This window comes from Actinacidiphila sp. bgisy167, from assembly GCF_965342175.1.
In the GTDB taxonomy this organism is placed as follows: Bacteria; Actinomycetota; Actinomycetes; order Streptomycetales; family Streptomycetaceae; genus Actinacidiphila.
In genome coordinates this window covers 1-50638 of sequence record NZ_CBDRBL010000046.1, presented here as the reverse complement: position 1 = coordinate 50638, position 50638 = coordinate 1, and the positions used below count along the sequence as shown (strand labels likewise).

Annotated in this window: 45 protein-coding genes, 1 tRNA gene and 1 pseudogene; 22 read left to right on the top strand and 25 right to left on the bottom strand. The window is 72.7% G+C overall.

Annotation, left to right across the window (positions count from 1 at the left end):
• Window positions 1-155 precede the first annotated feature (155 nt).
• Together ACRWND_RS18640 and ACRWND_RS18635 are read left to right on the top strand one after the other, a co-directional pair.
• Window positions 156-419: a DUF1876 domain-containing protein gene (locus tag ACRWND_RS18640; protein ID WP_431950726.1), complete on the top strand. Its 264-nt coding sequence runs from the start codon at window positions 156-158 to the stop codon at window positions 417-419.
• 118 nt (window positions 420-537) lie between these two features.
• The gene (locus ACRWND_RS18635; protein ID WP_431950724.1) at window positions 538-1776 is read left to right on the top strand and encodes an LCP family protein; all 1239 of its coding nucleotides are present in this window, start codon (window positions 538-540) and stop codon (window positions 1774-1776) included.
• A gap of 104 nt (window positions 1777-1880) precedes the next feature.
• Here ACRWND_RS18635 and ACRWND_RS18630 read toward each other — a convergent pair whose 3' ends face one another.
• Window positions 1881-2948, bottom strand: coding sequence for an LCP family protein (locus tag ACRWND_RS18630; RefSeq protein ID WP_431950722.1), 1068 nt, complete (start codon window positions 2946-2948; stop codon window positions 1881-1883).
• Window positions 2949-3127: 179 nt separating this feature from the next.
• On the opposite strand from ACRWND_RS18630, the gene ACRWND_RS18625 reads away from it, so the two are divergent.
• Window positions 3128-4471, top strand: a complete 1344-nt coding sequence (locus tag ACRWND_RS18625) for a UDP-glucose dehydrogenase family protein (RefSeq protein ID WP_431950720.1) — start codon at window positions 3128-3130, stop codon at window positions 4469-4471.
• 794 nt (window positions 4472-5265) lie between these two features.
• Complete coding sequence (locus ACRWND_RS18620; protein ID WP_431950718.1) at window positions 5266-6303, top strand: amidohydrolase family protein; 1038 nt, start codon at window positions 5266-5268, stop codon at window positions 6301-6303.
• A gap of 321 nt (window positions 6304-6624) precedes the next feature.
• Here the strand turns inward: ACRWND_RS18620 and ACRWND_RS18615 are convergent, their stop codons facing one another.
• Window positions 6625-8130 (bottom strand): peptide MFS transporter, encoded by a 1506-nt coding sequence (locus ACRWND_RS18615; RefSeq protein WP_431950716.1) that lies wholly within the window; start codon window positions 8128-8130, stop codon window positions 6625-6627.
• Window positions 8131-8421: 291 nt separating this feature from the next.
• On the opposite strand from ACRWND_RS18615, the gene ACRWND_RS18610 reads away from it, so the two are divergent.
• Together ACRWND_RS18610 and ACRWND_RS18605 are read left to right on the top strand one after the other, a co-directional pair.
• On the top strand, window positions 8422-9096 hold the full coding sequence (locus ACRWND_RS18610; protein ID WP_384282990.1) for a response regulator transcription factor: 675 nt from the start codon (window positions 8422-8424) through the stop codon (window positions 9094-9096).
• A 48-nt stretch (window positions 9097-9144) separates the two neighbouring features.
• Entirely contained in the window at window positions 9145-10422 is a 1278-nt protein-coding gene (locus tag ACRWND_RS18605; RefSeq protein ID WP_431950713.1) for an ATP-binding protein, read from the top strand.
• Between the two features lie 3 nt (window positions 10423-10425).
• Here ACRWND_RS18605 and ACRWND_RS18600 read toward each other — a convergent pair whose 3' ends face one another.
• Window positions 10426-11001, bottom strand: a complete 576-nt coding sequence (locus tag ACRWND_RS18600; RefSeq protein ID WP_431950711.1) for a GtrA family protein — start codon at window positions 10999-11001, stop codon at window positions 10426-10428.
• Between the two features lie 106 nt (window positions 11002-11107).
• Here ACRWND_RS18600 and ACRWND_RS18595 point away from each other — a divergent pair, with 106 nt between their 5' ends.
• From ACRWND_RS18595 to ACRWND_RS18585, 3 genes are read left to right on the top strand one after another with little or no spacing between them, the layout of a single operon-like run.
• Window positions 11108-12247: a 5-(carboxyamino)imidazole ribonucleotide synthase gene (locus ACRWND_RS18595; protein WP_431950709.1), complete on the top strand. Its 1140-nt coding sequence runs from the start codon at window positions 11108-11110 to the stop codon at window positions 12245-12247.
• A 32-nt stretch (window positions 12248-12279) separates the two neighbouring features.
• A complete protein-coding gene (gene purE, locus ACRWND_RS18590) occupies window positions 12280-12780 on the top strand; it encodes a 5-(carboxyamino)imidazole ribonucleotide mutase (protein ID WP_431950736.1) in 501 nt (166 codons plus the stop codon).
• Window positions 12781-12783: 3 nt separating this feature from the next.
• Window positions 12784-13968 carry a dipeptidase gene (locus ACRWND_RS18585; RefSeq protein ID WP_431950707.1) on the top strand — a complete coding sequence of 395 codons (1185 nt, stop codon included), beginning with the start codon at window positions 12784-12786 and terminating at the stop codon, window positions 13966-13968.
• Between the two features lie 156 nt (window positions 13969-14124).
• Here ACRWND_RS18585 and ACRWND_RS18580 read toward each other — a convergent pair whose 3' ends face one another.
• Both ACRWND_RS18580 and ACRWND_RS18575 read right to left on the bottom strand, forming a co-directional pair.
• A complete protein-coding gene (locus tag ACRWND_RS18580; RefSeq protein ID WP_431950705.1) occupies window positions 14125-14628 on the bottom strand; it encodes an ATP-binding protein in 504 nt (167 codons plus the stop codon).
• A gap of 139 nt (window positions 14629-14767) precedes the next feature.
• Complete coding sequence (locus tag ACRWND_RS18575; RefSeq protein ID WP_431950703.1) at window positions 14768-15136, bottom strand: STAS domain-containing protein; 369 nt, start codon at window positions 15134-15136, stop codon at window positions 14768-14770.
• 187 nt (window positions 15137-15323) lie between these two features.
• Here ACRWND_RS18575 and ACRWND_RS18570 point away from each other — a divergent pair, with 187 nt between their 5' ends.
• Window positions 15324-16208, top strand: a complete 885-nt coding sequence (locus ACRWND_RS18570) for an RNA polymerase sigma factor SigF (RefSeq protein WP_431950701.1) — start codon at window positions 15324-15326, stop codon at window positions 16206-16208.
• A 121-nt stretch (window positions 16209-16329) separates the two neighbouring features.
• On the opposite strand, the gene hutI is transcribed toward ACRWND_RS18570, so the two are convergent.
• The 4 genes from hutI to hutU are packed head-to-tail and all read right to left on the bottom strand — an operon-like array spanning window position 16330 to window position 21762.
• Entirely contained in the window at window positions 16330-17502 is a 1173-nt protein-coding gene (gene hutI / locus ACRWND_RS18565) for an imidazolonepropionase (protein ID WP_431950699.1), read from the bottom strand.
• Complete coding sequence (locus tag ACRWND_RS18560) at window positions 17499-18857, bottom strand: formimidoylglutamate deiminase (protein ID WP_431950734.1); 1359 nt, start codon at window positions 18855-18857, stop codon at window positions 17499-17501. The genes hutI and ACRWND_RS18560 overlap by 4 nt, the downstream gene beginning before the upstream one ends.
• Entirely contained in the window at window positions 18854-20062 is a 1209-nt protein-coding gene (locus ACRWND_RS18555; protein WP_431950697.1) for an allantoate amidohydrolase, read from the bottom strand. The genes ACRWND_RS18560 and ACRWND_RS18555 overlap by 4 nt, the downstream gene beginning before the upstream one ends.
• A complete protein-coding gene (gene hutU / locus ACRWND_RS18550; RefSeq protein WP_431950695.1) occupies window positions 20059-21762 on the bottom strand; it encodes a urocanate hydratase in 1704 nt (567 codons plus the stop codon). The genes ACRWND_RS18555 and hutU overlap by 4 nt, the downstream gene beginning before the upstream one ends.
• Window positions 21763-22118: 356 nt before the next feature.
• Between hutU and ACRWND_RS18545 the strand changes: the two genes are divergently transcribed.
• Window positions 22119-23408 (top strand): diaminopimelate decarboxylase, encoded by a 1290-nt coding sequence (locus ACRWND_RS18545; RefSeq protein ID WP_431950693.1) that lies wholly within the window; start codon window positions 22119-22121, stop codon window positions 23406-23408.
• 41 nt (window positions 23409-23449) lie between these two features.
• Here ACRWND_RS18545 and ACRWND_RS18540 read toward each other — a convergent pair whose 3' ends face one another.
• Window positions 23450-24034: a hypothetical protein gene (locus tag ACRWND_RS18540; RefSeq protein WP_431950732.1), complete on the bottom strand. Its 585-nt coding sequence runs from the start codon at window positions 24032-24034 to the stop codon at window positions 23450-23452.
• 157 nt (window positions 24035-24191) lie between these two features.
• Between ACRWND_RS18540 and ACRWND_RS18535 the strand changes: the two genes are divergently transcribed.
• From ACRWND_RS18535 to ACRWND_RS18525, 3 genes are all read left to right on the top strand, one after another.
• On the top strand, window positions 24192-24401 hold the full coding sequence (locus tag ACRWND_RS18535; protein WP_431950691.1) for a ferredoxin: 210 nt from the start codon (window positions 24192-24194) through the stop codon (window positions 24399-24401).
• Window positions 24391-25755, top strand: coding sequence for an NAD(P)/FAD-dependent oxidoreductase (locus ACRWND_RS18530; protein ID WP_431950689.1), 1365 nt, complete (start codon window positions 24391-24393; stop codon window positions 25753-25755). The genes ACRWND_RS18535 and ACRWND_RS18530 overlap by 11 nt, the downstream gene beginning before the upstream one ends.
• A gap of 80 nt (window positions 25756-25835) precedes the next feature.
• Window positions 25836-27056 (top strand): cytochrome P450, encoded by a 1221-nt coding sequence (locus ACRWND_RS18525; protein ID WP_431950687.1) that lies wholly within the window; start codon window positions 25836-25838, stop codon window positions 27054-27056.
• 25 nt (window positions 27057-27081) lie between these two features.
• On the opposite strand, the gene ACRWND_RS18520 is transcribed toward ACRWND_RS18525, so the two are convergent.
• From ACRWND_RS18520 to ACRWND_RS18510, 3 genes are all read right to left on the bottom strand, one after another.
• Complete coding sequence (locus ACRWND_RS18520; RefSeq protein WP_431950685.1) at window positions 27082-27957, bottom strand: MurR/RpiR family transcriptional regulator; 876 nt, start codon at window positions 27955-27957, stop codon at window positions 27082-27084.
• Window positions 27958-28031: 74 nt separating this feature from the next.
• A complete protein-coding gene (locus ACRWND_RS18515) occupies window positions 28032-29387 on the bottom strand; it encodes an acyl-CoA synthetase (protein ID WP_431950683.1) in 1356 nt (451 codons plus the stop codon).
• Window positions 29388-29550: 163 nt separating this feature from the next.
• Window positions 29551-30069: a DUF1203 domain-containing protein gene (locus ACRWND_RS18510; RefSeq protein ID WP_431950681.1), complete on the bottom strand. Its 519-nt coding sequence runs from the start codon at window positions 30067-30069 to the stop codon at window positions 29551-29553.
• Window positions 30070-30289: 220 nt separating this feature from the next.
• On the opposite strand from ACRWND_RS18510, the gene ACRWND_RS18505 reads away from it, so the two are divergent.
• Complete coding sequence (locus ACRWND_RS18505) at window positions 30290-30733, top strand: hypothetical protein (protein WP_431950679.1); 444 nt, start codon at window positions 30290-30292, stop codon at window positions 30731-30733.
• 184 nt (window positions 30734-30917) lie between these two features.
• Here ACRWND_RS18505 and ACRWND_RS18500 read toward each other — a convergent pair whose 3' ends face one another.
• Both ACRWND_RS18500 and ACRWND_RS18495 read right to left on the bottom strand, forming a co-directional pair.
• On the bottom strand, window positions 30918-31739 hold the full coding sequence (locus tag ACRWND_RS18500; protein WP_431950677.1) for an inositol monophosphatase family protein: 822 nt from the start codon (window positions 31737-31739) through the stop codon (window positions 30918-30920).
• Window positions 31740-32439: 700 nt separating this feature from the next.
• Window positions 32440-33843, bottom strand: coding sequence for a cystathionine beta-synthase (locus tag ACRWND_RS18495; protein WP_431950730.1), 1404 nt, complete (start codon window positions 33841-33843; stop codon window positions 32440-32442).
• Between the two features lie 203 nt (window positions 33844-34046).
• On the opposite strand from ACRWND_RS18495, the gene ACRWND_RS18490 reads away from it, so the two are divergent.
• On the top strand, window positions 34047-34883 hold the full coding sequence (locus ACRWND_RS18490; RefSeq protein ID WP_431950675.1) for a helix-turn-helix transcriptional regulator: 837 nt from the start codon (window positions 34047-34049) through the stop codon (window positions 34881-34883).
• Between the two features lie 115 nt (window positions 34884-34998).
• Window positions 34999-36027, top strand: a complete 1029-nt coding sequence (locus tag ACRWND_RS18485) for an SGNH/GDSL hydrolase family protein (protein ID WP_431950728.1) — start codon at window positions 34999-35001, stop codon at window positions 36025-36027.
• 79 nt (window positions 36028-36106) lie between these two features.
• Here the strand turns inward: ACRWND_RS18485 and ACRWND_RS18480 are convergent, their stop codons facing one another.
• Window positions 36107-36523, bottom strand: a complete 417-nt coding sequence (locus ACRWND_RS18480) for a VOC family protein (RefSeq protein ID WP_431950673.1) — start codon at window positions 36521-36523, stop codon at window positions 36107-36109.
• A gap of 70 nt (window positions 36524-36593) precedes the next feature.
• Complete coding sequence (locus ACRWND_RS18475) at window positions 36594-37031, bottom strand: helix-turn-helix transcriptional regulator (RefSeq protein WP_431950671.1); 438 nt, start codon at window positions 37029-37031, stop codon at window positions 36594-36596.
• 172 nt (window positions 37032-37203) lie between these two features.
• Here ACRWND_RS18475 and ACRWND_RS18470 point away from each other — a divergent pair, with 172 nt between their 5' ends.
• Together ACRWND_RS18470 and ACRWND_RS18465 are read left to right on the top strand one after the other, a co-directional pair.
• Window positions 37204-38424 carry an acetyl-CoA C-acetyltransferase gene (locus ACRWND_RS18470; RefSeq protein ID WP_431950669.1) on the top strand — a complete coding sequence of 407 codons (1221 nt, stop codon included), beginning with the start codon at window positions 37204-37206 and terminating at the stop codon, window positions 38422-38424.
• Between the two features lie 282 nt (window positions 38425-38706).
• Window positions 38707-39522, top strand: a complete 816-nt coding sequence (locus tag ACRWND_RS18465) for a hypothetical protein (protein ID WP_431950667.1) — start codon at window positions 38707-38709, stop codon at window positions 39520-39522.
• A 10-nt stretch (window positions 39523-39532) separates the two neighbouring features.
• Here the strand turns inward: ACRWND_RS18465 and ACRWND_RS18460 are convergent, their stop codons facing one another.
• Entirely contained in the window at window positions 39533-39856 is a 324-nt protein-coding gene (locus tag ACRWND_RS18460) for a hypothetical protein (RefSeq protein WP_431950665.1), read from the bottom strand.
• Between the two features lie 106 nt (window positions 39857-39962).
• On the opposite strand from ACRWND_RS18460, the gene ACRWND_RS18455 reads away from it, so the two are divergent.
• Window positions 39963-40193, top strand: coding sequence for a DUF4287 domain-containing protein (locus ACRWND_RS18455; RefSeq protein ID WP_431950663.1), 231 nt, complete (start codon window positions 39963-39965; stop codon window positions 40191-40193).
• Window positions 40194-40287: 94 nt separating this feature from the next.
• Here ACRWND_RS18455 and ACRWND_RS18450 read toward each other — a convergent pair whose 3' ends face one another.
• The 7 genes and pseudogenes from ACRWND_RS18450 to ACRWND_RS18420 all read right to left on the bottom strand — a co-directional run bounded on the left by ACRWND_RS18450 (window position 40288) and on the right by ACRWND_RS18420 (window position 46887).
• The gene (locus ACRWND_RS18450; protein WP_431950661.1) at window positions 40288-41133 is read right to left on the bottom strand and encodes a Bax inhibitor-1/YccA family protein; all 846 of its coding nucleotides are present in this window, start codon (window positions 41131-41133) and stop codon (window positions 40288-40290) included.
• Window positions 41134-41348: 215 nt separating this feature from the next.
• Window positions 41349-42644 (bottom strand): alkaline phosphatase, encoded by a 1296-nt coding sequence (locus ACRWND_RS18445; RefSeq protein ID WP_431950659.1) that lies wholly within the window; start codon window positions 42642-42644, stop codon window positions 41349-41351.
• 175 nt (window positions 42645-42819) lie between these two features.
• Window positions 42820-44367 carry a metallophosphoesterase family protein gene (locus ACRWND_RS18440; RefSeq protein WP_431950657.1) on the bottom strand — a complete coding sequence of 516 codons (1548 nt, stop codon included), beginning with the start codon at window positions 44365-44367 and terminating at the stop codon, window positions 42820-42822.
• Window positions 44368-44420: 53 nt separating this feature from the next.
• Window positions 44421-44816, bottom strand: a complete 396-nt coding sequence (locus ACRWND_RS18435; RefSeq protein WP_431950655.1) for a VOC family protein — start codon at window positions 44814-44816, stop codon at window positions 44421-44423.
• Window positions 44817-44972: 156 nt separating this feature from the next.
• On the bottom strand, window positions 44973-45437 hold the full coding sequence (locus ACRWND_RS18430; RefSeq protein ID WP_431950653.1) for a coenzyme F420-0:L-glutamate ligase: 465 nt from the start codon (window positions 45435-45437) through the stop codon (window positions 44973-44975).
• A gap of 100 nt (window positions 45438-45537) precedes the next feature.
• Window positions 45538-45636 (bottom strand): annotated as a pseudogene (locus ACRWND_RS18425) (coenzyme F420-0:L-glutamate ligase); the annotation flags it as partial.
• A 1165-nt stretch (window positions 45637-46801) separates the two neighbouring features.
• Window positions 46802-46887: transfer RNA gene (locus ACRWND_RS18420), tRNA-Leu, on the bottom strand.
• A 314-nt stretch (window positions 46888-47201) separates the two neighbouring features.
• On the opposite strand from ACRWND_RS18420, the gene ACRWND_RS18415 reads away from it, so the two are divergent.
• Window positions 47202-48035, top strand: coding sequence for an ABC transporter ATP-binding protein (locus ACRWND_RS18415; RefSeq protein WP_431950651.1), 834 nt, complete (start codon window positions 47202-47204; stop codon window positions 48033-48035).
• A gap of 42 nt (window positions 48036-48077) precedes the next feature.
• A complete protein-coding gene (locus ACRWND_RS18410) occupies window positions 48078-50579 on the top strand; it encodes an ABC transporter permease (protein WP_431950649.1) in 2502 nt (833 codons plus the stop codon).
• Window positions 50580-50638 lie beyond the last annotated feature (59 nt).

Here is a 50638-nt window from a genome sequence, read left to right as displayed (position 1 = left end):
CAGCACTGCCGCGCCTCGCTCACGCCGGGCGGCCTCCCCGACGCGGGCGCGCGAGGCCGCGGGAAGGCGCCGCCGGGCACACCTTGCCCGGCGGCCGGGCCGGGCGGATGCTGAGAAAGGGGCCGACGTCCTCGAGGTCCAAGGAGTGATCCGCCATGGAGAAGACGTGGACGATCAAGCTGTCCCTGGAGGAGGACGGCAACCGCACGGCCTGCACCGCCTCGCTCACCGGGGACGGCGCCCCGGGCGTGGTGGGCCACGGCTATTCCCGGCGCAATCCGCACGACGAGCCCGACATGCGCATAGGGGAGGACGTCGCCGCCTCCCGCGCGTGCTCCAACCTGGCGCACGAACTGCTGGAACAGGCCGCCGGGATGATCGAGACGCACACCAACTCCCCGACGCACCTCACCGGATGAGAGCGCACGGGCACCGTCGGTCACTCCGGTGCCGCGGTCCTGTGACCTTTGCATCAGCTCTGCTTCAGAAGCGCCACGGAAGCCCTGACGGGCCGCCCGGCAGGGCACACTGCGGTACATGAACGCATGGCCCGACGGTTGGTCCGACAACAGGAACCAGCGGCAGCAGCAGGTCTCCGAGCCTCCGCTGCCCCCCGAGCTGTCCCCGCGCCGTGCGGCGGCCGCTCCCGGCAGCGTGCCGCGCCAGCAGGCGTACGGCAGCGGCGTCCCCGGCCATGCGGGGCCGGGCGGCGGCGCCGGCGGCTACGACGGCTACGGCGGCGGCGGTTACGGCCCGCCGTCGACCGGCGGCCGCACCTCCCCCGCGGGCAGCCGCCAGCGGCGGGTCAAGATCGTCCTGGTCGGCCTGGTCGCCGTGGTCGCCGTCTGGTCGATCGGCACCTACTTCTGGGCGGACGGCAAGGTTCGCCGCGAGGTGGACCTGAACACGGTCATAGACCGCCCGGAGACCGGCAAGGGCACCAACTACCTCATCGTCGGCTCCGACAGTCGTGAGGGCCTGTCCAGCGAGCAGAAGAAGCAGCTGCACACCGGCTCCGCCGAAGGCAAGCGCACCGACTCGATGATGATCCTGCACGTCGGCGACAACGGGAACGCGCTGATCTCGCTGCCGCGCGACTCCTATGTGACGATCCCCGAGTTCAAGGGCTCCGAGTCGGGCAAGACCTTCCCCTCGCGCGGCAGGAACAAGCTCAACGCCGCCTACGCGATAGACGGGCCGACGCTGCTGGTCCGGACGGTCGAGTACAACACGGGCCTGCACATCGACCACTACGCGGAGATCGGCTTCGCCGGCTTCGCGAACCTCGTCGACGCGGCCGGCGGTGTCGAACTGGACATCCCCCGCAACATCGACGACAAGAACTCGGGCCTGCACATCAAGAAGGGCAAGCAGACCCTGAACGGTGACGAGGCCCTTGCCTTCGTCCGCCAGCGCTACCAGGAGGCCGAGGGCGACCTGGGTCGCACCAAGAACCAGCAGAAGTTCCTCGCCGCGCTGGCGAGCCAGACGGCCACGCCGGGCACCGTCCTCAACCCGTTCAAGCTCTACCCGACCATGGGAGCGGGCCTGGACACGCTGATCGTCGACAAGGACATGAGCCTGTGGGACCTGGCGTCGATGTTCTGGGCCATGAAGAGCGTCTCCGGCGGTGACGGCGTCTCGATGAACATGCCGACCTCGGGCTCGATCGGCACCAACGTGGGCAGCGCGCTCAAGTGGGACATGCCGAAGGTCAAGCAGCTCGTCTCGGAGCTGAAGAACGACGACAAGGTCACGGTCGCGCCGGACTCCTGACCTCCCGCGAGGAGCGCGAAGAGCAACGCGAAGAGCAAGAAGACCGAAGGGCCGGCCGGGCGCGGTGAACGCGCCCGGCCGGCCCCTTCGCTCGTCCTGCCGTCTCAGGGCGTGGAGGAGCCCAGACGGTCGAGGGAGTGGTTCGCCACGTAGTCGGCCATCGTGTCGTTGCGCATGGCCTCCCACAGCTGCTCGCTGCCGTTCTCGTCGAGCAGCACCACCGACTGGCCCTTGATCATGTCGAGTCCGCCGACCGGGGCGTTCATGAAGACCATGTCGCCCGCGCGCACCCCGCGCATGCTCCACATCAGGTCGCGCAGCGCTCCGTCGGAGAGCCGGTCGTCGACGCTGACCACCCCGGTGACGCGGTCCAGCAGCTCCTTGGCCTTGACCGGGTTGCTCATCGCGTCCTTGGTCAGCGTCTTGGCGATCACCGCGCGCAGGAAGGCCTGCTGGCGGTGGGTGCGGTCCAGGTCCCCGCGCGGCAGGTTGTAGCGCTCGCGGACGTACTTCAGGGCCTCCTCGCCGTTCATGTGCTTCCCGGCCAGGTCCACGCCGCCGATGTCGTCGGTGAGGGTCTTGAAGCCGCTCCAGTCGATGACCGCGAGGTGGTCCACCTTCACGTCGGTGAGCCGCTGCACTGTGTCGATCAGCAGCGGCGGTCCGCCCCAGGAGAAGGCGGCGTTCAGCTTGGCCTTGCCGTTCCCCGGGATCGAGACCCAGCTGTCGCGGGGCAGCGAGACGACGTACGCGTGCTTGTGGTCGGCCGGCAGGTGCACCAGCATCATCGTGTCGCTGCGCTGGGCGCCGCGCTTCCACTCCGGGGCCTGGGCGTCGCGGCCGGTGGTCGGCAGGTCGGAGCGGGCGTCCACACCGACCAGGAGGAACGTTTCACCGCCCTTGGCGGCCTGCGGCTGCTCGCTCTCGGGCACGTTCGTCGGGAAGACGTTGGGGATGCGGTCCACCTTGCCGGTGTAGTGGTCCACCGCCCACCACAGGCTCCCGGCCACCCCCAGCACCCCCACGGCCAGCAGGACCAGCGCGCCGAGCAGCACCCGCCGGGCGCGGCCCCGCCTCCTGCGGGCCGGGTCCGCCGCCTTCCCCGCCGCCGCGTCCGTCTCCGTTTCCGCGACCGACGCCTTCTCGTGGCCGACCGGATCCGCTGTCGTCATCGTTCACCCCCATCATGCGCACCCGCTCCCCACGCGTGCGTCGGGGGCATTGTGGCGCGTGGGACGGTGCCGTGGCCATTCCCGGGCCGTCTTCCGTACCCGCACCGGGGGAACCGGAACGCCGCCCGGGGCTATGCTCAACATCGCAATCAGGCCTCGACCTGGGAGGGACCCTCGGCATGGCGCTCAAGCTCACCGTGATCGGCACCGGCTACCTCGGCGCCACGCACGCCGCTGCGATGGCCGAGCTGGGCTTCGAGGTACTGGGCCTGGACATCGACCCCGCCAAGATCGAGACCCTCTCCGCCGGCCGCGTGCCGATGTACGAACCGGGTCTGGAGGAGTTGCTGCGCCGCCACGTCGCGGGCCTGCCGGACTCCAGCGGGCGGCTGCGCTTCACCACCTCCTGGGAGGAGGTCGCCGCCTTCGGCGACGTCCACTTCGTCTGCGTGAACACCCCCCAGAAGCACGGCGAGTACGCCTGCGACATGAGCTATGTCGACAACGCCTTCGCGTCGCTCGCCCCCCACCTGGAGCGGCCTGCGCTCGTCGTCGGCAAGTCGACCGTGCCGGTCGGCAGCGCCGCCCGGCTGGCGGCCCGCCTGGCCGAGCTCGCCCCCGCCGGGGACCGGGCGGAGCTGGCGTGGAACCCCGAGTTCCTGCGCGAGGGCTTCGCGGTCGAGGACACCCTCCACCCCGACCGCATCGTCGTCGGCGTCGCCTCCGAACACGCCGAGAAGCTGCTGCGCGAGATCTACGCGACCCCCGTCGGCGAGGGCACGCCCTTCGTCGTCGCGGACTACCCGACCGCGGAACTGGTCAAGACGGCGGCCAACGCGTTCCTCGCCACGAAGATCTCCTTCATCAACGCCATGGCCGAGGTCAGCGAGGCGGCCGGCGGGGACGTGGTGAAGCTCGCCGAGGCCATCGGGCACGACGAGCGGATCGGCAAGAAGTTCCTGCGCGCCGGCATCGGCTTCGGCGGCGGCTGCCTGCCCAAGGACATCCGCGCCTTCATGGCCCGGGCCGGGGAGCTCGGCGCGGACCAGGCGCTCACGTTCCTGCGCGAGGTCGACTCCATCAACATGCGCCGCCGCGCCCACATGGTCGAGCTCGCCCGCGAGGCCTGCGGCGGCAGCGGCTTCCTCGGCAAGCGGATCGCGGTGCTCGGCGCGGCCTTCAAGCCCGACTCCGACGACGTGCGGGACTCCCCCGCGCTGAACGTCGCCGGGCAGATCCATCTCCAGGGCGGCCAGGTCACCGTGTACGACCCCAAGGCGATGGGGAACGCGCGGCGCGTCTTCCCGACGCTCGGATACGCCCCGAGCGCCCTGGAGGCGGTCCGCGGGGCCGACGTCGTGCTGCACCTGACGGAGTGGCGGGAGTTCCGGGAGCTCGATCCGGAGGCGCTCGGCGCGGTGGCCCGCGGGCGGCACGTCATCGACGGTCGGAACGCGCTGGACCCGGCAGGGTGGCGTGAGGCCGGGTGGACGTTCCGCGCCATGGGGCGCCCGAGCGCGTAGGGGGCGTTGCCCCCGTCGTGCGGGGTGTGTGTGGTGGTGGGCCTTTCCCGCCCTCCCACCGGCGCCCGGGCGCGCGGTCAGTGCGGGCCGCGCGGGTTCGTCGGTGCGGGCGGTACGTGTCGGGCCCCGGGACACCGCACACCCATAGGCCGCACCGTCCGGAGCATCCACCCACCCCCGGCCTTCGGCCGGGGGTGCCCCGCCTCCCCACCCCCTTCCGTGCCGCCAGGCGCGCGACCCCCGGTGGGGGCGGCGAGGTCGACGCCCGCCACCCCGCACCACTGCCCCACCGACCGTCGCCGGCCGGCGGATGGCCGCCGCGCGCATCAGGTGATCCCGTACGCGCTCACTCACTGTTCGCCGGCCCAGTAACAGGCCGAGCGCCGCGGACTCCGCGAGAAACAGGGCTCGGCCCTCCCCGCTCAGGCAGCGCACCCTGCGCGACCTCGGCGCGCCGATCCCTCGGTGTCCTTGGTCGCGGCCCGCAGGTGTGCGGCAGGAGCCCGGAAGGCGCCGCTGGGACCGGTCGGGTGCAGCGCGGGGCCGTCCCTTCAGTTCCTTGACGGATCGTCAGGCAGGGAAGCGACCCGAACAGCCAAGAACAGCGGGTGGTCGGAGCCCGGCGGTGCGAGAGGCCGCCCAGGTGGCGAACGGGTCGCGGCTTCCCGCCCTGGCAGGCGGGTCGGGGCCGGAACGGGGCAATATCATTGATATCACTCTTGCGATTCCAGCGACAATATCGATGGTATCGTTCGGCGAGTCCCACTGAGAACGCCCATGCGAGGAGAACCGTCATGTCCGACCGTCTGCGGATCATCGGGGTGGAGGAGACCGTCGTCGTACCGGCCGTCCATGAGGCGTATCGGCGGGCCGGGTCGCCGCGGATCCCCGCCCGCGGCTTCGGCGACAACCCCGTCGCGAAGAACCTGCGCGAGGTCGGCGAGCGGCGGCTGGCCCACATGGACGACCAGGGCATCGACGTCGCCGTGCTCTCCTTGTCGTCCCCGGGTGTGCAGGACCTGTCCGAGGCCGACGCGGTCGCGGTGGCCCGCGAGGCCAACGACCAGCTTTCCGAGATCGTCGCCTCCCGGCCCGACCGCTTCCAGGCGTTCGCCGCGATTCCCACCCAGTCGCCGGCCGCGGCCGCGGCCGAACTGGAGCGCGCCGTGTGCGAGCTGGGCTTTCCCGGAGCCATGCTGTACGGGCGTACCGGGGACAAGCTGGCCGACCACCCGGACAACGACGAGCTGTACGCCATGGCCGAGCGGCTGGCCGTGCCGCTGCACTTCCACCCGCAGACACCGGTTCAGCCCGTCATCGACGCCTACTACTCCGACCTCCCCGAGCCCATGGGCCCCGTCCTGGCCGGAGCCGGGCTCGGCTGGTACTACGACCTCGGAGTCCAGTACCTGCGCATGATCTTCTCGGGAGTCTTCGACCGGTTCCCCGACCTACAGGTGATCGCCGGGCACTGGGGCGAGGTCACGCTGTTCTACCTCGACCACACCGGCTTCTTCGGCGAGGCAGGCCGCCTGCGCCAGCCGTTGGCGGACTACTTCAAGCGGAACTTCTGGGTCGCCGGCAGCGGCACCAACAGCCCCCGCTACCTGCGCTGGACCGCCGAGGTGATGGGCACCGACCGAATGCTCTACTCCACCGACTACCCCTTCACCTACGGCTTCCGCCCCGGCGGTTTCCCCTACGTCGACACCAGCAACGGTGAAGCCCGCTCCTTCCTGGAGAACTCGCCCTTCACCGACGAGCAGAAGGCCGACATCGGCCACCGCAACTGGGAACGCCTCACCGCCCGCGCCAAGCGCCCGACGGTCTGAAGCAAGCCCCCAGGGCCCGTACGGCGACACGGCTCGAGGTCCATGCCGCCCGCCTGTCCGCCGGACCTCGTCCTCGGCGTCTTCATGGCCGGCACGACCAGGCGTCACCCTGACAAGCCGAAGTCGGCAACGGCCGGACACCTTCGGCCGCCGCCGGCCGCCTGCGCTTCGCCGGGCGACCGAGCAGCTGCAGGGGGACGGGCAGGTGCGGTGCCGTGCCCCCGAGGGCCTGAGGACGTTCCGCGCACCACCCCCGACCCCGCAACCCCGGCCGCAGACGCACCCGCACACCGGCAACGCCCAAAGAGCCCGGCGCAGCCGTCAGTGGACGTCGCCCATGAGGCGGATGACCCGCTTGCGGTACAGCACGAAGCCCACGCCCGCGGCCAGCGCCACGCCTCCCTGAACCGCGAAGGAGGCCTCCGACAGGAAGGCGTCGCCGATGAGCAGCTGCAGGATCGCTGCCACGCAGTCGCCCGCCGTGACGGCGAGGAACCACAGGCCCATCATCTGGCCGGCGTACTTGACCGGGGCCAGCTTGGTGGTGACCGACAGCCCCACCGGGGACAGGCACAGCTCGGCGGTCGTCTGGATGAGGTAGACCACTGCCAGCCACAGCGGGGTGACCTTCACGTCCCCCGACGCGGCGGCCTGGGCGAGCATCATCACCACGAAGGAGACACCGATGCCGCCGACGCCGAGGGCGAACTTCACGGTCGTGCTGGGGTTCCTGCGGCCCAGGGTCGTCCACAGGGCCGCGAAGACCGGGGCGAGCGCCATCACGAACAGCGGGTTCAGCGACTGGAACCAGCTCTCGGGGAAGTCGAAGCCCCACAGGGTGGACGCGGTGTGGTCGGAGGCGAAGACCGTCAGGGTCGAACCGGACTGGTCGTAGATCATCCAGAAGACGGCGGCCACGACGAAGAACCAGATGTAGCCGCTGACCTTGGCCTTCTCGTCGGCGGTGAGCTCCTGGTCGCGGCGGATGCGGGTGAAGTAGTACGCCGGCAGGGCCAGCCCCAGCAGGGAGAGCGGCCAGAGCACCCAGTTGATCGTGAAGTGGCCGGTGAAGGTGACCACGCCGTAGAAGACCACCGCGGCGGCCAGCCAGAGCAGCGCCTTCTTCATCAGGCCCGCGCGCCCGGCGGCGTCCAGCGGTGTGGGGACGACGCTGGAGACCGGGGCGAGGTGCTTGGTGCCGATGAGGAACTGGGCCAGGCCCAGCGCCATGCCGACACCGGCCATGGCGAAGCCCAGGTGCCAGTCGACCTTCTGGCCGACGGTGCCGATGGCCAGCGGTGCGAGGAAGGCGCCGAGGTTGATGCCGATGTAGAAGATCGTGAAGCCGCCGTCCCGGCGCGGGTCGCTGCGGTCCGGGTAGAGCTGGCCGACCATCGTCGAGATGTTCGACTTCAGCAGGCCGGAGCCCACCGCGATGAAGACCAGGCCGACGAAGAACGACGCCTTCACGGGCACGGCCAGCAGGAAGTGCCCGATCATGATGATCGTACCGCCGATGGCGACCGTGCGGCGCGGGCCCCAGAGGCGGTCGGCGAACCAGCCGCCCGGCATCGCCAGCAGGTACACCGTGGCGGTGTAGACGCTGTAGATCGCGCCGGCGGTGGCGGCCTTCATGCCGAGCCCGCCGTCCGCGACCGAGGCCGTCAGGTAGAGGACGAGCAGGGCCCTCATCCCGTAGTAGCTGAAGCGCTCCCACGTCTCGGTCATGAAGAGGGTGGCCAGACCGCGAGGGTGGCCGAGGAAGGTCGTGCCGCCGTCCGCAGGGGTGCCCTGCGGGCCGACGTCCTTCGTCAGGCTGGACGCCATGGACTTTCCTTGCTGCTCTGGACGCGCGAGCGGTGCGCGTCCGGGTGGCGGTGTGACCGGCTGGGCGCGCGGGGCCCACAGGTCATGGACTGACATGCTGATGGGGACCGGACACGAACAAAAAGGGGCCTTCGTCGCTTGGCGTACGGCAAAGGTCCCTTGGAGTGACTCGGGCTTTTGGTTGCTTTACGGGAGGCACTGTATGTGCTAAAAGATGTGATTTGAGGTGTACCTCACAACGGTCGCCGCCGGACCGGCGTGCGCTTTCTCCAAGCGGACTACCATCAGCCCATGACCCGCGTACTGCTCGCCGAGGACGACGCATCCATCTCGGAACCGCTCGCACGCGCGCTGCGCCGCGAAGGGTACGAGGTCGAGGTGCGCGAGGACGGACCCGCGGCGCTCGAAGCCGCCCTCCTCGGCTCCTTCGATCTTCTGGTGCTCGACCTGGGACTGCCCGGAATGGACGGGCTGGAGGTGTGCAGAAGGCTGCGCACCGAAGGCCATGGCTTCCCGGTGCTGGTGCTCACCGCCCGCGCCGACGAGGTGGACACGGTGGTCGGCCTGGACGCCGGCGCCGACGACTACGTGACCAAGCCCTTCCGGCTGGCCGAGCTGCTGGCCCGGGTGCGGGCGCTGCTGCGGCGCGGCACCACCGAGGCCCAGCAGCCCTCCACCCAGGGGGTGCGGATCGACGTGGAGTCGCACCGCGCGTGGATGGGTGACGAGGAACTGCAGTTGACCGCGAAGGAGTTCGATCTCCTGCGGGTGCTGGTCCGGGACGCCGGCCGAGTGGTCACCAGGGAGCAGCTGATGCGCGAGGTGTGGGACACCACCTGGTGGTCCTCCACCAAGACGCTGGACATGCACATCTCGTGGCTGCGCAAGAAGCTCGGCGACGATGCGGCTGCCCCCCGCTACATCTCCACGGTGCGCGGGGTCGGCTTCCGGTTCGAGAAGAACTGAGGACAACCGGCACGCCCGCAGCCCCGCGCGGTCTGAGACGCTTCACTCATGCGCCGCCGTCTCATCCAGTCCACGCTCGCCGTCGTGCTTGTCGTCATCGCCGTCTTCGGGGTGTCCCTCGTGCTGGTGGAGGCGCGGACGATCGAGAACAGCGCCCGCGAGAGCGTGGACTCCGAGGCGGTGCGGCTGGTCGGCATCGTCGAGAGCAGGATGACCGGCGAGGAGCCGATCAGCCGCGAGGTGCTGGCCCAGCAGATCGCGCCCGGGCGCTACGCGCTGGTGAAGATCCCCGGCGAGGAGCCGATCAGCATCGGCGCCAGGCCCACCGGCCAGGTGATCTCCTCCCTGCAGAGCGGCGAGCACGGCGAGACCGTCACCGTCGAGGAGTCCCGCAGCAAGGTGAGCCAGGAGATCGGCCGCACCCTGCTGATCATCCTCGCCGTGGCGCTGCTGGCGGTGCTGGCCGCCGTCGTCCTCGCGGTGCGCCAGGCGCGCCGGCTCGGCAGCCCGCTGACCGACCTCGCGGAGACCGCGGAGCGCCTGGGGTCCGGCGACCCCAGGCCGCGGCACCGGCGCTACGGGGTACCGGAGCTGGACCGGGTCGCGGACGTGCTGGACCGCAGCGCCGAGCGGATCGCCCGGATGCTCACCGCCGAGCGGAGGCTGGCGGCGGACGCCTCGCACCAGCTGCGGACCCCGCTGACGGCGCTGTCGATGCGGCTGGAGGAGATCATCGCCACGGCCGAGGACGAGGACGCCGTCAAGGAGGAGGCGACGATCGCACTCGGTCAGGTGGAACGGCTCACGGACGTCGTGCAGCGGCTGCTCACCAACGCGCGGGACCCGCGGACGGGCTCCGCGGTCGTGTTCGACATCGACGACGTGATCAAGCAGCAGGTGGAGGAGTGGCGCCCGGCGTACCGCAGCGCGTGCCGGGCCATCACCGCCACGGGCGAGAAGCGGCTGCGCGCGGTCGGCACCCCCGGGGCGGTCGCCCAAGTGCTGGCCACACTGATCGAGAACGGTCTGATGCACGGCTCCGGCACGGTCGCGATCTCCACCCGGGTCACCGGGACGCAGGTCGTGGTCGAGGTCACGGACGAGGGCCAGGGCGTGCCTCCGGAGCTGGGGGCGCGGGTCTTCGAGCGCACGGTCAGCGGCCGCAACTCCACCGGCATCGGCCTCGCGGTCGCCCGCGACCTGGCGGAGGCCGACGGGGGCCGGCTGGAGCTGCTGCAGCAGCGTCCACCGGTCTTCGCGCTCTTCCTGGCGCGCGAGGACCAGGTCGTCGTCCGCCGGGGCGACGGCGGCGGCAAGCCCCGCTAGGCGTCAGCGCGCGGACGAGCGGGCGCCCGGGGAGCCCGTCGGGGCGATCCGTGCGCCCGCCGGGGCGCCGGGGGTCTCGCCCTCCTGTCCGGCCAGGAACGATTCTGCACCCGGCGCGGTCTCCGGGACGGGCAGCGCCTTGAACACCCAGCTGCGGTAGGACCAGAAGCGGAACAGGGTGGCCACGCCGATGCCGATGAACTTGAAGACGTTGCTCTGCAGCGGGCTGTCCCAGCCGAAGGTGTAGGTCGCCGTGTAGAGCACCCCGTTCTCGATCACCAGGCCCACCGCGCTGAACGCCAGGAACAAGGTGAGCTCGCGCGTGCGGCCCGACTTGTCGCGGTCGCGGTAGGTGAAGTAGCGGAACCCGAGGTAGTTGAAGGCGATCGCGACGACGGTCGCGATGATGCCGGCCCTCACCACCTGGAGGTCGGTGACGTGCCGCACGAGGTTGAAGGCCGCGATGTTGACCAGCACCCCCGCCCCACCGACCGCGCCGAACTTGGCGATCTCGCGGGTCACCGCCGTCAGCCGGTTCCGCAGTCCTGCCCGGGTGGTGGACCCGGTCGCACCGTCCATGTGATCGTTCGGCCCCGTCTGTGTCTGGTCTCAGACCTTCATGCTATCCGGGCCCCTCGGGGGACGGCGGTCGGAGTGTGGTTCGCGCCCGGATATCCTGGTCACCGTGACATTTCCTGTAGTCGGCATGATCGGCGGCGGCCAGCTCGCCCGTATGACCCACGAGGCGGGCATTCCGCTCGGCATCAGGTTCAAGCTCCTCAGTGACACGCCCGCGGACTCCGCGGCCCTGGTCGCCGGTGAGGTCGTGGTGGGTGACTACCGCGACCTCGACACGCTGCGCGCCTTCGCCGCCGGCTGCGACGTGATCACCTTCGATCACGAGCACGTCCCCACCGAGCACCTGCGGGCGCTGGAGGCCGACGGCATCGCCGTCCGCCCCGGGCCCGACGCGCTGGTGCACGCCCAGGACAAGGGCGTGATGCGGGCCAGGCTCGACGCGATCGGCGTGCCCTGCCCACGGCACCGCATCGTCTCCGACCCGGCCGACGTGACGCGCTTCGCCGAGGAAGGCGAGGGGTACCCCGTCGTGCTCAAGACGGTGCGCGGCGGCTACGACGGCAAGGGCGTGTGGGTCGTCCGCGACGAGGCCGCGGCCGCCGAGCCGTTCCGGGCAGGCGTGCCGGTGCTGGCAGAGGAGAAGGTCGACTTCGCTCGGGAGCTGGCGGCCAACGTGGTGCGCTCCCCGCACGGGCAGGCGGTCGCCTACCCGGTGGTGGAGTCGATCCAGGTCGACGGCGTGTGCGACACGGTGATCGCCCCGGCGCCCGAGCTGGCCGAGGCCCTGTCGGCGGAGGCCCAGCGACTCGCGCTGACCATAGCCGAGGAGCTGGGCGTGGTGGGACACCTCGCGGTGGAGCTCTTCGAGACCCGGGACGGCCGGCTCCTCGTCAACGAGCTGGCCATGCGCCCGCACAACAGCGGCCACTGGACCCAGGACGGCGCCGTGACCTCGCAGTTCGCCAACCACCTGCGCGCGGTCCTGGACCTGCCGCTGGGCGATCCGCGCCCGCGCCAGCCCTGGACGGTGATGGCCAACGTGCTCGGCGGCGACTACCCCGACATGTACTCGGCGTATCTGCACTGCATGGCGCGCGACCCGCAGCTCAAGATCCACATGTACGGCAAGGACGTGAAGCCCGGCCGCAAGGTGGGCCATGTCAACACCTACGGCGACGACCTGGCCGAGGTGCGCGAGCGCGCCCGGCACGCCGCCGACTACCTGCGAGGGACGATCCAAGAGTGAGCAATCCCGCTGGGCCGCTGGTCGGCATCGTGATGGGTTCCGACTCCGACTGGCCGGTCATGGAGGCCGCCGCGCAGGCACTGGACGAGTTCGAGGTGCCGTACGAGGTCGACGTCGTCTCCGCTCACCGCATGCCGCGCGAGATGGTCGCGTACGGCGAGCAGGCCGCCGAGCGCGGCCTCAAGGCGATCATCGCGGGCGCCGGCGGCGCCGCGCACCTGCCCGGAATGCTGGCGTCGGTGACGCCGCTGCCGGTGATCGGGGTGCCCGTGCCGCTGAAGTACCTGGACGGCATGGACTCGCTGCTGTCCATCGTGCAGATGCCCGCCGGCGTCCCGGTCGCCACCGTCTCGGTGGCCGGCGCGCGCAACGCGGGGCTGCTTGCGGTGCGCATGCTCGCCGCACACGACTCCGAACTGCTGGAGCGCATGCGGCACTTCCAGGAGGAGCTGAACCAGCAGGCGACCGAGAAGGGCAAACGCCTGCGTGCCAAGGTGGAGGGGTCGGCCGGCTTCGGTTTCGGAGGTAAGTAAGCCATGGACCTGCTCGCACGCGCACAGGAGCTGCTCAGCGCCCACCCGGTGGTGGACGGCCACAACGACCTCCCGTGGCGGCTGCGCGAGCAGGTCCGCTACGACCTCGAGCGGCGGGACATCGCCGGCGACCAGTCCACCCATCTGCACACCGACATCCCCCGGCTGCGGGCGGGCCGTGTCGGCGCGCAGTTCTGGTCGGTGTACGTCCGCACCGACCTCACCGGGGGCGACGCCGTCACCGCCGTCCTGGAGCAGATCGACTGCGTGCTGCGGCTGGTGGACCGGCACCCGGACGCGCTGCGGCTCGCGGTGACGGCGGACGACATGGAGGCCGCCCGCGCCGAGGGGCGCATCGCCTCCCTCATGGGCGCCGAGGGTGGGCACAGCATCGCAAACTCCCTCGGGGTGCTGCGGATGCTGCACACGCTGGGCGTGCGGTACATGACGCTCACCCACAACGACACCATCGACTGGGCGGACTCCGCCACGGACGAGGCCCGGCACGGCGGTCTGACCGCGTTCGGCGAGGAGGTCGTCCGCGAGATGAACCGCCTCGGCATGCTGGTCGACCTGTCCCACGTCTCGCCGGGGACGATGCGGGCGGCGCTGCGCGTCAGCGAGGCCCCGGTGCTCTTCTCGCACTCCTCCTCACGCGCCGTCTGCGACCACGTCCGCAACATCCCCGACGACGTCCTGGAACAGCTGCCCCGCAACGGGGGCGTCGCGATGGCCACCTTCGTGCCGCAGTTCATCCTGCCGGCGGCGGCGCAGTGGATCGTCGGCGCGAACGAGAACATGAAGGCCCACGGCCTGCACCCGCTCGACCAGTCCCCGAAGGCGCGGGCCGTCCACGAGGCCTACGCGGAGCGGCACCCCCGGCCGGTCGCGGACATCGGCACCGTCGCGGACCACCTCGACCACATGCGCGAGGTCGCCGGCGTCGACCACCTCGGCCTCGGGGGCGACTACGACGGCGTCGCCTACCTCCCCGAGGGCCTGGACGACGTCTCGGGCTACCCGCGGCTGTTCGCCGAACTCCTGCGCCGGGGCTGGTCCGGGGACGACCTCGGGAAGCTGGCGTGGCGGAACGCCGTCCGGGTGCTGCGCGACGCCGAATCGGTGGCGGCGGGACTCGTGGGCAAGCGCGGTCCCTCCACGGCCTGCATCGAGGACCTGGACGGCTAGGCGCCGGCTGGGCGCCGTCACACGACCGCCCCGGGCCGCGCCTCTGCGTCGCCGGCCCGGCCGGTGGTGTGCCGGGCTGTGCTGGACACGGGCGCTGTGCGGGGCGGTGGCCCGGCCTGCACCCGGGTGGGCCGCCGTTCAGGCGGGGGCGGTGGTTCAGGCGGGGGCGGCGACCTCGGCCCACACCGTCTTGCCCGGCCGGCCGTCGCCGTGGCGGACGACCCCCCAGTCCAGGCAGAGCCGCTGCACTATGAACATCCCGTGCCCGCCCGGCCGTCCGGCCCGGTGCGGAGTGCGCGGGGCGGGGCTGCCGACGCCACCGTCGGCGACCTCCAGACGCAGCGCCTTGGCCCGCCGGAACAGCCGGAGCTCCTCCGGGCCGCCCGCGTGCAGGCAGGCGTTCGTCACCAGTTCCGAGACCACGAGCAGGACGTCCTCGGCGGCCGCACGGCGATCGGCGGTCTCGGCCGGCAGCCAGCCCCACTCCTGGAGGGCCTCCCGAGTGAAGTCACGGGCGCTGGGCACCACGCCGGCCACGTCGGCCAGCGACAGCCTGCGTACCTCGGCGTCGGCGTTCCGGCCCCGGGTGTGCGGCGGCTCGGCCGCACCGCCCGGGTCCGGGCCGCGGTCGTCGGCCGCAGGGGGCCGGGTGGTGCTCATCAGCGCCTCCACTCACCGATGTCCGCCAGTATCCGAAGTGATCCCGAGGTCTCTCCTGCCCGGGTCGCTCCGGTGAACACCTCCGGAGCGGACGAACCAGGGCATGCCACGGCGACGCCGTGGACGGACGCCGCGGAGGTCATTCCCTGAGCGCGTCGTCCAGAGAGTCGTGGACGATGAACACGGCCTCGGCGCCGGTGATGGCGAAGACCTTGGCCACGGCCGGCCGCATCCCGGCCAGATGGACCGCGCCGCCCGCGGCCTCGGCCTTCAGCCTGGTGCCGAGCAGGACGTTGAGTCCGGTGGAGTCGCAGAACTCCAGGTGCGCGCAGTCGACCACGAGGCTGCCGAAGCCCTCCTCGACCAGCGCGTCGAGCGGCTCGCGCAGCAGGTCGGCGGTGTGGTGGTCGAGCTCGCCCGCGGGCGCCACGACAGCGGTCGCTCCGTGCCGCGTAACGGAAACGTGCAGCCGGTCACGCCCGGCGGTGTCGACCGTTTCGCGGTCCATGCGCGCTCCTCCCGGACGTCTCGGCGGTCTGCATCACCGCACCCTACACCCGGGTGGTTGTCGCTCCGATGGCGGTGCGGGATCGGTTACCCCCAGGTTGCACTATTCGCGGCGAACGGGGTAGGCGTTGAGTGTGGGCTGAATTCCACGCTCCGCTTGCCCTGCCGCCGACCCGAGGGAGGAGAGCATGGCACCCCGGCTCGACGCGCACGACGCGTCGGCGATCACCGAGGCCGACGTTCACGAGGTACACGGGATTCCGGAGGGCCTGGAGGACCTCCCGGAGATCCCGCCCTTCGACGAAGTGGGCCCGGTGGACGCACGGGCCCTGTCCAAGACACTGTTCCAGCGCCTGGAGACGCTGGAGGAGGGCACCCACGAGTACAGCTATGTCCGCAACACCCTGGTCGAGCTCAACCTCGCCCTGGTGAAGTTCGCCGCCTCGCGGTTCCGCTCGCGCAGCGAGCCGGTCGAGGACATCATCCAGGTGGGCACGATCGGGCTGATCAAGGCCATCGACCGCTTCGAGCTGAGCCGCGGGGTCGAGTTCCCCACCTTCGCCATGCCGACCATCATCGGCGAGATCAAGCGCTTCTTCCGCGACACCTCCTGGTCGGTGCGGGTCCCGCGGCGGCTGCAGGAGTTGCGGCTGGACCTGGCCAAGGCCGGTGACGAGCTCGCGCAGCAGCTCGACCGCGCGCCGACCGTCGCCGAGCTGGCAGAGCGGCTGCAGATCACCGAGGCGGAGGTCATCGAGGGCATGAGCGCGAGCAACGCGTACACCGCGAGCTCGCTGGACGCCCAGCCCGAGGAGGACGACTCCGAGGGCGCGCTCGCCGACCGGATCGGCTACGAGGACCACGGACTGGAGGGGATCGAGTACGTGGAGTCCCTCAAGCCGCTGATCGCCGAGCTCCCGGCGCGGGACCGTCAGATCCTCTCGCTGCGTTTCGTGGGCAACATGACGCAGTCCGAGATCGGCGCCGAGCTGGGCATCTCCCAGATGCACGTGTCACGGCTGCTCAGCCGCACTCTGCGGCGGCTGCGGCGGGGGCTGCTCGTGGAGGACTGACCCGGCCTCCCCCGGTACGGCGCGGTGGGCCCGGTGAGGGTCTCTCACCGGGCCCGCCGCATGCCCATGCCCGTCCCGAGCAGGACGACCGAGCAGGACGACCGGGGCGGGACCGGCGCGGTCAGGCCGACGCGCGCACCCCGCGCCGCCACACGGCGGACACCAGCGGCACACCGGGCCGGTAGGCGAGGTGGACGTGCGACGGGGCGTCCAGCACCACCAGGTCGGCCCGCGCTCCGGGGCTGAGCCGTCCGACGTCGTCCCGGCGCAGCGCCTGCGCCCCGCCCAGGGTCGCGGCCCGCACCGCCTCGTCGGGGGTCATCCGCATGTCGCGGACGGCGACGGCCACGCAGAAGGGCATGGAGGTGGTGAAGGACGAGCCGGGGTTGCAGTCCGTGGACAGCGCCACCGTCACGCCCGCGTCGATCAGCCGCCGCGCGTCGGGGTAGACCGCGCGGGTGGAGAACTCGGCGCCGGGCAGCAGCGTCGCCACCGTGCGGCTGTTGGCGAGCGCGTCGACGTCGGCGTCGGTCAGGTGCGTGCAGTGGTCGGCGGAGGCCGCGTCCAGCTCCACGGCGAGCTGCACGCCCGGGCCGTGGCCGAGCTGGTTGGCGTGCACGCGCGGGACCAGGCCGCGGGCGGCGCCCGCGGTGAGGATCGCACGGGCCTGGTCGCCGTCGAAGGCGCCGCGCTCGCAGAAGACGTCGACCCAGCGGGCGTGCGGGGCGCAGACGTCGAGCATGGGGCCGGTCACCAGTTCGACGTAGCCGGCCGGGTCGTCGGCGTACTCGGGGGCGACGATGTGCGCGCCGAGGAAGGTGACCTCGTCGGCGTAGGCGCCGGCGATGCGCAGGGCGCGGGCCTCGTCGTGCGGGGTGAGGCCGTAGCCGGACTTGGTCTCGATGGTGGTGGTGCCCTGGCGCAGGGCCTCGGCGACATAGCGGGCGACGTTGGCGTGCAGCTCCTCGTCGCTCGCCGCGCGGGTCGCGGCGACGGTGGTGCGGATGCCGCCCGCCGTGTAGGCCTGGCCCGACATGCGGGCGTTGAACTCTCGGGTGCGGTCGCCGGCGAAGACCAGGTGCGAGTGGGAGTCGACGAAGCCGGGGAGGACGGCCCGCCCGCCCGCGTCGTACGACTCGTCCGCGGCGGGCGCCGCGGCGGAGGGGCCGACCCAGGCCACGTGCTCGCCGTCGATGACGAGCGCCGCGTCCTCCAACAGCCCGAGCGGGCCCTGCCCGAGCGTCGGGTCGTTGGTGACCAGGCTGCCGATGCGGGTGATGACGCTGCTGCTCATGACGGGTTTCCTTCGGCGGCGGTGACGGTGGAGACCGCTGCGGCCAGCGCCGCACCGACGTCGTGGACGAGCTGGTGCGCGCCGTCGCGGACGACGTGGCGGCCGCCGACCACCGTGTGGCGGACGTCGGCGCCGGTGGCCGCGAAGACCGCGGTCTCGGCGCCCAGCCCGGGCGCGGGGCCCGCGGTGCGCACGCTGTCCAGCGCGATCGTGGTGAAGTCGGCGAGCGCGCCGGCCTCCAGCCGCCCGGCGTCGGCCCAGCCCAGGGAGGCGTGGCCGTCGGCGGTGGCGGCGCGCAGCAGCTGGGCGGCGCTCCAGTGGCCGCGGGTGCGGGTGCGCAGCCGCTCGTCGAGCTCCATGGCCCGCGCCTCCTCGAACAGGTCGATCACGGCGTGGCTGTCGCTGCCCAGGCTGAGCGGGCTGCCCGCCTCCTGCAGCCGCCTGGCCGGGCCGATGCCGTCGGCCAGGTCCCGTTCGGTGGTGGGGCACATGCACACGGTGGTGCCGGAGCCGCCGAGCAGCGCGATGTCCTCGTCGGTGAGGTGGGTGGCGTGCACGGCCGAGGTGCGCGGGCCCAGCACGCCGTGGTCGGCGAGCAGCCGGGCGGGGGTCACACCGTGCGCCGCGAGGCAGGCCTCGTTCTCGGCGGGCTGCTCGGACAGGTGGACGTGCAGCGGCGCCTGCCGCTCCTCGGCCCAGCGCGCGACGGCGGCCAGCTGGGCGGCGGGGACCGCGCGCACCGAGTGGACGGCCGCGCCGATCCGCGCGTGGGGGCGGTCGGCGAGGGCGGCGGCGCGCTCGGCCCAGGCGTCGGCGTCGCCGTCGCTGAAGCGCAGCTGGTGCGGCTCGGGGGCCGCGCCGAAGCCGGAGGAGAGGTAGGCGGTGTCGAGGAGGGTGATGCGGATGCCGGCCTCGGCGGCGGCGGCGACCAGCGCCTCGCCCATGGCGTTGGGCTCGTCGTAGGGGGCGCCCCCGGGCCGGTGGTGGACGTAGTGGAACTCGCCGACGCAGGTGATGCCGGCCAGCGCCATCTCCGCGTACACGGCGCGGGCGAGGTCGTAGTAGGTGTCGGGGGTGAGCGCGGCCGCCACCCGGTACATGACCTCGCGCCAGGTCCAGAAGGTGCCGCTGCCCTGCTGCACGGTGCCGCGCAGGGCCCGGTGGAAGGCGTGGCTGTGCGCGTTGGCCAGGCCCGGCAGGGTGAGCCCGCGCAGCGCCACCGCGCCGACGGGCGGCGCGGCGGCCCCGGTGCGCACGGCGGCGATCCGTCCGTCGGCGGCGGTGTCGAGGACCACGCCCGCTTCGACGCGGCCGCCCGTCCACGCGTACTCGGCCCAGTAGCTCTGCGGCGTCAGCGACACGCCAGGCCCTCCAGTACGTCGGTGAGTGCGGTCACCCCGGCCAGGCAGTCGTCCTCGGTGGCCGTCTCGGCCGGGGAGTGCGAGACCCCGGTGGGGTTCCGCACGAACAGCATGGCGGTCGGAACGGCCTCGGAGAGGATGCCGGCGTCGTGTCCCGCCCCGGTCGGCAGCACGGGCGCTTCCCCGAGCAGCTTGACGAGCTCGTCGCGCAGGCCGTGCGCGAACTCCACGACCGGGGTGAAGGACTCCCGGGTGACCTCGACCCGGACGCCGTCGCGTTCGCCCCGCTCGGCCGCGGCGCGCTCGATCTCGCCGACGACCTCGGCCAGGGTGGCCTCGTCGGCGGCGCGCGAGTCCAGCCAGCCGCGTACGAGGGAGGCGATGGCGTTGACGCCGTTGGGCTCGACGCCGACCTTGCCGAAGGTGGCCAGCGCCCCGGCGAGCCGCGCCTTCTTGCGGGCGGCGAGCACCGTGTTGGCGTAGGTCAGCATCGGGTCGCGGCGGTCCTCCAGGCGGGTGGTGCCCGCGTGGTTGGCCTCGCCGTGGAAGTCGAACCGCCAGCGGCCGTGCGGCCAGATGGCTGAGGCGACGCCGACGGCGTGCGGGGTGTCGGCCAGGAAGCGGCCCTGCTCGACGTGGAGCTCGACGAACGCGCCGATGCGGCCCAGGCGTTCGGGGTCCGGGCCGATCGCCTCCGGGTCGTGGCCGGCGCGTTCCATGGCCTGCGCGAGGGTGACGCCGTCGCCGTCGCGCAGCCCGCGGGCCTTGTCGGCGGTGAGCTGTCCCGCCGTCAGCCGGGAGCCCACGCAGGCCAGGCCGAAGCGGGCGCCTTCCTCGTCGCCGAAGTTGACGATCGCGAGCGGCCTGACGGGGGCGGCGCCGCGGGCGCGCAGCTCGTCCAGCGCCGCGAAGGACGACACGACGCCGAGCGGCCCGTCGAAGGCGCCGCCGTCGGGCACCGAGTCCAGGTGCGAGCCGGTGACGACGGCGTCCCCGGCGGCAGGGTCGCCGAGCCAGGCCCACTGGTTGCCGTTGCGGTCCAGCTCGTAGGTCAGGCCCCGGCACTCGGCCTGCGCCCGGAACCAGGCGCGGCAGTCGGTGTCCGCGCCCGTCCAGGCGTAGCGGCGGTAGCCGCCGGATCCGGAGTCGCGGCCGATGGGCAGCAACTCCGTCCACATCTCGTGGAACGAGGAGGTCACGCCTCCCCGCCTTCCGCGCCCTCGCCGCCCTGGCCGCCCTCGCGCATGGGCACGCGCACGCCGCGCTCGGCGGCGACCTCCTCGGCGCGCTCGTACCCGGCGTCGACGTGGCGGATGACGCCCATGCCGGGGTCGTTGGTGAGCACGCGGCGGATCTTCTCGCCGGCCAGCTTGGTGCCGTCGGCGACGGTGACCTGGCCGGCGTGGATCGAGCGGCCGATGCCGACGCCGCCTCCGTGGTGGAGGGAGACCCAGGAGGCGCCGGAGGCGACGTTGACCATCGCGTTGAGCAGCGGCCAGTCGGCGATGGCGTCGGAGCCGTCGAGCATGGCCTCGGTCTCGCGGTACGGGGAGGCGACGGAGCCGGCGTCGAGGTGGTCGCGGCCGATGACGACCGGGGCGGCCAGGGTGCCGTCGGCGACCATCTCGTTGAAGCGCTCGCCGGCCTTGTCGCGCTCGCCGTAACCGAGCCAGCAGATGCGCGCGGGCAGGCCCTGGAAGTGGACGCGCTCACCGGCCATGCGGATCCAGCGGGCCAGCGACTCGTTCTCCGGGAAGAGTTCGAGGATCGCCTTGTCGGTCTTGGCGATGTCGGCCGGGTCGCCGGACAGCGCCGCCCAGCGGAAGGGGCCCTTGCCCTCGCAGAACAGCGGGCGGATGTAGGCCGGGACGAAGCCGGGGAACGCGAACGCCCGCTCGTAGCCCGCGAGCTGGGCCTCGCCGCGGATGGAGTTGCCGTAGTCGAAGACCTCGGCGCCCGCGTCCATGAAGCCGACCATGGCCTCGACGTGCTTCGCCATCGCCTCGCGGGCGCGCTGGGTGAACTCGGCGGGCTTCTCGGCGGCGTACGCGGCCATGTCCTCGAAGTCGACGCCGATCGGCAGGTACGCGAGCGGGTCGTGGGCGGAGGTCTGGTCGGTGACGACGTCGATGGGCGCGTCCATGGCCAGCAGCTGCGGCACCAGCTCGGCGGCGTTGCCGAGGACGCCGATGCTCAGCGGCTTGCGCTGGTCGCGCGCTTCGGTGGCGAGCGCGAGCGCGTGCTCCAGGGAGTCGGCGCGCACGTCCAGGTAGCGGTGCTCGATACGGCGCTCGATGGCGCGCGGGTCGCAGTCGACGCAGATCGCGACGCCGCCGTTCATGGTGACGGCGAGCGGCTGGGCGCCGCCCATGCCGCCGAGACCGGCCGTGAGGGTGATGGTGCCGGCCAGGCTGCCGCCGAACTTCTTCTCCGCGACGGCGGCGAAGGTCTCGTAGGTGCCCTGGAGGATGCCCTGGGTGCCGATGTAGATCCACGAACCGGCCGTCATCTGGCCGTACATGGTCAGGCCCAGCGCCTCCAGGCGGCGGAACTCCTCCCAGGTGGCCCAGTCGCCGACGAGGTTGGAGTTGGCGATCAGCACGCGCGGCGCCCACTCGTGGGTCTGCATCACGCCGACCGGGCGGCCGGACTGGACGAGCATCGTCTCGTCCTGCTTGAGCCCCTGGAGGGTGCGCACCATCGCGTCGAAGGACCGCCAGTCGCGGGCGGCCTTGCCGGTGCCGCCGTAGACGACGAGCTTCTCGGGGTGCTCGGCGACCTCGGGGTCGAGGTTGTTCTGCAGCATGCGCAGCGCGGCTTCCTGCTGCCAGCCCTGCGCGGTGAGCGCGCTGCCGCGCGGTGCGCGTACGGTCCTCGGTCCGGCACCGGTTCCGGTCATGCCCCTGCCTCCTCGCGACTGGATTAGGTCATTCACATCCTGGTCTGCTGAATACCTCCAGTCAACAGATGCGCGCTCCTCCCGGACGGCCGACGGGCGCGGCATGACCGCTCCCCCACGTGCTCGTCGTACCCGCCGAGAGCGCGCGGCTCACGGCTTCGCGGCCCTGAGGACCTGCCACCCCCCGCCCGCGTCGTGTGGGACGCGGCCGTGGACGAGCGGCAGGGCGGCTCCCGCGCCGCACCAGCCCCGGCAGCCGCACCCAGCCCCGTCACCGCGGCCTCCCGCCCGGGCAGCCGGGCCCCCGCGCCCGCGCGCGCCCGGCCCCGGACGGCCCGGCCTGGGACGATGAACGTATGACCGAGGAACCTGCGGCACGGCGGGAACGGGCACTGCGCGCGGCGGTCGAGCGGGGACTGGTCGGACCGGGCAGACCCGTGGTCGGGCTGCTCGACCTGGACGGGGTGCGGGCGGCCGCCGCCGACCTGCGGACGGCCTTCGCGACCCCCGGTGTGGACATCACGCACACCTTCGCCGTCAAGGCGGCCTCCCTGGTGCCGGTGCTGCGGCTGCTGGCAGAGGAGGGCATCGGCGCGGAGGTCGCCAGCCCCGGAGAGCTCGCCCTGGCCCGGGCGGCCGGCGTGCCCCCCGGCTCGATCGTGCTGGACTCCCCGGCCAAGACCCCGGACGAGCTGCGGGAGGCGCTCGGCCTCGGCATCGCCCTAAACGCCGACAACGCGCAGGAACTGGCGCGCCTGGACCGGCTCGTGCCGCCCGGCACCACCTCCGCCCCGCTGGGCCTGCGGGTCAACCCCCAGGTCGGCGCGGGGCGCATCGGGGCGATGAGCACGGCCACCGCCACGTCGAAGTTCGGCGTCGCCCTGCGCGACGAGGGCGCGGCGGACTGGGTGGTCCGGGCCTATCTCGACCGCCCCTGGCTCACCCGGCTGCACACCCACACCGGGTCGCAGGGCGTACCCCTGGAGCTGATGGCCGCCGGGGTCCGCGCGGCGTACGCGCTCGCCGAGCGGATCAACGCGGCGGCCGGACGCCGGCAGGTCACCACCCTCGACATCGGCGGCGGCCTGCCGGTCAACTTCGCCTCCGACGAGGTCCGGCCCGGCTTTCGCGCCTACGCCGACGTGCTGCGCGCCGCCGTGCCGGGGCTCTTCGACGGGCGGTACGCGCTGGTCACCGAGTTCGGGCGGTCACTGGTGGCCAAGCAGGGCACGATCCTGGCGCGCGTGGAGTACGCCAAGACCGCGGGGGGCCGCGCGATCGCCGTGACGCACGCCGGCGCCCAGGTCGCCACGCGCACCGTCTTCGCGCCCGGCGCCTGGCCGCTGCGGGTGCTGGCCCTCGACCCGCAGGGACACCCCAAGCGCGGCGCCGCTGTCGTCCAGGACGTCGCCGGGCCGTGCTGCTTCGCCGGCGACCTCGTCGCGACAGCCCGCGAACTGCCGCTGCTCGCCGAGGGCGACCTCGTGGCGCTGCCCGACACGGGGGCGTACTACTTCTCGACGCACTTCGCCTACAACTCGCTGCCCCGCCCCGCCGTCCACGGCTACCGCGGCCCCGGCCCGGACTTCACCACCCTGCGCGCCGCCCAGACCCTCGAGGACCTCGTCCGGGAGAGCGGCGGCTGACCGGCCGCCCGCGCGGGCGGCCGGGCCGTCACCCGAACGGCTCAGCGGGCCGCCGCCACGCCGGCACGGCGGCGCGGCACACCGCCCGGGGCTGCGCCGCCGGCCACCGGGCCGGTGGCCTCGTAACCGGGGACGGACCGGGCGGCGGGACCGCGTCCCGCGTGCTCGGGCCGGACCCACAGCAGCGTGTCGTGCGCCCTCTCCCAGCGCCCGAGGCTCACCGCCTTGGCCCACAGCCCCGCCCCGACGCCCGCGAGCAGCATCCCCGCCGCCGCGGGCGCGGCCGCACTGGACGCGACGGCCACGGCGAACGCCCCGAGCAGCCACCACCGCCGGGCCCGGGCCCAGGAGCGCGCGGTGACCCGGCGGTCCTGCAGGAGGACGGCGCGGGGCGCGCGCCCGGCCGCCTCCGCGAGGGCCGTGTAGCGCCGTCGGCGCACCAGGAAGGCCACCACCGCGGCGACGACGAAGAGCGCCGCCCCGCCCAGCACGCCGATCCGGCGGCCGGTCAGTCCGGGCACGCAGGCCCCGACGCCCGCCGCCACGACACCCAGCCACCACAACCACCGCGCCGGCACCCGCACCAGGACCGCCACCCGCGCCAGCACATACGCTCCGCGCACCACCGCTGCCTCCTCCTTCTCGCTCACGGCTCGTTCGAGTGTGCTGGGCAGGGAGGTTACTCACGAAACAGCAAGATTCCGTGAGTACGGCACCGCGTGCGGGCCCGGGGAGGCAGTGCTACGACTGAGAGCAGGGGCCTGAGGGGCTGGAGTGGTGCCGATGAACATCGTGGTCGACCTCAATCGCTGCCAGGCGTACGCGCAGTGCGCGTTCCTCGCTCCGGAGGTCTTCGAACTGCACGGCGAGGAGGCGCTGCTGTACGTCCCGGCCGTTCCGGACGAGCAGCGCGAGCGCGTCCACCGGGCCGCGGTGGCGTGCCCGGTGCAGGCCATCCTCGTCGGCGGGGCGGCGGGTACCGATGTCCGGTGAGCTGCGTGACGGGCGCATCGTCGTCGTCGGCGCCTCCCTGGCCGGCCTCCGCGCCGCCGAGACGCTGCGCGACGAGGGGTTCGAGGGCTCGCTGACCCTCGTGGGCGACGAGCCCCACCCGCCGTACGACCGGCCCCCGCTGTCCAAGCAGGTGCTGCTCGGCCGGGTGCCCGCGTCGCAGACCGGGCTTCCGGCCCGCCGCCCGGTGGACGCGCGGTGGAAGCTGGGCGTCGCGGCGACGGGCGTCGACGGCGTCGGCAAGCGGGTCTTCCTCGCGAACGGCGAGGAACTGCCCTACGACCGCCTGCTGATCGCCACCGGCACCCGCGCCCGCCCCTGGCCGGTCCCCGCCGAGGCCGCCCTGGACGGCGTGTTCACGCTGCGGACCAGCGACGACGCCGCCGGGCTCGCGCAGCGGCTGGACGCCGGACCGCGGCGCGTGCTGGTGATCGGCGCCGGCTTCACCGGCTCGGAGATCGCCTCGGCCTGCCGGGAACGCGACCTGCCCGTGACGGTGGTCGAGCGCGGCCCCGCACCCCTGGTGGGAGCACTCGGCGGCACGCTCGGCGCGGTCGCCGCCGAGATGCACCGCAGGCACGGCGTGGACCTCCGCTGCGGGGTGCAGGTCACCTCGCTGGAGGGCGACGGCCGGCTCACCGGGGCCCGGCTCTCCGACGGGAGCACCATCGAGGCGGATGTGGCGGTGGTCGCCCTCGGCGCCGTCCGCAACACCGAGTGGCTGGCCGAGTCCGGCCTGGCCGCCGGCCCGCGTGGCGTGACCTGCGACGCAGGCTGCCGCGCCTTCGACATGTACGGCATCGTCACCGACGACGTGTTCGTCGCCGGGGACGTGGCCCGCTTCCCGCACCCGCTCTTCGGCTACCAGCTGCTCGCCCTGGAGCACTGGGGCAACGCGGTGGCACAGGCCGAGGTCGCGGCGCACAACATGGTCAGCGAGGGTCCGTTCCGGCGGCCGCACCTGGCGGTGCCGGCCTTCTGGTCCAGCCAGTTCGGCCACAACATCAAGTCGGTGGGCGTGCCCACCTACTCCGACCAGGTCGTCGTCGCGCAGGGCTCGCTGCGCGAGGCCCGGCTGGTCGTCGTCTACGGGTACAAGGGCCGCGTCACGGCGGCGGTGTCGGTGAACCGCGCCAAGTGGCTGGACTACTACCAGAACCTGATCGAGACGGCCGCGCCGTTCCCCCCGGAGCCCGGCGCCGCCGACCGGACGACCCCGATGATCCCCCTGCCGTCCGACGTACCCGACCCCGCGGTGCTCTCGCACGGCCCGACGGTCGCCCTCACCGGCCACATGCCCGACCGGCGCCTGACCCTGGTGCGGCCCGGCGGCTGACGCCCGCCGCCGCCCACCACCCCGCCGACGGGCCGCGGCCTGCGGACACCGCGGCCCACGACGACAAGGAGCTGCCGCCCATGGCTGCGGACACCCTGTTCCGGAGGATCACCGACTACGCCAACCGGCCCGATCCGTACCCGCTCTATGCCGAACTGCGCGAGCACAAGGTGGCGCCGCAGGACGACGGCAGCTATCTCGTGGGCACGTACCACGAGATCACGGCCCTGCTCCACGACCCCAGGATCAGCTCCGACCGGCGCCTGCGCAGCGACCCGGAGGAGGCCCGGCTGGCCGGGGAGCTGGCGCCGGCCTTCATCGGCCTCGACGACCCCGAGCACGACCGGCTCCGCCGCATCGCGATGCGCCCCTTCGGCCCGCCGCACACCCCCGGCCGGATCGACGCCATGCACGACGAGATCGTCCGCATCGCCGACGAACTCGCCGCCGGACTGCGCACCAGGCAGCGCGTCGACATCGTCGACGACTTCGCCTACCCCCTGCCCGTCACCGTGATCTGCCGGCTGCTGGGCGTGCCCCAGGAGGACGAGCCGATGTTCCGCGGCTGGTCGGACGCGATCGTCGGCGGACTGGACCTCGACCCCGACGAGGACCCCACCGAGCGCACCAGGGCCGCCACCGAGGCCCGCCGGGCGATGGGCCTCTACCTGGGCGGACTCGCCGAGGGCCGGCGCGGCAAACCCTCCGACGACCTGCTGTCGGCCTTCGTCGACGACCAGGACCCGGACGGCGGGCTGACCCCGGTCGAGCTCATGGTCACCGCGGTCCTGCTGCTCGTCGCCGGCCACGAGACCACGGTCAACCTGATCACCAACGGCATGCTCACCCTGCTGCGCAGGCCCGACCAGCTCGCAATGCTGCGCAGCGACCCGCACCTGATGCCGCGGGCGGTCGAGGAACTGCTGCGGTTCGAGCCGCCCGTGCACATGCTGCCGCAGCGCACCCCACTGGTGGACGTCGAGATCGCGGGGGTCACCGTGCCCAGGGGAGCGCCGCTGGTCCTGGTGCTCGCCTCCGGCAGCCGCGATCCTCAGCGGTTCCGCGACCCCGACCGGTTCGACCCGCGGCGCACCGACAACCAGCACCTGGGCTTCGGCAGCGGCGTCCACAGCTGCTTCGGGGCGCCGCTCGCCCGGTTGGAGGCGCAGATCGCCCTCAGCACCCTGCTGCGCGAGCTGGACGGCCTCCGCCTGGTGGACGACCCGCCGCCGTACCGCCGCAGCCCCGTGCTGCGCGGTCCCCGCCATCTGCTCGTGGAGCACGACCCCGCACACACCTGACGCCGCCCCCGACCGCCGGCTCCCGTCACTCGACGAACAGCCCCCGCGCCGCCGCCTTGGCGTCGAACTCCTCCAACCGCGCCTGCGCCTCCGGCAACCCGTCGCACATGGCCTCCAGCAGCACCCGCCCGAGCAGCATGGGCGCGCACGCGGTGTCGAAGGCCAGCCCCGTTCCGACAGCCGCCGGAAGGAGGACGTCGGAGTGCGCGGCGACCGGCGCGAAGGCGCTGTCGGCGACCGTGACGACGGTGAGCCCGACAGCGCGCGCGTACTCCAGCGCCTCGACCACCTCCCGCGGATGCCGTGGCAGCGCGAAGCACAGCAGGGCACTCGCACCGGCCCGCACGGCCGCGTCGACGCGGTCGGAGAGCATGCTGCCGCCCTCGTCGAGGACGCGGACGTCGGGATGCACCTTGGCCGCGAAGTAGCCGAAGCCGCGGGCCTGGGCGGCCGCGGCACGCAGCCCCAGCACGGGCAGCGGCCGGGAGGCGGCGATCAGGGCGCCCGCGCGGGCCACGGGAGCCGGATCGGCGAGCAGCGCGGCGAGGTGCCGCAGGTTCTCGATCTCGGCCTGCACCGCTTCCTGGTACTCGTTGTACGCGTCCCCGGCCGGCGCCCCCCGCCCCGCCGCGGTGGGCGCGACCTCGCGCAGGTGGCGGCGGAGCGCCGGGTAGCCGTCGAAGCCCAGCGCCACGGCGAAGCGCGTCACGGAGGGCTGGCTGACCCCGGCCAGTTCGGCGACCTCGACGCTGGACAGGAAGGGCGCGTCATCCGCCCGGCGGACGAGGCAGTGGGCGATGCGGCGCTGGGTGGGGGTGAGCCGATGCGCTTCGAAGAGCTTCACCAGCCGCGCCGACGCGGAGTCGGTCCCGCCGGCTCCCGTGAGGTCCTCGGTGGCCATGGCGCCCTCCCCGCTCGGCCATTCATGTGCCGATGACTCTGCATGATTCCATGCAGAGTGGCAAGGCGCCCGGCTCACACGGGCGGCAGCAGCTTCTTCTGCGGCTTGCCCATCGCGTTGCGCGGCAGCTCGTCCATGAAGCGGACCCGGCGCGGGCGCTTGTGCACCGACAGGTGGGCGGCCACGAAGTCGATCAGCTCGCGCTCGCCGACGGCGCCGTCCGCCACCACGTAGGCCACGATCTCCTGGCCGAGATCGGCGTGCGGGACGCCCACGACGGCCGCCTCGCGCACCGCGGGGTGGTCCAGCAGGGCGTTCTCCACCTCGCCGGCTCCGATCCGGTAGCCACCGGACTTGATCAGGTCGGTGGACGCCCGGCCGACGATGCGGTGCATGCCGCCCGGCTCGATCGCCGCGATGTCCCCGGTACGGAACCAGCCGTCCCCGGTGTACGAGGCCGCGGTCGCCTCCGGCCTGCCCAGATAGCCGTCGAAGAGAGTGGGCCCGGTGAGCTGGAGCTCGCCGATCTCCGCGCCCGGCTCCGCGGCGACGCGGGTGCGGATCCCTGCCAGCGGCAGCCCCACGGAGCCCGGGCGCCGCTCGCCGCCCGCCCGCGTGCTGATCGTGATCAGGGTCTCCGTCATGCCGTACCGCTCCACGGGCCGCTGCCCGGTCAGCGTCTCCAGGTCGCGGAAGACCGGCGCCGGAAGCGGCGCGCTGCCCGACACCAGCAGCCGGGCGCCGCTCAGCTCCCGCGCCGCGTCCGGGTCCGCCGCGACCCGGCCCCAGACGGTCGGCACCCCGAAGTACAGGCTGCCGCCCGCCGCCGCGTACGCCTGCGGCGTCGGGCGGCCGGTGTGGACCAGACGGCTCCCGATGCGCAGCGCGCCCAGCACGCCGAGCACCAGACCGTGCACATGGAACAACGGCAGCCCGTGGACGAGGGTGTCCTCGGCCGTCCACTCCCAGGCCCCGGCGAGGGCGTCCAGGTCGGCGGCGATCGCACGGCGCGGCACGAGCGCGCCCTTGGGCGGCCCGGTGGTGCCCGAGGTGTACAGGACCAGGGCCGTGGCGTCCGGGCCCGGCTCGGGGCCGTCCCAGGACCGGCGCTCGGTGAGGACGGCCGGGGGCGCCTGCACCGCCCCGGAGTCGCGCAGGATGTGGTCCCGCTCGGCCGGACCCGCGTCGGGCGGCACCGGCACCACCGGGACGCCCGCCAGGAGCCCGCCGACGACCGCCACCACCGTCTCCAGGGACGCCGCCGCCCGCACCGCCACCGCCGGGGCCCCCGCGACACGTGCCGCGAAGGCGCCCGCGGCGCCGAGCAACTCCTCCCGCGAGCACGTGCGTCCGTCCACGGTGACCGCGTCGGGGCGGTCGGCCGGGGCGTGGTGGAGCGCGGTCAGCAGGCGCGGCGCGGATCCGGTCACGGCACGACCCTAGGTGATCTCCGCGGTTGGGCGCCGGTGCGGCACGCTGCCTGTCGCCTGCCGCCGAAGGGCGAGGTGCGGCGATGCCTTCAGCAGGTCGTCGGTCTTCACGTACAGGTGCGGCGGCGAGGGAGTCCGACTCTGCCATCCGGTGGTGCGGCTGCTATCGCTCCTTGGCGGAGGACCGTCGTACCTCGAAGTGGAAGCATCCGTATTCCAGTGCCCTGACGTGGACGAGCACCACGCCCGGATCGCTGAACGCGTCGTCGAAGGCCGCGTCGAAGGCAGTCGTGGCCTGGGCCGGAATCGCCAGAAGACGGCCACCTGCGATATGGCCTCGGGCGTCATAGCGGCGCACGGTGCGCATGGCCCCCGGCTGAGCGAAGGGGTAGTTCTCGCCGGGGGTGAACCCGCCGCAGTCGTCGGCATGGATGAAGACGGGACCCTGTTCGTCGTACGCGCCCGGATCTGCACCCCTCACGGCGGCCCAACGACGTAACGGGGCGTACGAGACAAGGGCGATTCGCTCGCCGAGCGTGATGGTGCGCAGACAGCAGCGCAGCGGAGAGCCCACGTCGTCGCCGGTCGCGACGTACGGGGCGCAAGGACGGCCCGCGTCGTCGAGAACCCGCAGTTCCCTCAGGACGGCCGCGTCAACGGGGAGCACGGTGTATCTGGTCATGCGCCCATGCTGAAGCGGCGCACCGGCGGTTGCTGGCAGGAAACCGACGTCACGTTGCGGCGCACCGACGCAGAGGACCGTCCGGAGCGGTCACCCGCCGAACGCGGGCCGCCCGCGAACGCCGACCCCTTGGAATCGATCGTCTCGTAGTGGTGGACCCCGAGAAGGTTCGGGGGTTTCCCCCAGTGTCACGGGGCCGGCCGGTCCGTACGGTGGCGCCATGGACGCCCGTGACCCAGACCTCAAGAAGGAATTCGCCGCCACCCTCCAGGCACGCAAGGACCTGGGGGAGGAGTACGAGTCGGCCCTCGTCGACTCCTTCCTGGAGAAGATCGGCCAGCGCATCGACGCCCAGGTCGAGCGGCGGGTGCGCCGCGAACTCGCCGAGAGCCGGACGGCGTTCGCCCGCGCCGGACGCCAGGTCGGCCCGTCGGGCCCCGGCCGCGGCAGCCGCTTCGGCGCGCGCTACGGCTTCGGGGCGTTCTCCCTCGTCATGGCCATCCCGCTGTCCGCCATCGCGGGCGAGAAGGGCGACCTGCCCGGACTGCTCGTCGCCTGGATCGGCGTCGTCGCCGTCAACGCGGCCCACTCGCTGGGGTGGCTGTTCAACGAGCGGGGCGGCGCACCGCGCCGCGGCAAGGACCCGGACGCCTGGGAGGACTGACCGCCCGAGGGCGGCGGGCCGCCCCACCGGGCCGGCCCCCCACCGGGGCGGCCCGCGGCGCACGCCAGCGCCCCGCGCTGCCCGCCACCGCCACCGCGGACCGGCCCGACCGCCCCGCCGTGCTCGGACCCCACGGCGTGCGGCGTACGGGCGACTCCCGGCACGCGGCCCACGCGAGCGAGCGCTACGCGTTCAGCAGCGCCACGACGCGGCGGGCCGCGCTCTCGTCCCGCGCCGCGGCGAAGGGCAGCGGCCCGGCAGCCATGCGGAACGGCAGCCCGTCCGCGCCCAGCACCGTGCCACCCGCCTCGGCGACCAGCAGGATGCCCGCGGAGTGGTCCCATGGGTTGTCGTAGGCATAGGTCGCCGCGTCGAGCCGCCCGAGCGCGACGTCCAGGTAGTCGCAGCCCGCGGAACCGCTCGCCCACGGCTTCACGCCGTGCTCCGTCCCCAGCTCGTACAACCGCCGGTGCTGGTCGTCGGTGAGGTGCGCGGGCCGGGCCCCGGCCACCAGCAGCACCTCGTCGGCCTGCTGCGCGCCGCCGGCGGCCAGGCGCAGCGGCCGGCCCTCGGCATACCCGCCCTCCCCGCGCCGGGCGGTGGCGAGGACCCCGTCCACGGGCCGGTACGTCCAGGAGGCCAGCAGCTCACCGCGCGCGGCGAGGGCGACCTGGGTGACGAACGAGGCGTCGCCGCGGACGAAGTTGGAGGTGCCGTCGACCGGGTCGATGATCCAGACGGGGTCATCGCCGAGCAGCGCCCCGAGAAGCCCGGGGTCGGCGTGCACGGCCTCCTCGCCGATGACGGCCGAGCCCGGCAGCAGGCGGGTGAGCGTACGGGTGAGGCGTTCCTCGATACGGCGGTCGGCGACCGTGACGAGGTCCAGCGGGCCCTTCTTCTGGTCGACCTCGCCCTCGGCGAGACGGCCGAAGCGGGCGAGCGCCTCCTCGTCGGCCGCGGTGCGTATGGACTCCTCGACGGCTGCGAACGTCTGTGCGCTGATCACGGCGGCCACTCAACCAGAAGAGCGGCCCGCGCGTGCGCGGACCGCTCTTCCACAGCTTGCGCGGGAACCGCCGCACCCCCGGTCGCCCGGGGGGCGGGACGACGGCGGTCCCCGCGAGGGACGCGGGCCGGATCAGGGCCGGGCCACACGTCCAGGGGTCACCATGGAGGTCCGGGAGCCGCTCCGGAGTCCTTGGCGCCACATCCGTGGTGTCGGCCGGGCGAGCGGTGCGCCGTCCCGCCGACATCCACCACTGTGCAGGAGCCGTGTTAAGCGCGTGCTGCGCTCACGTGACGCGGGTGTACCGGTTCCGCGAACCGGCGGGCGGACCCGACCGGGCGCCCGGGACAGGTGCCGGGAAAACCCCGAGATCATGCGATGGTTCATGGAACAGCTGGCTGAACCGGTGGCTGAACAGGTAACCGAACAGCTGGAACGCTGCCGGGCTCCACTCGCCGAAGGGGGCAGCGAAGCAACGCGATGCCTTCGGCTCGGCGGGCGTGGTCACGGTGTCGGAGCCGTCCTGGACGACCCCCGTGCACGGGTCTTGAGCCCCCGTGCGGTCCCTCGACAGCGGAGACACGGGGCTCTGCCGGGCAGTGCCCGGCAGGGCCCTGTGAAGGCCACCGGCATCAGGCGGGCAGGCTCACCGTCCACGCGTGGGTGAAGAGCGGGTCCTCGTCCCTCTGGCCGGCCGTGGTCACGCCTCCGCGCTGGTGTCGGCCTTGCCGGCGAGGAAGCCCAGGAGGTCCTGCCGGGTGACGACGCCGGTGGGCTTGCCGTTCACCAGCACCACTGCCGCGTCCCGTCCTTCCAGTGCGGCCATCATCCGGGACACCGGTTCGCCGGAACCGACGACCGGCAGCGGGGGTGACATGTGCTTCCCCAGCAGGTCGTCCGACCCGGCGTGCTCGGCGTAGAGCGCGTGCAGAAGAACGCGTTCTTCCACGGCCCCGATCACCTCTCCGGCCATCACGTCGGGATGTCCCGCCCCCTTGGTCACCACGGGCATCTGCGACACCCCGAACTCCTTCAGCACCTCCACCGCGGCCCCGACGGTCTCGTTGGGATGCATGTGGACGAAGTTCGGGATGGCGCCACCCTCCTTCAGGGCGAGCACATCGCCGGCGGTCGGCTCTGTCGCCGCGTCCTCGCCGAACCCGTGCTGGCTGATCCACTCGTCGTTGAAGATCTTCGAGAGGTACCCCCGGCCCGAGTCCGGCAGCAGGACGACCACCACGTCGTCCGGGCCGAGCCGCTCGGCCACGCGGAGCGCCGCGACGACCGCCATGCCGCAGGAGCCGCCCACGAGCAGGCCCTCCTCCTTGGCGAGGCGGCGGGTCATCTGGAAGGAGTCCTTGTCGGAGACCGGGACGATCTCGTCCGCGACCGTGCGGTCGTAGGCGGTGGGCCAGAAGTCCTCGCCGACACCCTCGACGAGGTACGGGCGGCCGGAGCCGCCGCTGTAGACGGAGCCCTCCGGGTCGGCGCCGATGACCTTGACCCTGCCGTCCGAGGCGTCCCTGAGGTAGCGGCCGGTGCCGGAGATGGTGCCGCCGGTGCCGACGCCCGCCACGAAGTGGGTGATCTTCCCCTCGGTCTGCTCCCACAGCTCCGGGCCGGTGGAGTGGTAGTGCGAGGCCGGGTTCTCGGGGTTGCTGTACTGGTCCGGCTTCCAGGCGTTCGGGGTCTCGCGGACGAGCCGGTCGGAGACGTTGTAGTACGAGTCCGGGTGCTCGGGGTCCACGGCGGTGGGGCAGACCACGACCTCGGCGCCGTAGGCGCGCAGCACGTTGATCTTGTCGGTGGAGACCTTGTCCGGGCACACGAAGATGCACTTGTAGCCCTTCTGCTGGGCCACGATCGCCAGGCCCACGCCCGTGTTGCCCGAGGTGGGCTCCACGATCGTGCCGCCGGGCTTGAGTTCGCCGCTCTTCTCCGCGGCCTCGATCATCCGCAGCGCGATGCGGTCCTTGACCGAACCTCCGGGGTTGAAGTACTCGACCTTGGCAAGGACGGTCGCCTGGATTCCCGCCGTCACGCTGTTGAGCCTCACCAGCGGGGTGTTGCCGACGAGGCTGATCATCGAGTCGTGGACCTGCACCATTGTCTCCGGCTTCTGCGTGATTGTCAGGCCAGGGTAAGCGGTTTTCCGGCGTCGGACCGCCCTTGCCGGGGCCGGGCCCCGCACCCTTCACACCCGTGTGACGTACGCCCCGGAAGGTCCGGTTGTAGAGTCGCTCCGTGGCGGGATCACGACACGTCGCAGACGCGTCACCGTTCCTCTGCACCGGGGGGTGGTGAGCGATGTCTGACGCCGAGCACCCGGGCACCGCCGAGGCGGAAGCGGCGGACGCCGACCACCTCGCCGCCCTCAGCGGCCTTGAGGCGGTGGAGTCCGCCGTGGCGTCCGTACGGGAGCGGCTCGGCGCGCTGGCCGCCAAGCGCGCGGCCCGGCCGGCCGAGCCGGTGATGCCGGGTGGGATCGCCGAGGTCGTCCATGGCGAGGCGGAGCAGCAGCGCGTGATCGAACAGCTGCAGCGCGAGGCCCGCAAGGAGGTGCTCATCTTCGTGCGGCCGCCGTACGTCGCGACGGCAGGCAACCCGGTGCAGCGGGAGCGGCTGGCCGCCGGGGTCGGGTACCGCTCGCTGTACGAGACGACGGCCCTGGTGTACCCCGGGGCGGCGGACATGCCGGGTTTTGTGGAGCCGGGGGAGCTGGCCCGGGCGGTGCCGAGCGTGCCGATGAAGCTGATGATCGTCGACGCCGAGCGGGCGCTGCTGCCGCTGTCCGGCAGCCGCGACCGGTCCGCGGTCTCCTCCGCCGGTCTGCTGCTGCTGCACCGCTCGGTGCTGGTGGAGGCGCTGCTCGAGCTCTTCGAGGACCGGTGGCTGCGCGGCACGCCGCTGCGCATGCCGGCGCCCGGCACGGTCGGGGAGGAGCCGGGGTTCCCCGGCTTCCCCGAGCTGGACGAGCAGTTGCTCTCGTTGCTGATGTCCGGGCTCCCCGACAAGGCGATCGCCTCCCAGCTGGGCATATCCCTGCGCACGCTGCAGCGCAGGATCAGGTCCCTGATGGAGTCCACCGGGACGGCCAACCGCACTCAGCTCGCGTGGTTCGTCGCGCAGCAGCGGCTGACCTGAGTCCGGGCCGCCAGCGGTTGCGGCGGACGTCGGAGGGGGCAACAAATCGTTGTACGGGTCGGGCCACGGGGGTCCGCACACCCGGCGCGGGAGGTGGACGTTGTCCAGGGCAAGGGTGGCGCGGCGGATCGCGACGGCCGCCGCGTACGGAGGTGGAGGCATCGGGTTGCTGGGCGGTGCCGCCGTCGGCCTGCTGCTGACCGAGGGCGCGCTCGCCCGCAGGGCCGTGGGCGGTTCCGACGCCGTCCCACCTCGCGCGGACGGCGTCTACGGCGCGGCTTTCGCGCTGAGCACCGAGGAGCGGCCGATCGTGCTGGCTCTGGTCGGCGACTCGACGGCGGCGGGCCAGGGGGTGCACCGGGCGAGTCAGACGCCCGGGGCGCTGCTGGCGTCCGGGGTGGCGGCGGTGGCGGAACGGCCGGTGCGGCTGGTCAATGTGGCCAACCCCGGAGCGCAGTCCGACGACCTGGCCCGCCAGGTCGATCTTCTGCTGGGGCAGGAGAGCGGCGGCGCGCCGCCCGACGTGTGCGTGATCATGATCGGGGCGAACGACGTGACCAGGCGGATGCCGCTGGCGGTCTCGGTGCGGCTGCTGTCGGACGCGGTGCGGCGGTTGCGTGAGGCCGGTTGCGAGGTGATCGTCGGGACCTGCCCGGATCTGGGCACGATCGAGCCGGTCTACCAGCCGCTGCGCTGGGTCGCGCGCAGGCTGAGCCGCCAGTTGGCGGCGGCTCAGACGATCGCGGTGGTCGGTCTCGGGGGGCGCACGGTGTCGCTGGGCGACCTGCTGGGGCCCGAGTTCGAGTCCCGCCCCCGTGAGATGTTCGGCCCGGACAACTACCACCCGTCGGCCGAGGGGTATGCGACCGCGGCCATGGCGGTGCTGCCGACCCTGTGCTCCGCGGTCGGGCTGTGGCCGGAGGAGGACGAGCGTCCCGACGCGCGGCGCGGCGAGGGCTTCCTGCCGGTGGCCGAGGCCGCCGCGGAGGCGGCGGGCGAGGCGGGCACCGAGGTCACGGCGGCCGCCGGCACGGTCTCCGGTCCGCGCGGCCGCTGGGCCGTGCTCAAGCGCCGCCGGCGTCGCCGGCTGCCCGACGCGAAGGTGCCGCCCGCGACGGAGGCCGCCGAGGCGGCCCAGAACTGAGCGGGGGCGCGGCAGGCGGGGCCGCGGCCGCGGTCGGCGGGCCCTGCGGCGGGCCCGCCCGGGGCGGTGCGGGCGCGGGTCAGGCGGGCTTGCGCTCGGTGAAGCGGAGCAGGTTGCCTGAGGGGTCGCGGAAGGCGCAGTCCCGGACGCCGTAGGGCTGGTCCATGGGTTCCTGGATCACTTCGCCGCCCGCGTCGCGGATGCGCTCGAAGGTGGCGTCCACGTCGCCGGTGGCGAAGATGACTCCGCGCAGCATGCCCTTGGCCAGCAGTTCGCTCATGGCTCGCCGGTCCGCTTCGGGGGCGCCCGGGTCCGCGAGGGGCGGTTCGAGGACGATCTCCACGCCGGGCTGGCCGGGCGAGCCGACCGTCACCCAGCGCATGCCCTCGAAGCCGACGTCGTTGCGGACCTCCAGACCGAGGACGTCGCGGTAGAAGGGCAGCGCCTTGTCGTGGTCGTCGACGGCGATGAAGCACTGTGCCAGCGTGATGTCCATGCGGACCAGGCTAGGCCGTGTCGTCACATGAGCGGCGTCGCCAGAAGGGCGGGTCATGTGACGACCCGGCCTAGGCTCCGCCCGGGTCGGCCGCCTGCGCGGCGGGTTCGGCCTTCTTCTTGCGCACGGGCCTGGTGTACCGCTTGGCGACGCACGCGGGGATCGGCGCCCCCGGCTCGTGGTCGCGGGCCCGGTAGGCGCTCGGGGTCTCCCCCACGAGTTCGGTGAAGCGCGAACTGAAGGAGCCGAGCGAGGTGCAGCCCACCGCGAAGCAGACCTCGGTGACCGTGAGGTCGCCGCGCCGCAGCAGGGCTTTGGCGCGTTCGATCCGGCGGGTCATGAGGTAGCTGTACGGGGTCTCGCCGTAGGCGGTCCGGAAGCTGCGCGAGAAGTGGCCGGGGGACATCAGCGCGGTGCGGGCCAGCGCGGTGACGTCGAGGGGCTCCGCGTAGTCGCGGTCCATGGCGTCGCGGGCGCGTCGCAGGCGTACCAGGTCGTCCGGAGTCACCGGCCCAGCATCGCACGGGGGGCGGCGCTGGCCGCGAGGATGCGCCATCATGGACTAAGCAAGCGCTCATACAGAGGTCCGCGTCACAGCGCCCACGCCGTGACGCGCTCTGCTACGTGCTGGTAACTTCCGCATCCCAGCCGTACTTCCACCGCCTCGCCGAGGAGTCGCGATGCCAGAAGCCGTGATCGTCTCTACCGCCCGCTCCCCCATCGGCCGGGCCGTCAAGGGGTCGTTGAAGGATCTGCGCCCCGACGACCTGACCGCCGCGATCGTCCAGGCGGCCCTGGCCAAGGTGCCGCAGCTGGACCCCCGCGAGATCGACGACCTGATGCTGGGCTGCGGCCTGCCCGGCGGCGAGCAGGGGCACAACCTGGGCCGGATCGTGGCCGTGCAGATGGGCATGGACCACCTCCCGGGCTGCACGATCACGCGCTACTGCTCCTCGTCGCTGCAGACCACCCGGATGGCCCTGCACGCCATCCGTGCGGGCGAGGGCGACGTCTTCGTCTCGGCCGGCGTCGAGACCGTGTCCCGGTTCGCCAAGGGCAGCTCCGACGGCATGCCTGGCACCCACAACCCGCGCTTCGCCGAGGCAGAGGCCCGTACCGCCGCCAGGGCCGAGCAGGGCGGCGGGGAATGGCACGACCCGCGGGAGGACGGGCTGCTCCCGGACGCCTACATCGCCATGGGCCAGACCGCCGAGAACCTGGCCGCTCTCAAGGGCGTCACCCGTGCCGAACAGGACGAGTTCGGCGTCCGTTCGCAGAACCTCGCCGAGGAGGCCATCGGGAAGGGCTTCTGGGAGCGTGAGATCACCCCGGTGACCCTGCCCGACGGCAGCGTCGTCACCAAGGACGACGGCCCGCGCTCCGGAGTCACCCTGGAGGGTGTGCGGGGCCTGAAGCCGGTCTTCCGCCCCGACGGCACCGTCACCGCCGGCAACTGCTGCCCGCTGAACGACGGCGCCGCGGCGCTGGTGGTCATGAGCGACACCAAGGCGCGCGAGCTCGGCATCACCCCGCTCGCCCGGGTGGTCTCCACCGGCGTCTCGGCCCTGTCCCCGGAGATCATGGGCCTCGGCCCGGTCGAGGCGTCCCGCCAGGCCCTGAAGCGGGCCGGGCTGACGATCGGCGACATCGACCTGGTCGAGATCAACGAGGCCTTCGCGGCGCAGGTCATCCCCTCCTACCGGGAGTTGGGCGTCGACATCGACAAGCTCAACGTCAACGGCGGGGCGATCGCGGTGGGCCACCCCTTCGGGATGACGGGCGCCCGCATCACCACCACGCTCATCAACTCGCTCCAGTGGCACGACAAGCAGTTCGGTCTGGAGACGATGTGCGTCGGCGGTGGGCAGGGCATGGCCATGGTCATCGAGCGCCTGTCGTAACGGGGCCGCCGCCCGGCGCCCGCACCCGCACCCGCACCCGCCCGGGGCCCACAAGGTCTCGAACGTGCGTTCGAGACACAAGTCGCAATCGAACCGCCCCCTGGATGTGACCTACTTCCGGGGGCGGTTGTTTTCGCAGGTCAGGGGCAAGTCACCACTGACGCCTGAGACTTTGGGCCCTCCCATTTCGTGACGTTCCGCACTGCAGAGGCCATGGCTTCCGGTGCAAAGTGGTGGTGTACAGGGGGCCGAGGCTCGGGAAGCACAGTCGGGAGTACGCCAGTGAGCGCCATGTTCCTCGTCTTGCTGACGGGTGCGGCAACCGCCGTGGCCGCCGGTTCCGCCGCGCTGCTCGCGACACGCGGCGTACGTCGTGACGTCGCGGCCCTGCGCGCGGACCTGGCGGAGGCCCGGGCCGAACGGACGGGTGTCGTGCCCCCCGCACGCACCGCTCCGGACGCCGAGGCCATCCGCGCGGCCGTCGCCGACGCGCTCGCCGACGAGCGCGAGCGCGAACTGGCCGAGGCGCGCGCCTTCTGGGCCGCGCAGGAATCCCCCCTCGGCTACGGCACGGGCGAGGCCGGCGAGACCCTCGCCGACCCGCAGCTCGACACCCAGTTCTTCGGTGGCCAGGGCGCCGGCCCGGCTCCCGGCTCCGCGCCCGGCACCGACTACGAGGTGCTGCCGTACGGCCCCTTCCTCCCCCGCCAGGCCGACTTCGCCGGGCTGGAGCCCGGCGGCCCGGGGGCCTTCCGGCACCCCTCCGACCCCGACTTCGCCGTCCCCGCCCCGGTCGTGGCCAACCAGGAGCAGACCGCCGAGCGCCTGTCCGAACTCGCGGACCTGCGGATGCCGCTCGCCGACATCCGTCCCGGCCCGCTCGGCACGCTCGACGTGTACGTCTTCGCCGACGGCACCACGCTCTGCATGACCCCCGGCGACCGCGACACCGCCGACCGCCTCTGCGACGCCCTCGACCGCGGAGAGTCCCCGATCCTGCTCGGCGGCTCCGCCATCGCCGGAGGCTACGCGCTGACCTTCACCTACGGCGACGAATCCGTCTACGTACTCGCCGACCGCGTCGTCGCCTCGCTGTAACCGCCCCGCCCTACAGACCGCACCGCACGGCCGCCTCCCCGATCCGGGACACGGCCGCGTCGCGCACATCCACCAGCTCCGGATGCGGCTCCAGAGCCGCGGCCAGATCATGCGCGGCCACCGAGATCTGGTCCCCGATCACGAAGACCCCCTCGTCGGGCATCGTCAGCGGGTCGCGTCCTGGGAACTCGATCCGCTGCGCGCGTTCGGCCAGGTCACGGGCGAGTTCCAGGCCCGCCCGGGCCACCTCGCCGCGGAGCCGACTCTGCGGCAGGGAGCGGTAGCGCGCGGCCAGGAGTCCGGCGGCGTCGCGGAGCGTCGTACAGTCCAGCACACCGGGAGCCTACCGGTGCGTACTTACGACCGACCGCGTCAGGCTGTTGCCAACAGCCGACGGCTCAGGCACGGTGGGGTGACCGGAACGCATACCGGAGGCGCCGATGTCCCAGACCTTCTCGGAAGAGACCCACCGGAACCTGCTCACCCACATCCCGCACTGCACCGGCCGCGAGATCGGCGAATGGCTTCGCATGGTCGACGACGGGCCCGCATTCCTCCGCTTCGAGGAGAAGGTCAGCTGGCTCCGCAGCGAGCACGACCTGTCCTACGGACACGCCAAGGCCATCGTCCACGAGCACGACCTGAGGCGGGCCGCGCGCAGGTTCGGCTGACGCCCTCCCCCTCCCGCCTCCCCGCACATGCGGACGGGCCCCGCAGGCGATGCCTTGCGGGGCCCGTTCGCAGGCCACTGACGGGGGCGGCGGCTCAGTCGTCGCCGCGCAGGATGGCGATCAGCCGCAGCATCTCCAGGTAGATCCAGACCAGGGAGACCGTCAGGCCGAAGGCCGCCAGCCAGGACTCCTGGCGCGGGGCGCCGTACCGGATGCCGTCCTCGACCTGCTTGAAGTCCAGCGACAGGAAGAACGCGCCCAGGGCGATGCCGATGATGCCGACGACGACGCCCAGCGCGCCGCTGCGCAGGCCGAGCCCGTCACCGCCGCCGATCACCGCGGCGATCAGGTTGATGAACATCAGGATGACGAAGCCGATGGCGATCGCCATGCCGATGCGCATGTAGTTCGCGGTGACCCGGATGAGCCGGGTGCGGTACGCCACCAGCATGCCGACGAAGACGGCCATGGTGCCCAGCACCGCCTGCAGCGGGATGCCCGGCCACATGAAGTTGAAGATCTTGCTGAGGACGCCGAGGAAGACGCCCTCGAAGACCGCGTAGCCGAGGATCAGGGCGGGCGACGCCTGGCGCTTGAAGGACTGGATGAGGCCCAGGACCATGGCGACGAGGGCCGCGCCGAACGCCAGGCCGTAGCTCTTCTCCGAGACCGGCAGCACGAACCAGGCCACCAGCGCGCCGAGCACGACGGTGCCCAGCGTCATGGCGGTGCGCATGACGACGTCGTCCATCGTCATCCGGTCGGTCTGCGCGGGGGCAGTCGTCGGGGCCTGATATGCGGTCTCGTAGGGGTTCGTGCCCGCGTAGGGGTTGCCGCCCACGGCGGGGCCGCCCTGAGTCTGCGGCTGTCCGCCGAAGCCCGCGTAGCCCTCCCCGTGGGAGAACCCACGGCGCGAGAAGACCGGGTTGCTGCTCCTCATCTGTCACTCCTCCATGGCCGCGCGATACGGCTTCACACCAGAGTAATGGTATGGCAAAGCGGGTTGCCTACGCCTCAAGGAGGATCTTTCGCAACATCCGCCATGCCTGCCACCACGCCTTTCCCCGTCTGTGCGACGTCCACACCGCCCACAGCGGACGGCGGGTGCCGGGGAGGGTACGCCCTCCCCGGCACCCGCCGTCGTGGTGCAGCCGGTCAGCGACGCGTCGCCAGGATCTGGCTCAGGACGTCGTGCACGTAGGTGTTGGCGTGCTTGCCGGTGAAGCGGTCCGCGAGCGGGCCGGCGGCGGTGACGGGGACGTCCACACCGGTGTGCCCGGAGGTCGTCCAGTCGATGTAGAACGACTTGTCGCTGCCGCGGATGCCGAACGGACCATCCTCGGCGGAGATGCCGTCGCCGGACTCGTCGGCGGAGTCCGCGTCCTCCACGGCCAGGCCGCCGGTCTCGTGGTCACCCGTGACGACCAGCAGGGTGTCAGGGTGGGTGGCGACGTAGGCGCGGGCCACCGCGACGGCCTTCTCCAGCTCCTGCATGGACTGGAGCACGCGGGTGCCGTTGTTGTTGTGCGCGAACTCGTCCACGCCCTCCTCCTCGACCATGAGGAAGAAGCCCTTCTTATTCTTGTCCAGCGTGCTGAGGGCCTTGCTGGTCATGGTGGACAGGCCGACCACCGGGTTGTAGACGTCGCCCTGGCCCTCGGGGTGCTGCTGGAACATCTCCTCGTTGGCGAAGAGGCCGAGGAGCTTGCCGCCCTTGGCACTGTTCAGCTGGTCCGCGCTGGTGACGTAGGTGTAGCCGGCCTTCTGGGCCTTCTTGATCAGGTCGCCCTTGGTGCCCTTGCTCGCCTCGGACGTGTCCTCGGCCGGCTTGTCCGGGAACGCGCCGGCGTCGCCCGCGGGCAGCCACCAGTCCTCGCCGCCGCCGAGGATGACGTCCGGCTTGCTGACGTCGATGTACTGGCGCGCGATCTCGTCCTGCGCCGACCGGTTGGCCGTGTTGGAGAAGAAGGCGGCCGGGGAGGCGTCGGTGACCTGCGCGGTCGTGACCAGGCCGGTTGCCTTGCCAGCGGCCTTGGCCTGCTGGCCCAGGGTGGCCAGCGGGTTGCCGTCCACGTCGACGCTGATCGCGCCGTTGTAGGTCTTCTCACCGGTCGCCCACGCGGTCGCGGCCGCGGCGGAGTCGGTAACGACGGCCTTCGGGTCGTCGGGGTCGGTGGTCAGCTGGCCCGAGTAGGGAAGCTTGTCCATCGCGAGCTGGCCGTTCAGGCCGGCCAGGTGCAGGCGCGCGGCCTGCCGGGCGGCGGCGCCCATGCCGTCGCCGTTGATGAAGATGACGTTCTTCGCGATCGGGGCCTTGCCCTTGTCCGCGGCCTGCGGGGCCGTGGCCGACGCGCCCAGCGTCGGGCTCACCACCATGGTCGCCACCACCGTGGCGGCGGCCGCCGCCACGGGCACGGCGAACCGCCGGGTCTTGCGTGCACCCTCCGACACAACGACCTCCATTGCTCACTGCTTGCCATTGTTTGGCCATGACCTTAGGAGTGCCAGGGGGAGGGTTGACCAAGCGCAGATGTCCATAACGCGACGAGATGTTCAGGTGCAGGTAAAGACCGAAGCCCGTGCGTCGTCCGCGGCCGGGGCGGTACGGGCGCTGAGACCGCTCGGCTCACGCGTTCGCGTCCGTCGCCTCGTCCGTGTCCGTGGCGTCCGTGTCCGTGCGCGAAAGGGGGATGGTGAAGTCGTCCTCGACCGGCGGGTCCAGTTCGTGCGCCAGCAGGCCCGTGGCGGCATAGCACCGCACCCGCACCGCGGACGGGTGGACGTCCAGCCGCAGGAAGCTCTTGAAGAAGGGCGGGCTGTACGTCGCCGAGCCCGGGGAGAGCAGACCGGTGAGCACCCGGCGGACGGGCAGCCGCAGCCGGCGTCCGCGTTCCGGGCGGGGCGGGGCTCCCAGGACGGACGCGACGAAGCGGGTCCGCAGCGTCACCCGGGCGCCGGTGGCCCGGGTCGCCGGCACGCCGAGGCGCCGGGCGAGGACGGCGGACGCCTCGTCGGGGGTCAGCTCGAACAGGCGGCGCAGGTGGAGCCGGCGGCCGTAGAGGCGGCTGTAGAAGGCCAGGGAGTCGCCGCGCATCGGGTAGCAGCGGAACCGGTCCTCGGTGACGCCGTCGACCTCCACCCGAGGGATCGTGTGGGTCGCGTGCATGAAGGCGCCGCCGCCCCCGGCGACGACGTACTCGATCCTGCGGCCGTCCACGTCGACCGGGTAGCGCTGGTAGTTGTGGATGTCGCCGCCTATCACGGCGACGATGTTGCGCCCCGGATCACGAACGATCTCGTCGACGGTGCCGCCGCCCTCGACGGCGCAGGGGTGGTGCTCACCGTCCACGTAGATCGGGGAGCCGGTGACCAGGATCTTCGGACGGGGGCCGAGTGAGACCCGGCGCAGCCACTCGCCCTGCTCCCGGTCGATGCCGCCGAGCAGCCCGGTGTCGATGCCGATGATCCGCAGCGGCCCCGAGTCGATCGCCCAGTACGGGCCGGGCTGGTACGCAGCCTGGGAGGGCGCGGAGCGCATCAGGCGGGCCTCCTCGAGCCGGGCGTCGTCCGGAACGCCGGGCTTCGCCCACAGCAGGCCGCGCCACCAGGCCCGGGACAGCGGGCGGGGGCGCGGTGCGGGCGGCAGGGCGGGGGCGCGGCAGAACACCCGCATGAAGCCCGTCAGTCCGTCGTACCAGTCGTGGTTCCCGGGGATGGCGTAGACGGGGGCGTCGTAGTCGCGGTAGGGCCGGAAGAACTTGGTGTCGTACTCGTCGGCGTTGCCGACCGGATAGTTGACGTCGCTGCAGATCACGGCGTAGCGCGTGCCCGCGCCCGCGGTGAGCATCCCGGGGACGACGGCGTACTGCGGCGCGTCGCCCTCGCCGGTGTCGCCGAGGAGGAGGAAGGAGAAGGCGTCGGGGTCGTCCCGCTCGATCACCAGGTCCGGGCCGGCCTCCCCCCGCTGCCGCTGGCCGTCCACCCAGCGCTGCCGGTCCCGGCCGGTCGGGTCGCCGAGCAGTTTGGCGACCACGCCGTTGCGGGCCTTCCACAGGGTCACCGGGTCCAGCCACGAGAGGTTGACCACTCGGGCCGGCATCAACTCCCGGTAGGCGCCGACCTGCTGGCCGTCCCAGCCGGCGCCGGCCAGCGATGTACGCGAGGAGTCGGACACGGCCGCACTGTAGCAACCGTTCCGGGTGCCGTCTCCGGCGCCCGGAACCGCGCTCACTTCTCGGCGTCCTGCGGATACCAGCGCAGTTCGACGGTGTTGCCGTCCGGGTCGGCGACGTAGGTCGAGCGCGCCACGCCCCGCGCGCCGAAGCGCGGCACATCGGCCTCCAGGATCGTGAACACCCCTGAGGCGACGACCTCTTCCCAGTCCAGCGGCTCAACGGTGAGGCAGATGTGGTCGACGTTGGACTCGCCGCGGGGCCCGGCGACGAGGTCGATGACGGTCTCCGGGGTGACGCGCACCGACGGGAACGGGGCCTTCCCGGCCCGCCATTCGTCGATGCGCACCGGTTCCAGGCCCAGCGGACCGGTGTAGAAGGCCAGGGACCGCTCCACGTCGGCGACGTTGAGCACCAGGTGGTCGAAGGCCTTCACGCGCAGCACGGTCATGTCTTCTCCAGAGGTGGTGTGCCGAGGACGTCCCCAACGATCCTCCCGAGGGCCCGCCTTCATCAATACATGATCACCATCCGGTCGAGCGGAGGCGCGCGCTCGTCGGGCCGGGCGGCCGCGCTGCCCGCGGAACCGGCCGGCAGCGGCGCGGTGTCAGGGCCGTTGGTGCAGCATCGCCGCCACACCCTCGTCTCCGGCCGCATAGGTGATACCGCGCAGCACGGCGACCGGAGCGCCGCGGCCGCGCTGCCCCACGATGATCGCGGCCGCCGCGGCGATGAGGTCGGCGAAGGTCTCCTCCTGCCGTCTTCCGTCGTGCTCGGTGACGCGCAGCGGCGACACCCCGGCAGCGCCGACGGAGACGGCGGTCGCGCCGCGCCGGTCGGCGCGACCGTCGGAGTCTGCGATCACCACGGCGACGGTGGCGCCGGTCTGGGCGCTGAGGGCGTCACGCAGGGCCCGGGCGGAGGCGTCCGGGTCGGCGGGCAGCAGCCAGGCGCCCGCTGTGCCGGCACGGTCGATCCCGGCGGAGGTGAGCTGGTGGCCGAGGATGTGCCGGGCGATGATCGGGCCGCGCTCGCCGGCCAGGAAGTGCTGGGTGGAGTTCTCCAGGATCAACTGCGTGATCTCGGCCGGCTTGCCCGTCCGGGCCGCCAGCTACCGCCTCGGGCCCGGGAGTGACGCCTGCCAGGTCCACGTAGCGCTTCTCCGCGACGGAGACGGCCTTGGAGGCGACGACGACGATGTCGCCGTCCGCCAGCTCGGTGCCGGTGCGCGTCAGGACGTCGGTGATGGCGCGCGCAAGGTCGTCGCCCATCCGGAGCTCGGGGAACGGCTCCAGGGAGAGGGCGGAGAAGCCGGCGGTCGGGGCATCGGTCATGGCGCGACTCCTTCGCGTACGGGCGGACGGGGACCTCGGCGTCGAGCCAGGGCCGTGCTCATCGCTGCGCGTGCTCGGCGGCCCGGCGGGACCCGCCTGCCAGGGCCGCCAGCGCCACGTCGCCCGGCGCGCACAGCACGCCGGCCGAGTCCATCGGCGCCGCCAAGTACGAGCGTCCGTACCGGGGTTCGGCGCACCTCGGGTGCGGGAAGCCCACACAGGAGCCGCGGCCCAGGCACACGGTGCCCGCGACCTCCCAGCGCAGCGCGGCGCCTCGCGGGCACCAGCGCGTAGTACCGCCGGCTGACCGGGTCGACGACGACCGGCCCCTCACCGAGGGCGTCGGCCAGGTACTCCCGTACCCCTCGCGGATCGTGGGTCCCGGCGGCGGCGTGCACGGCCTCCCCCGGCACGCGCACAGCCGAGAACAGCGTCCCGCACGGCAGAACGGCGACATCGCGCTCATCCCACTCGTCGCGTGCCTTCCGCGGGTCGAGGGCGGCGGACGCGAGCCAGTGGGCGACCGCGAGTCGCCGCGAGGCCCCGGAGACGATGACGCCGTCACTCACCGAACGTCACAGCCCGGCGCGAGGTGTTCGGGGCGGGATGTGGGGCAGCCGCGGATGGCGCGACACATACGGGCACGGTCGGCTCCAATGAAGCAGGAGGTTTGCGTAACAGACCGTAATTGCAGAGTCGCATGGCGATCAATGGCGCCGCGTCTGCCCGTCCGTCGGAGAAGCCGACGCCCGTCACGTGCGCAGACCCGCGACGACCACAGCCCCGCGCACCGGGACTCGCGAGGCGCTCGCCGGCTCGCACTCCGTCGAACCGCGCCCTCCTCGTGCCGCCTTGAGCCGCGCTCCGGTATCGGGACGGATCACCTCAGACATGCTGATGGACCGTCAAGGCGTCGGCACTCAGACACGGAAGACCCCGGGCTCCGCGCCGGGGCGGGAGTGCCGTCGGCTCCTGAGGGGTGCGGGTGCGGGTGCGGGCTGCCACGACCATGACGGGGCAACCTCCGCCCCGCGGGGGCCGCTCGCACTGTCGGGGCGTCGCGCCGCCGCCCATCCCTGCTGGTCAGCGCCGGTGAGGGAGGTGGTGCCCGGAACCGGACTCGAACCGGTACGCCCGCAAGGGGCAGCGAGGTTTAAGCTCGCCGTGTCTGCATTCCACCATCCGGGCGGGGCGGCGCGAGAGCGCAGGGCGAGCCTATCCGGCGGGCCGGGTGGAGCCGGGTCCCAGATTCGTCATGTTGTCTGATTTTAGGGCTACCTGACATATCATCAGAATATGTCGGTGCGCGTGAAAGCGCAGGCCCGGGGCGGTTTGGGCGGTGGAAGGGATCCTCCGCACATGACGCGAAATCGCTTCCGTCCCAGGCCGTTGCCCGAGGCCGCGTCATACCCGAGTCGTACGCCGGGGTCCGCGCGTACCTCTCGAGTCGGCCTTCAGAACCACGATCCCGACGGATTCGGGCAGCGGCTCCCGCCGGAACGATGGAGGGGTCCGATCGCATCCCCGCCCCCCGACAGGAGCAGCGTGCCGTGACCACCGCCGCACAGCCCACCGCACAGCCCACCGCAACGGCCACCGCGACGGCCGCCCGCGCCATCGATCTGAGCAAGGTCTACGGGGAGGGCGAGACCCGGGTCGTCGCGCTCGACGCGGTGTCGGTCGAGTTCCCGGCCGGTGAGTTCACCGCGATCATGGGGCCTTCCGGTTCGGGCAAGTCCACGCTCATGCACTGCTTGGCGGGCCTGGACGCGATCTCCTCAGGCTCGGCGTGGATCGGGGACACCGAGCTGTCCGGGCTGAAGGACAAGCAGCTCACCAAGCTGCGCCGGGACAAGATCGGCTTCGTCTTCCAGGCGTTCAACCTGCTGCCGACGCTCACCGCCGCGGAGAACATCACGCTCCCGATGGACATCGCCGGCCGCAGGCCCGAGAAGGAGTGGCTGGACCGGGTCGTCGGGACCGTCGGGTTGTCCGGGCGGCTGTCGCACCGGCCGTCCCAGCTCTCCGGCGGCCAGCAGCAACGCGTCGCCGTCGCCCGGGCGCTGTCGAGCCGGCCGGAGATCATCTTCGCCGACGAGCCGACCGGCAACCTCGACTCCCGGTCCGGCGCGGAGATCCTCGGCTTCCTCCGCAACTCCGTGAAGGAGCTCGGCCAGACCGTCGTCATGGTCACCCACGACCCGGTCGCCGCCTCCTACGCGGACCGCGTGGTCTTCCTCGCCGACGGCCGCATCGTCGACGAGCTGCACGGCCCGACCGCGGACACGGTGCTGGAGCGCATGAAGCGCTTCGACGCCAAGGGCCGTACCAGCTGATCCCCGCCGACGACGAGCCACACCCGAGAGACGAGCCCTGACATGTTCCGTACCGCCCTGCGCAATGTCCTGGCGCACAAGGCCAGACTGCTGATGACCGTGCTCGCCGTGATGCTCGGCGTCTCCTTCGTCTCCGGCACCCTGGTGTTCACCGACACCATCGGCAGTGCCCTCCGCAAGGCCTCCGCCAGGAGCTACGCCGACGTCTCGGTCGCCGTCACCTACGGGGACGCCGACCATCCGCTCCCTCAGCGGCTGGTGGACGAGATCGGCCGGCTGCCCGGCGCCGAGTCCACCACCGCTACCGTGCACGGCTTCACCGCGATCGCCGACAAGCAGGGCCGGCTGGTCGGTGACGGCTGGTCCACCCGCGGCGGCAACTACACGGGGCCCGGACGCTACCCGATGCTCCAAGGCCGCGCCCCGCACGGCCCTTCCGAGGTGGCGCTGGATTCCAGGACCGCCGAGCGGACGGGCTACGGCGTCGGCGACACCGTCCGGATGTCCATCGACGGCCCGGTGATGCGGCAGAAGGTGACCGGCGTCTTCAGCACCGACGACGGCAACGTCGCCGCGGGCGGCAGCCTGGTGCTCTTCGACACCGCCACGGCCCAGAAGCTCTTCGGCAAGCCGGGCGCCTACGAGGAGATCGACGTCAAGGCCGCCCCCGGCACCTCGCAGGCCGCGCTGAGGGTCGAGATCGACGAGCTGCTGCCGCGCTACACCGAGGACGCCTCCGCGACCACCGGCCAGATGCTCGCGGACGAGGAGGCCCGGCGGATCGCCTCGGACCTCAGCAGCTTCAACACCACCCTGCTCAGCTTCGCCGGCATCGCGCTGTTCGTGGGCATCTTCATCATCGCCAACACCTTCACGATGCTCGTCGCACAGCGCACCAAGGAGCTGGCGCTGCTGCGAGCGGTGGGTGCCAGCCGTCGCCAGGTGACCCGTTCGGTGCTGGTCGAGGCCTTTGCCGTGGGAGCGGCGGCCGGTGTCACCGGGTTCCTGCTCGGCATCGGCATCGCGGCGGTCATGCGGGCGGCGCTCGGCGCGGCCGGCGCCGTCCTGCCCGCCGGGGCCCTGGCGGTGCAGCCCGGCACGGCCGGCGTGGCGCTCGCGGTCGGCGTGGGCGTCACCGTGCTCGCCGCCTGGCTGCCGGCCCGCCGGGCCGCCACGATCCCGCCGGTCGCGGCGATGAGCAGCGTGCACGCCCCGGCCACCGTCAGGGGCCTGCTCCTGCGCAACACCTTCGGCGCGCTGCTGTCGGCGGCCGGTGTCGTCCTGGTGCTCGCGGGCTCGGGGATGGAGGACAACGGCGACATGGTCCTGGGCGGCGGCGCCGGGCTGCTGCTGATCGGCGTCTTCGTCCTCACCCCGCTGCTGTCCCGGCCGGTGGTCGCCGCGGCGGCGGCGCTGCTGCGGCCCCTGGGAGTCACGGGCAGGCTCGCCCGGCAGAACGCCGTGCGCAACCCCCGGCGCACCGCCGCCACCGCCTCCGCCCTGATGATCGGCCTCACCCTGATCACCGCCCTCACGGTGGTGGCCCTTTCGGCCAAGACCACCGTGAACGAGATGGCGGCCGCCCACCTGAAGGCCGACTACCAGATCACCATGGCCACCGGCCGGAACCTCTCCCCCGAGGTGGCCGCGCGGATCGCCCGCACCGACGGGGTCAGCGCCTCGAGCGCGGTGCGCGACGCACGCGCCGAACTGGGCGGTCAGAACGAGTGGGTCGCCGGCGTCGACGTGCCGCAGATCGATCGGCTGCTCACCCTGGACTTCACCAGCGGCTCCATCGCCTCGGTCCACGGCGACTCCGTCATCGTGGACTCCGACACCGCCCGGTGGCGCGGCTGGCGCGCCGGGCAGAGCCTGGCGGTGCGCTACGAGGACGGCACCAAGGGGCGGTTGACGATCGGCGGTGTCTACGAGGGCGGAGACCTGATCAACGGCGTCATCATGGACAACGCCACCGTCACCCCGCACACCCCCAGGACCGGGGACATGCGGGTGCTGGTGGGCATGGCCGGCGGCGCCTTTGAGGCCAACCGGGACGCGCTGGTGAAGGCGCTCGGTGCGAACCCCGCCATCAAGGTGCAGGACAAGGCGGACATCTCCCGCGAGCTCAGCTCCACGGTCGACCTGACACTGAACATCCTCTACGGGCTGCTCGCGATGGCCGTGCTGGTGGCGGTGCTGGGTGTGGTCAACACGCTGGCGATGTCGGTCTTCGAGCGCCGGCACGAGATCGGCATGCTGCGGGCGATCGGCCTGGACCGCGGCCAGGTCAAGCGGATGATCCGGCTGGAGTCCCTGCTGATCTCGCTCTTCGGTGCGGTGCTGGGCCTCGGCCTCGGGGTGTTCCTCGCCTGGGCCGCCGGCGGGCTGATCAGGAAGCAGATGCCGAGCTACGCTACGACGCTGCCCTGGGACCGGATCGGGCTGTTCCTGGCGCTGGCGGCCCTGGTGGGCGTCCTGGCCGCGCTGTGGCCGGCCCGCCGGGCGGCCGGGCTGAACATGCTGGAGGCCATCAAGGCCGAGTGACGCCGAAAGGGGTCGGGGGGGGGGGGGTGGCTGCACCCCCCCCCCCAACGCGTTCTGGC

What these genes read in the sequence shown, in the direction of transcription:
- ACRWND_RS18640 (WP_431950726.1), top strand. Translation starts at nt 156, where the DNA reads ATGGAGAAGACGTGGACGATCAAGCTGTCCCTGGAGGAGGACGGCAAC.
- ACRWND_RS18635 (WP_431950724.1), top strand. Translation starts at nt 538, where the DNA reads ATGAACGCATGGCCCGACGGTTGGTCCGACAACAGGAACCAGCGGCAG.
- ACRWND_RS18630 (WP_431950722.1), bottom strand. Translation starts at nt 2,948, where the DNA reads ATGACGACAGCGGATCCGGTCGGCCACGAGAAGGCGTCGGTCGCGGAA.
- ACRWND_RS18625 (WP_431950720.1), top strand. Translation starts at nt 3,128, where the DNA reads ATGGCGCTCAAGCTCACCGTGATCGGCACCGGCTACCTCGGCGCCACG.
- ACRWND_RS18620 (WP_431950718.1), top strand. Translation starts at nt 5,266, where the DNA reads ATGTCCGACCGTCTGCGGATCATCGGGGTGGAGGAGACCGTCGTCGTA.
- ACRWND_RS18615 (WP_431950716.1), bottom strand. Translation starts at nt 8,130, where the DNA reads ATGGCGTCCAGCCTGACGAAGGACGTCGGCCCGCAGGGCACCCCTGCG.
- ACRWND_RS18610 (WP_384282990.1), top strand. Translation starts at nt 8,422, where the DNA reads ATGACCCGCGTACTGCTCGCCGAGGACGACGCATCCATCTCGGAACCG.
- ACRWND_RS18605 (WP_431950713.1), top strand. Translation starts at nt 9,145, where the DNA reads ATGCGCCGCCGTCTCATCCAGTCCACGCTCGCCGTCGTGCTTGTCGTC.
- ACRWND_RS18600 (WP_431950711.1), bottom strand. Translation starts at nt 11,001, where the DNA reads ATGGACGGTGCGACCGGGTCCACCACCCGGGCAGGACTGCGGAACCGG.
- purE (WP_431950736.1), top strand. Translation starts at nt 12,280, where the DNA reads ATGGGTTCCGACTCCGACTGGCCGGTCATGGAGGCCGCCGCGCAGGCA.
- ACRWND_RS18585 (WP_431950707.1), top strand. Translation starts at nt 12,784, where the DNA reads ATGGACCTGCTCGCACGCGCACAGGAGCTGCTCAGCGCCCACCCGGTG.
- ACRWND_RS18580 (WP_431950705.1), bottom strand. Translation starts at nt 14,628, where the DNA reads ATGAGCACCACCCGGCCCCCTGCGGCCGACGACCGCGGCCCGGACCCG.
- ACRWND_RS18575 (WP_431950703.1), bottom strand. Translation starts at nt 15,136, where the DNA reads ATGGACCGCGAAACGGTCGACACCGCCGGGCGTGACCGGCTGCACGTT.
- ACRWND_RS18570 (WP_431950701.1), top strand. Translation starts at nt 15,324, where the DNA reads ATGGCACCCCGGCTCGACGCGCACGACGCGTCGGCGATCACCGAGGCC.
- hutI (WP_431950699.1), bottom strand. Translation starts at nt 17,502, where the DNA reads ATGAGCAGCAGCGTCATCACCCGCATCGGCAGCCTGGTCACCAACGAC.
- hutU (WP_431950695.1), bottom strand. Translation starts at nt 21,762, where the DNA reads ATGACCGGAACCGGTGCCGGACCGAGGACCGTACGCGCACCGCGCGGC.
- ACRWND_RS18545 (WP_431950693.1), top strand. Translation starts at nt 22,119, where the DNA reads ATGACCGAGGAACCTGCGGCACGGCGGGAACGGGCACTGCGCGCGGCG.
- ACRWND_RS18535 (WP_431950691.1), top strand. Translation starts at nt 24,192, where the DNA reads ATGAACATCGTGGTCGACCTCAATCGCTGCCAGGCGTACGCGCAGTGC.
- ACRWND_RS18530 (WP_431950689.1), top strand. Translation starts at nt 24,391, where the DNA reads ATGTCCGGTGAGCTGCGTGACGGGCGCATCGTCGTCGTCGGCGCCTCC.
- ACRWND_RS18525 (WP_431950687.1), top strand. Translation starts at nt 25,836, where the DNA reads ATGGCTGCGGACACCCTGTTCCGGAGGATCACCGACTACGCCAACCGG.
- ACRWND_RS18520 (WP_431950685.1), bottom strand. Translation starts at nt 27,957, where the DNA reads ATGGCCACCGAGGACCTCACGGGAGCCGGCGGGACCGACTCCGCGTCG.
- ACRWND_RS18510 (WP_431950681.1), bottom strand. Translation starts at nt 30,069, where the DNA reads ATGACCAGATACACCGTGCTCCCCGTTGACGCGGCCGTCCTGAGGGAA.
- ACRWND_RS18505 (WP_431950679.1), top strand. Translation starts at nt 30,290, where the DNA reads ATGGACGCCCGTGACCCAGACCTCAAGAAGGAATTCGCCGCCACCCTC.
- ACRWND_RS18490 (WP_431950675.1), top strand. Translation starts at nt 34,047, where the DNA reads ATGTCTGACGCCGAGCACCCGGGCACCGCCGAGGCGGAAGCGGCGGAC.
- ACRWND_RS18480 (WP_431950673.1), bottom strand. Translation starts at nt 36,523, where the DNA reads ATGGACATCACGCTGGCACAGTGCTTCATCGCCGTCGACGACCACGAC.
- ACRWND_RS18470 (WP_431950669.1), top strand. Translation starts at nt 37,204, where the DNA reads ATGCCAGAAGCCGTGATCGTCTCTACCGCCCGCTCCCCCATCGGCCGG.
- ACRWND_RS18455 (WP_431950663.1), top strand. Translation starts at nt 39,963, where the DNA reads ATGTCCCAGACCTTCTCGGAAGAGACCCACCGGAACCTGCTCACCCAC.
- ACRWND_RS18450 (WP_431950661.1), bottom strand. Translation starts at nt 41,133, where the DNA reads ATGAGGAGCAGCAACCCGGTCTTCTCGCGCCGTGGGTTCTCCCACGGG.
- ACRWND_RS18435 (WP_431950655.1), bottom strand. Translation starts at nt 44,816, where the DNA reads ATGACCGTGCTGCGCGTGAAGGCCTTCGACCACCTGGTGCTCAACGTC.
- ACRWND_RS18415 (WP_431950651.1), top strand. Translation starts at nt 47,202, where the DNA reads ATGGAGGGGTCCGATCGCATCCCCGCCCCCCGACAGGAGCAGCGTGCC.
- ACRWND_RS18410 (WP_431950649.1), top strand. Translation starts at nt 48,078, where the DNA reads ATGTTCCGTACCGCCCTGCGCAATGTCCTGGCGCACAAGGCCAGACTG.